63 protein-coding genes, 2 tRNA genes and 1 pseudogene (2 of these 66 running past the window's edge) are annotated in these 55,794 nt (G+C 51.9%); 31 read left to right on the top strand and 35 right to left on the bottom strand.

Translation table 11 applies throughout. The features are described from left to right. The 3 genes in view from OS112_10845 to OS112_10855 are tightly spaced (at most 27 nt apart) and all read left to right on the top strand, a layout consistent with a single transcriptional unit that may run on beyond the window. A protein-coding gene (locus tag OS112_10845) for a hypothetical protein (protein ID WAC04931.1) crosses the window boundary here: on the top strand, positions 1–1,340 show its final stretch. It extends 1,492 nt beyond the left edge of the window; 1,340 of the gene's 2,832 nt are visible here — the last part of the coding sequence; the start codon falls outside the window, past its left edge; its stop codon occupies positions 1,338–1,340. 8 nt (positions 1,341–1,348) lie between these two features. Further along, the gene (locus OS112_10850; protein ID WAC04932.1) at positions 1,349–2,956 is read left to right on the top strand and encodes an Hsp70 family protein; all 1,608 of its coding nucleotides are present in this window, start codon (positions 1,349–1,351) and stop codon (positions 2,954–2,956) included. 27 nt (positions 2,957–2,983) lie between these two features. Continuing rightward, on the top strand, positions 2,984–3,199 hold the full coding sequence (locus OS112_10855; GenBank protein ID WAC04933.1) for a DUF2997 domain-containing protein: 216 nt from the start codon (positions 2,984–2,986) through the stop codon (positions 3,197–3,199). Between the two features lie 92 nt (positions 3,200–3,291). Here OS112_10855 and OS112_10860 read toward each other — a convergent pair whose 3' ends face one another. The 13 genes from OS112_10860 to OS112_10920 all read right to left on the bottom strand — a co-directional run bounded on the left by OS112_10860 (position 3,292) and on the right by OS112_10920 (position 17,300). After that, positions 3,292–4,506, bottom strand: a complete 1,215-nt coding sequence (locus OS112_10860) for a phosphoglycerate kinase (protein ID WAC04934.1) — start codon at positions 4,504–4,506, stop codon at positions 3,292–3,294. Positions 4,507–4,520: 14 nt separating this feature from the next. Further along, the gene (locus tag OS112_10865; GenBank protein ID WAC04935.1) at positions 4,521–5,150 is read right to left on the bottom strand and encodes a V-type ATP synthase subunit D; all 630 of its coding nucleotides are present in this window, start codon (positions 5,148–5,150) and stop codon (positions 4,521–4,523) included. A 6-nt stretch (positions 5,151–5,156) separates the two neighbouring features. After that, a complete protein-coding gene (locus OS112_10870; protein ID WAC04936.1) occupies positions 5,157–6,545 on the bottom strand; it encodes a V-type ATP synthase subunit B in 1,389 nt (462 codons plus the stop codon). Continuing rightward, complete coding sequence (locus OS112_10875; GenBank protein WAC04937.1) at positions 6,542–8,308, bottom strand: ATP synthase subunit A; 1,767 nt, start codon at positions 8,306–8,308, stop codon at positions 6,542–6,544. The genes OS112_10870 and OS112_10875 overlap by 4 nt, the downstream gene beginning before the upstream one ends. Beyond that, the gene (locus tag OS112_10880) at positions 8,299–8,601 is read right to left on the bottom strand and encodes a V-type ATP synthase subunit F (GenBank protein WAC04938.1); all 303 of its coding nucleotides are present in this window, start codon (positions 8,599–8,601) and stop codon (positions 8,299–8,301) included. The genes OS112_10875 and OS112_10880 overlap by 10 nt, the downstream gene beginning before the upstream one ends. Beyond that, positions 8,602–9,660, bottom strand: a complete 1,059-nt coding sequence (locus tag OS112_10885; protein ID WAC04939.1) for a V-type ATP synthase subunit C — start codon at positions 9,658–9,660, stop codon at positions 8,602–8,604. Between the two features lie 12 nt (positions 9,661–9,672). After that, the gene (locus OS112_10890) at positions 9,673–10,251 is read right to left on the bottom strand and encodes a V-type ATP synthase subunit E family protein (protein WAC04940.1); all 579 of its coding nucleotides are present in this window, start codon (positions 10,249–10,251) and stop codon (positions 9,673–9,675) included. Positions 10,252–10,264: 13 nt separating this feature from the next. After that, the gene (locus OS112_10895; GenBank protein ID WAC04941.1) at positions 10,265–10,540 is read right to left on the bottom strand and encodes an ATPase; all 276 of its coding nucleotides are present in this window, start codon (positions 10,538–10,540) and stop codon (positions 10,265–10,267) included. Positions 10,541–10,543: 3 nt separating this feature from the next. After that, positions 10,544–12,502: a V-type ATP synthase subunit I gene (locus OS112_10900; GenBank protein ID WAC04942.1), complete on the bottom strand. Its 1,959-nt coding sequence runs from the start codon at positions 12,500–12,502 to the stop codon at positions 10,544–10,546. Continuing rightward, positions 12,489–12,818: an ATPase gene (locus OS112_10905; GenBank protein ID WAC04943.1), complete on the bottom strand. Its 330-nt coding sequence runs from the start codon at positions 12,816–12,818 to the stop codon at positions 12,489–12,491. Before OS112_10905 ends, OS112_10900 begins: the two co-directional genes overlap by 14 nt. A gap of 104 nt (positions 12,819–12,922) precedes the next feature. Continuing rightward, positions 12,923–13,402, bottom strand: coding sequence for an alpha/beta hydrolase (locus tag OS112_10910; protein ID WAC04944.1), 480 nt, complete (start codon positions 13,400–13,402; stop codon positions 12,923–12,925). 242 nt (positions 13,403–13,644) lie between these two features. Continuing rightward, positions 13,645–15,573, bottom strand: coding sequence for a type II secretion system F family protein (locus OS112_10915; GenBank protein ID WAC04945.1), 1,929 nt, complete (start codon positions 15,571–15,573; stop codon positions 13,645–13,647). Continuing rightward, the gene (locus OS112_10920) at positions 15,570–17,300 is read right to left on the bottom strand and encodes a type II/IV secretion system ATPase subunit (GenBank protein WAC04946.1); all 1,731 of its coding nucleotides are present in this window, start codon (positions 17,298–17,300) and stop codon (positions 15,570–15,572) included. The genes OS112_10915 and OS112_10920 overlap by 4 nt, the downstream gene beginning before the upstream one ends. A gap of 212 nt (positions 17,301–17,512) precedes the next feature. Between OS112_10920 and OS112_10925 the strand changes: the two genes are divergently transcribed. Both OS112_10925 and OS112_10930 read left to right on the top strand, forming a co-directional pair. Further along, on the top strand, positions 17,513–18,340 hold the full coding sequence (locus tag OS112_10925; protein ID WAC04947.1) for a hypothetical protein: 828 nt from the start codon (positions 17,513–17,515) through the stop codon (positions 18,338–18,340). Beyond that, positions 18,337–19,035 (top strand): KaiC domain-containing protein, encoded by a 699-nt coding sequence (locus OS112_10930; protein WAC04948.1) that lies wholly within the window; start codon positions 18,337–18,339, stop codon positions 19,033–19,035. Before OS112_10925 ends, OS112_10930 begins: the two co-directional genes overlap by 4 nt. Positions 19,036–19,082: 47 nt before the next feature. Here the strand turns inward: OS112_10930 and OS112_10935 are convergent, their stop codons facing one another. From OS112_10935 to lonB, 4 genes are read right to left on the bottom strand one after another with little or no spacing between them, the layout of a single operon-like run. After that, positions 19,083–19,346, bottom strand: coding sequence for a pro-sigmaK processing inhibitor BofA family protein (locus OS112_10935; GenBank protein WAC04949.1), 264 nt, complete (start codon positions 19,344–19,346; stop codon positions 19,083–19,085). A 2-nt stretch (positions 19,347–19,348) separates the two neighbouring features. Further along, positions 19,349–20,632, bottom strand: a complete 1,284-nt coding sequence (locus OS112_10940) for a metallopeptidase TldD-related protein (protein WAC04950.1) — start codon at positions 20,630–20,632, stop codon at positions 19,349–19,351. Then, positions 20,619–21,959 carry a TldD/PmbA family protein gene (locus OS112_10945; GenBank protein WAC04951.1) on the bottom strand — a complete coding sequence of 447 codons (1,341 nt, stop codon included), beginning with the start codon at positions 21,957–21,959 and terminating at the stop codon, positions 20,619–20,621. The genes OS112_10940 and OS112_10945 overlap by 14 nt, the downstream gene beginning before the upstream one ends. Then, positions 21,956–23,875 (bottom strand): ATP-dependent protease LonB, encoded by a 1,920-nt coding sequence (lonB, locus tag OS112_10950; protein WAC04952.1) that lies wholly within the window; start codon positions 23,873–23,875, stop codon positions 21,956–21,958. The genes OS112_10945 and lonB overlap by 4 nt, the downstream gene beginning before the upstream one ends. Before the next feature lie 213 nt (positions 23,876–24,088). On the opposite strand from lonB, the gene OS112_10955 reads away from it, so the two are divergent. The 4 genes from OS112_10955 to thsA all read left to right on the top strand — a co-directional run bounded on the left by OS112_10955 (position 24,089) and on the right by thsA (position 27,734). Continuing rightward, positions 24,089–24,934, top strand: a complete 846-nt coding sequence (locus OS112_10955; GenBank protein ID WAC04953.1) for a ribose-phosphate diphosphokinase — start codon at positions 24,089–24,091, stop codon at positions 24,932–24,934. 26 nt (positions 24,935–24,960) lie between these two features. Then, on the top strand, positions 24,961–25,416 hold the full coding sequence (locus OS112_10960; GenBank protein ID WAC04954.1) for a nucleotide-binding protein: 456 nt from the start codon (positions 24,961–24,963) through the stop codon (positions 25,414–25,416). A gap of 20 nt (positions 25,417–25,436) precedes the next feature. Next, positions 25,437–26,048, top strand: coding sequence for an orotate phosphoribosyltransferase-like protein (locus OS112_10965; protein ID WAC04955.1), 612 nt, complete (start codon positions 25,437–25,439; stop codon positions 26,046–26,048). A gap of 81 nt (positions 26,049–26,129) precedes the next feature. Further along, positions 26,130–27,734, top strand: a complete 1,605-nt coding sequence (thsA, locus tag OS112_10970) for a thermosome subunit alpha (protein WAC04956.1) — start codon at positions 26,130–26,132, stop codon at positions 27,732–27,734. Positions 27,735–27,746: 12 nt separating this feature from the next. Here thsA and OS112_10975 read toward each other — a convergent pair whose 3' ends face one another. After that, positions 27,747–27,959 carry a thiamine S protein gene (locus tag OS112_10975; GenBank protein ID WAC04957.1) on the bottom strand — a complete coding sequence of 71 codons (213 nt, stop codon included), beginning with the start codon at positions 27,957–27,959 and terminating at the stop codon, positions 27,747–27,749. A gap of 46 nt (positions 27,960–28,005) precedes the next feature. Between OS112_10975 and OS112_10980 the strand changes: the two genes are divergently transcribed. The 4 genes from OS112_10980 (at position 28,006) to OS112_10995 (ending at position 29,259) form a co-directional block, all read left to right on the top strand. Continuing rightward, positions 28,006–28,090: transfer RNA gene (locus tag OS112_10980), tRNA-Ser, on the top strand. Between the two features lie 279 nt (positions 28,091–28,369). After that, entirely contained in the window at positions 28,370–28,582 is a 213-nt protein-coding gene (locus OS112_10985; GenBank protein ID WAC04958.1) for a cation transporter, read from the top strand. A gap of 86 nt (positions 28,583–28,668) precedes the next feature. Further along, positions 28,669–28,845 (top strand): hypothetical protein, encoded by a 177-nt coding sequence (locus OS112_10990; protein ID WAC04959.1) that lies wholly within the window; start codon positions 28,669–28,671, stop codon positions 28,843–28,845. A gap of 213 nt (positions 28,846–29,058) precedes the next feature. Beyond that, positions 29,059–29,259 carry a hypothetical protein gene (locus OS112_10995; protein WAC04960.1) on the top strand — a complete coding sequence of 67 codons (201 nt, stop codon included), beginning with the start codon at positions 29,059–29,061 and terminating at the stop codon, positions 29,257–29,259. A 73-nt stretch (positions 29,260–29,332) separates the two neighbouring features. Here OS112_10995 and OS112_11000 read toward each other — a convergent pair whose 3' ends face one another. The 3 genes from OS112_11000 to OS112_11010 form a co-directional block, all read right to left on the bottom strand. After that, positions 29,333–29,551 (bottom strand): hypothetical protein, encoded by a 219-nt coding sequence (locus OS112_11000; GenBank protein WAC04961.1) that lies wholly within the window; start codon positions 29,549–29,551, stop codon positions 29,333–29,335. A 2-nt stretch (positions 29,552–29,553) separates the two neighbouring features. Then, the gene (locus OS112_11005; GenBank protein WAC04962.1) at positions 29,554–29,997 is read right to left on the bottom strand and encodes a cupredoxin domain-containing protein; all 444 of its coding nucleotides are present in this window, start codon (positions 29,995–29,997) and stop codon (positions 29,554–29,556) included. A gap of 99 nt (positions 29,998–30,096) precedes the next feature. Further along, entirely contained in the window at positions 30,097–30,510 is a 414-nt protein-coding gene (locus OS112_11010; protein WAC04963.1) for a cupredoxin domain-containing protein, read from the bottom strand. 169 nt (positions 30,511–30,679) lie between these two features. Here OS112_11010 and OS112_11015 point away from each other — a divergent pair, with 169 nt between their 5' ends. Further along, positions 30,680–31,246, top strand: coding sequence for a flavodoxin family protein (locus tag OS112_11015; protein WAC04964.1), 567 nt, complete (start codon positions 30,680–30,682; stop codon positions 31,244–31,246). A 233-nt stretch (positions 31,247–31,479) separates the two neighbouring features. On the opposite strand, the gene OS112_11020 is transcribed toward OS112_11015, so the two are convergent. Further along, positions 31,480–32,361 carry a VIT1/CCC1 transporter family protein gene (locus OS112_11020; GenBank protein WAC04965.1) on the bottom strand — a complete coding sequence of 294 codons (882 nt, stop codon included), beginning with the start codon at positions 32,359–32,361 and terminating at the stop codon, positions 31,480–31,482. 17 nt (positions 32,362–32,378) lie between these two features. After that, entirely contained in the window at positions 32,379–34,529 is a 2,151-nt protein-coding gene (locus OS112_11025) for a DEAD/DEAH box helicase (GenBank protein WAC04966.1), read from the bottom strand. 77 nt (positions 34,530–34,606) lie between these two features. Between OS112_11025 and OS112_11030 the strand changes: the two are divergent. Next, positions 34,607–34,783 (top strand): annotated as a pseudogene (locus tag OS112_11030) (sodium:solute symporter family protein). 205 nt (positions 34,784–34,988) lie between these two features. Continuing rightward, positions 34,989–35,327: a 4a-hydroxytetrahydrobiopterin dehydratase gene (locus tag OS112_11035; GenBank protein ID WAC04967.1), complete on the top strand. Its 339-nt coding sequence runs from the start codon at positions 34,989–34,991 to the stop codon at positions 35,325–35,327. Between the two features lie 36 nt (positions 35,328–35,363). Here OS112_11035 and trxA read toward each other — a convergent pair whose 3' ends face one another. Beyond that, positions 35,364–35,786, bottom strand: a complete 423-nt coding sequence (gene trxA / locus OS112_11040; GenBank protein WAC04968.1) for a thioredoxin — start codon at positions 35,784–35,786, stop codon at positions 35,364–35,366. 116 nt (positions 35,787–35,902) lie between these two features. Between trxA and OS112_11045 the strand changes: the two genes are divergently transcribed. Further along, positions 35,903–35,977 (top strand) — tRNA-Met (locus OS112_11045). A 90-nt stretch (positions 35,978–36,067) separates the two neighbouring features. On the opposite strand, the gene purF is transcribed toward OS112_11045, so the two are convergent. The 3 genes from purF to OS112_11060 are packed head-to-tail and all read right to left on the bottom strand — an operon-like array spanning position 36,068 to position 37,935. Continuing rightward, positions 36,068–37,495, bottom strand: coding sequence for an amidophosphoribosyltransferase (purF, locus tag OS112_11050; protein ID WAC04969.1), 1,428 nt, complete (start codon positions 37,493–37,495; stop codon positions 36,068–36,070). Between the two features lie 12 nt (positions 37,496–37,507). Further along, positions 37,508–37,690, bottom strand: coding sequence for a 50S ribosomal protein L37e (locus OS112_11055; GenBank protein ID WAC04970.1), 183 nt, complete (start codon positions 37,688–37,690; stop codon positions 37,508–37,510). An 11-nt stretch (positions 37,691–37,701) separates the two neighbouring features. Continuing rightward, the gene (locus OS112_11060; protein ID WAC04971.1) at positions 37,702–37,935 is read right to left on the bottom strand and encodes an RNA-binding protein; all 234 of its coding nucleotides are present in this window, start codon (positions 37,933–37,935) and stop codon (positions 37,702–37,704) included. A gap of 199 nt (positions 37,936–38,134) precedes the next feature. On the opposite strand from OS112_11060, the gene OS112_11065 reads away from it, so the two are divergent. The 3 genes from OS112_11065 to OS112_11075 all read left to right on the top strand — a co-directional run bounded on the left by OS112_11065 (position 38,135) and on the right by OS112_11075 (position 39,649). After that, on the top strand, positions 38,135–38,632 hold the full coding sequence (locus OS112_11065) for an RNA-binding protein (GenBank protein WAC04972.1): 498 nt from the start codon (positions 38,135–38,137) through the stop codon (positions 38,630–38,632). A 113-nt stretch (positions 38,633–38,745) separates the two neighbouring features. Continuing rightward, the gene (sepF, locus tag OS112_11070) at positions 38,746–39,114 is read left to right on the top strand and encodes a cell division protein SepF (protein WAC04973.1); all 369 of its coding nucleotides are present in this window, start codon (positions 38,746–38,748) and stop codon (positions 39,112–39,114) included. A 4-nt stretch (positions 39,115–39,118) separates the two neighbouring features. Continuing rightward, positions 39,119–39,649 carry a ZPR1 zinc finger domain-containing protein gene (locus OS112_11075; protein WAC04974.1) on the top strand — a complete coding sequence of 177 codons (531 nt, stop codon included), beginning with the start codon at positions 39,119–39,121 and terminating at the stop codon, positions 39,647–39,649. On the opposite strand, the gene purM is transcribed toward OS112_11075, so the two are convergent. Together purM and OS112_11085 are read right to left on the bottom strand one after the other, a co-directional pair. Further along, on the bottom strand, positions 39,646–40,638 hold the full coding sequence (gene purM, locus OS112_11080) for a phosphoribosylformylglycinamidine cyclo-ligase (GenBank protein ID WAC04975.1): 993 nt from the start codon (positions 40,636–40,638) through the stop codon (positions 39,646–39,648). The genes OS112_11075 and purM overlap by 4 nt on opposite strands. Next, entirely contained in the window at positions 40,631–42,031 is a 1,401-nt protein-coding gene (locus tag OS112_11085) for an aspartate kinase (protein WAC04976.1), read from the bottom strand. The genes purM and OS112_11085 overlap by 8 nt, the downstream gene beginning before the upstream one ends. 61 nt (positions 42,032–42,092) lie before the next feature. On the opposite strand from OS112_11085, the gene OS112_11090 reads away from it, so the two are divergent. Together OS112_11090 and OS112_11095 are read left to right on the top strand one after the other, a co-directional pair. Next, a complete protein-coding gene (locus tag OS112_11090; protein ID WAC04977.1) occupies positions 42,093–43,721 on the top strand; it encodes a fumarate reductase subunit A in 1,629 nt (542 codons plus the stop codon). After that, complete coding sequence (locus OS112_11095) at positions 43,718–45,178, top strand: succinate dehydrogenase/fumarate reductase iron-sulfur subunit (GenBank protein ID WAC04978.1); 1,461 nt, start codon at positions 43,718–43,720, stop codon at positions 45,176–45,178. Before OS112_11090 ends, OS112_11095 begins: the two co-directional genes overlap by 4 nt. A 10-nt stretch (positions 45,179–45,188) precedes the next feature. On the opposite strand, the gene OS112_11100 is transcribed toward OS112_11095, so the two are convergent. Continuing rightward, positions 45,189–46,352 carry an FAD-dependent oxidoreductase gene (locus OS112_11100; protein ID WAC04979.1) on the bottom strand — a complete coding sequence of 388 codons (1,164 nt, stop codon included), beginning with the start codon at positions 46,350–46,352 and terminating at the stop codon, positions 45,189–45,191. A gap of 127 nt (positions 46,353–46,479) precedes the next feature. Here OS112_11100 and OS112_11105 point away from each other — a divergent pair, with 127 nt between their 5' ends. Further along, positions 46,480–47,775 (top strand): LamG domain-containing protein, encoded by a 1,296-nt coding sequence (locus OS112_11105; protein WAC04980.1) that lies wholly within the window; start codon positions 46,480–46,482, stop codon positions 47,773–47,775. A gap of 47 nt (positions 47,776–47,822) precedes the next feature. On the opposite strand, the gene OS112_11110 is transcribed toward OS112_11105, so the two are convergent. Then, on the bottom strand, positions 47,823–48,326 hold the full coding sequence (locus OS112_11110) for a rubrerythrin family protein (GenBank protein ID WAC04981.1): 504 nt from the start codon (positions 48,324–48,326) through the stop codon (positions 47,823–47,825). A gap of 161 nt (positions 48,327–48,487) precedes the next feature. On the opposite strand from OS112_11110, the gene radC reads away from it, so the two are divergent. Beyond that, positions 48,488–49,153: a DNA repair protein RadC gene (radC, locus tag OS112_11115; protein ID WAC04982.1), complete on the top strand. Its 666-nt coding sequence runs from the start codon at positions 48,488–48,490 to the stop codon at positions 49,151–49,153. Between the two features lie 16 nt (positions 49,154–49,169). Here radC and OS112_11120 read toward each other — a convergent pair whose 3' ends face one another. Further along, positions 49,170–49,766, bottom strand: a complete 597-nt coding sequence (locus OS112_11120; protein ID WAC04983.1) for a flavodoxin family protein — start codon at positions 49,764–49,766, stop codon at positions 49,170–49,172. Between the two features lie 105 nt (positions 49,767–49,871). Between OS112_11120 and OS112_11125 the strand changes: the two genes are divergently transcribed. The 6 genes from OS112_11125 (at position 49,872) to OS112_11150 (ending at position 52,711) form a co-directional block, all read left to right on the top strand. Further along, entirely contained in the window at positions 49,872–50,123 is a 252-nt protein-coding gene (locus OS112_11125) for a hypothetical protein (GenBank protein WAC04984.1), read from the top strand. Positions 50,124–50,250: 127 nt separating this feature from the next. Continuing rightward, positions 50,251–50,379: a desulfoferrodoxin FeS4 iron-binding domain-containing protein gene (locus OS112_11130; GenBank protein ID WAC04985.1), complete on the top strand. Its 129-nt coding sequence runs from the start codon at positions 50,251–50,253 to the stop codon at positions 50,377–50,379. A gap of 3 nt (positions 50,380–50,382) precedes the next feature. Continuing rightward, positions 50,383–50,724, top strand: coding sequence for a carboxymuconolactone decarboxylase family protein (locus OS112_11135; GenBank protein ID WAC04986.1), 342 nt, complete (start codon positions 50,383–50,385; stop codon positions 50,722–50,724). Positions 50,725–50,758: 34 nt separating this feature from the next. Further along, positions 50,759–51,403 (top strand): peroxiredoxin, encoded by a 645-nt coding sequence (locus OS112_11140; protein WAC04987.1) that lies wholly within the window; start codon positions 50,759–50,761, stop codon positions 51,401–51,403. Positions 51,404–51,484: 81 nt separating this feature from the next. Next, a complete protein-coding gene (locus OS112_11145) occupies positions 51,485–52,099 on the top strand; it encodes a flavodoxin family protein (protein ID WAC04988.1) in 615 nt (204 codons plus the stop codon). A gap of 6 nt (positions 52,100–52,105) precedes the next feature. Next, positions 52,106–52,711: a flavodoxin family protein gene (locus OS112_11150; protein ID WAC04989.1), complete on the top strand. Its 606-nt coding sequence runs from the start codon at positions 52,106–52,108 to the stop codon at positions 52,709–52,711. Positions 52,712–52,726: 15 nt separating this feature from the next. Here OS112_11150 and OS112_11155 read toward each other — a convergent pair whose 3' ends face one another. Then, on the bottom strand, positions 52,727–53,374 hold the full coding sequence (locus tag OS112_11155) for a peptidase M50 (GenBank protein ID WAC04990.1): 648 nt from the start codon (positions 53,372–53,374) through the stop codon (positions 52,727–52,729). A gap of 101 nt (positions 53,375–53,475) precedes the next feature. On the opposite strand from OS112_11155, the gene OS112_11160 reads away from it, so the two are divergent. Next, on the top strand, positions 53,476–53,760 hold the full coding sequence (locus OS112_11160; GenBank protein WAC04991.1) for a chorismate mutase: 285 nt from the start codon (positions 53,476–53,478) through the stop codon (positions 53,758–53,760). A 35-nt stretch (positions 53,761–53,795) separates the two neighbouring features. Here OS112_11160 and OS112_11165 read toward each other — a convergent pair whose 3' ends face one another. Continuing rightward, on the bottom strand, positions 53,796–54,968 hold the full coding sequence (locus OS112_11165) for a hypothetical protein (GenBank protein ID WAC04992.1): 1,173 nt from the start codon (positions 54,966–54,968) through the stop codon (positions 53,796–53,798). Positions 54,969–55,015: 47 nt separating this feature from the next. After that, on the bottom strand, positions 55,016–55,794 hold the 3' portion of the coding sequence (argB, locus tag OS112_11170) for an acetylglutamate kinase (GenBank protein ID WAC04993.1). It continues 94 nt past the right edge of the window; the window shows 779 of its 873 coding nt (coding positions 95–873); its start codon lies beyond the right edge, outside the window; the stop codon is at positions 55,016–55,018.

Genomic DNA, 55,794 nt, shown 5'->3' on the forward strand with positions numbered 1-55,794 from the left:
TGCCGCAGAAAAAGACACTCAGGACACTCAAAGGGCACCATAGTGCCATCACCACGCTGGCAGTCACCCGGAATGGATCCCTGCTCATCAGCGGGTGCGATAGCGGCACCATAAAGATCTGGAGCCTTCCCGGCGGCCAGCTAAAAAAGACTCTCAACGGACATGTGGGGCAGATCACATCACTTGCAGTCAGCCCAAACAGCACCCTCTTTCTCAGCTGCAGCTGGGACGACACGGTCCGGGTATGGACCCTTCCGGACGGGGAATTTATGTCCGCCTTTGACGAGGGGAGGGCCTCAGGCAGGTCACTTGCCATCATGCCGGACGGGTCAAGGCTTGCCACGAGCGGGGGGGATCATACAGTACGCATGTTGCGGCTTGATGACGGGATGCCACTCACCAGATTTGATTTCCCCAATGGCAGGGTATCGTGCCTTGCTGCATCCTGCGATGGGAAGATACTTGCCGCTGGCACTGATTCGGGTACCATTCTGCTGCTGGATGCGGGGTCGAATCAGGTTGTTGCCACCTTGGAGGGGCATGCCGGCAGGATAAGCTGCCTTGCGTTTTCCCCGGACAGTTCACTTCTTGCGTCCGGAAGCTGGGACGAGAGCATCAGGATTTGGAGCCTTCCTGATGGCAGGCATGATACTACATTAAGGGGGCATACCAGCACCGTCACTGCCCTTTCATTTGTGCACGGCAGTGATTTGCTGGCAAGTGCGAGCAATGACAGGACAATACATCTCTGGAATGTCCCTCAAAGAAAGAAGATTGCTTTGCTCCAGGGGCATTCCGGGGTTGTGACCAGTCTTGCGGCCCTCCCGGATGGCAGTTCCATGGTAAGTGCTGGCTGGGACGGGGACATACGGTTCTGGGGTATTCCGGACGGCGCCCTGATCAATTCAATGAATGCCATCGGAGGACGGGTTCTCTGCCTTTCGGTCTCGGCGGACGGATTGTTGTTTGCTACCGGAAATGATGATAGCACCATCGGCATCTTCAGGCTGCCGGATGGCATTTGTCTCCAGACCCACAAAGGGCTCAAATCCCCGGTGGTCTCCCTCTCCATTACTCCAGACGGGAGAACACTTGTCGCCGGCTGCCGTGAAGGATCAATTTTTATATTCCGCCTTCCCTTTGTTAAACCGCTCGCCCTTGCATCACCGGCAGACCTTGAATATGTCCAGCAGGTATCCGCCAAGCTCAGCGACCAGGAAGCCATGTACAAGGGCTGGCTGTTCCTTGAGACATTACTGAGGGGTAAATTCCGCAATGACATTGCGATCGGTGAACCTGCAGTCACAGCCGGGATCTATGACATTGAGATCGTGGAGTGATTAAAGAGATGACAGGACGCCTTGCTGTGGATTTCGGGACGAGCAACACGGTAGTCACGGTCTGGGACAGCGAAGCAGGGGGGGCACGCCCCCTTAATCTGCATGAATGGTCACGGCAATTAACAAAAGGGCTCGGCGGAAACGGTCATGAACGGAGCTGGGTCATCCCTTCCCTGATTCATTATTCTTCGGGCGGTGAACAGTGGCTGGGACAGCAGGTCATCGATAAGGGTCTTAATGGTTCACCTGCGACATTCCGGTGGCTCAAGCACTATATCAAGCAGCAGAGTGCGGTGAACGTGAACGTATGTGGCAGGCAGGTAAATTATTTCAAAGCCGGTGAGGATTTCCTATCTGCCATACTCATGGCGATAGCCGGGGAGATCCAGCTTGGTGATGAGGAGGTCGCATTCACCGTACCGGTCGAGGCTTTTGAACATTACGAGAACTGGCTCGCCAATGTTGCAGAAAAATCAGGGATAAGGCGCTTTGCCCTCATTGACGAGGCGTCAGCAGCAGCTATCGGATATGGCGTCCAGAGTAAAAAAGAGGATATTTTCATGGTCTTTGATTTCGGCGGCGGGACACTTGACATCTCGATAGTCCTGAATGAGCCTGTGTCGTGCGGCAGTTCCCGACACCGCTGCCGGGTCATCGGCAAGGCAGGTGAAGACCTCGGAGGGTCGCAGATCGACCGCTGGTTATTTTTGGAGATGTTGTCACGTATCGGGCTTGGGGCAGAGTCTGGTGAAGCCCGTACTTTGGGGCATGTGCTATTGGCACAGTGCGAACAGGCAAAGGAGAGCCTCTCGTTCCAGGAGCGGGCTGAGATCAACATTACCGATCCGGTATCCGGCCAAACCCTCAAGGCCGACATTACCCGCAACGAGTTCGAACAGTTGCTCGACCGTCACGAGTTCTTCACCCGCATCCACATGACCCTCCAGCGGGCGCTGAACGGGGCGTTCTCCCGCGGATACCAGGAAGACCAGATCTCCTCGATCCTCATGGTCGGGGGTTGCAGTTACATCCCGTCGGTGCAGACCCTCATCCGGCAGCGTTTCGGGACTTCGCGTGTAAAGTTCGACCGCCCGTTTGATGCCGTTGCACAGGGGGCTGCGGCATTTGTGAGCGGGACTGAACTCTGCGATTATATCCAGCACGATTATGCAATCCGGTACTGGAACCCGCAGTTCTCGAAATACGAATTCAGGCCTCTGGTCTCACGGGGAACGGCATACCCCTCAGAAGGGAATGTCGCCCGCATGCTTATCAGGGCAACCTATGACGGTCAGACCCAGATGGGGATCCCGGTATTTGAGATCGGAACTGCAGCATCCGGGAGCCACACCGGAGATATTGAGCTGGTCAGGGATTCCGGTGGGGGGCTCCGGCTTGTGAAGAGTTCGCCAAAAGATGATGAACGGCAGGTGTATTACTGGATGAATGAGAAAATCCCGACGTTCCTTCTTGCTGAACCCCCGGCAAAGAAAGGTGAGACGAGGTTTGAGGTCACGTTTAATATTGACGGGAATAAACGGTTACTGGTATCTGCCCGTGACCTGGCGACCAATGCCTTTGTAAAAAGGGATTTTCCCGTAATCAAACTGGCATAGGAGAAAATAACATGGACTGTTCCGGGGGTGAACTTACTGGAGCCGCAGGAGCTTGAGATCATCATCAACAGGGAGGGCAATATCGAGGTCAGGGTACGCGGGTCAAAAGGGGACCAGTGCCTCGAGATTACCAGAGGCCTTGAGGAGAGTATAGGCAAACTCGAGCAGCGGGAGTATTCCCCTGAATATTACGAGGAACGGGTTGTTCTGCACGACGAAGGCACAATCCCAATAAAACGGTAATACAATTTTATTGCCCGGGATCGGCATAGATTATCCATTTTTAAGGTCTGTACAAAACAATTCTCCCAAGAGAATGGAAAAATGAAATGCCTTTAACCAAATATCTTCTTTGACTGTTCGAGTGCATCAACTGCCGGAAGTTTCTTGCCGGTCAAAAACTCGATGCATGCCCCGCCGCCGGTTGAGATATGGGTGAACTCCCGGGTCAGGCCAAGTTTTTCAATAACGACCGCGGTATGCCCGCCACCTACAACCGAGAACTCAACCCGCGATGCTGCACGGAGGAGCTCGTAGGTGCCGGTCGCGTAATCGGCATCCTCAAAGACACCGGCAGGACCGTTGAAGACAACCGTCCCCGCCTTCCTGATTGCGTTTTTTAGCGCAGCAATCGCGTCCATGCCGATATCAAGGACAGGTGCGTCCTCCGGAATCTTTTTCACCGGGTATTCAGCCCTTCTGTTGTCCTGTCGAACCGCGACAAATTCCGGCATGATTACACGATCGCGGTAGCTGGCAAGGATTGCTGCCGCCTTTTTGATCTCGGGCTCATATTTCAGCTGGGCAATCAGCTGGGAGGAGGGCTTTCCGATATTGACCCCATCGGCAGACAAAAAGACATTAGCGACCACGCCGATAACAATCACATAATCCGCGATGCCGTTAGCAAGCACGTGCTGGGCGACATCGATTGAATCATCAACTTTCGTCCCGCCCAGCACCATACAGACGGGGCGTGGGGCACCGGAAAAGACTTTTGAGAGAGTAGACACTTCCTTTTCCATCAGAAGCCCCGCGGCAGACCGCATGGAAAGTGGAAGCCCGACTATCGTGGGTTGGGAGCGGTGTGCGGTGCCAAATGCATCATTCACAAAGAAGTCTGCCATACCGGCAAGCTTTTTTACGATATGGGTCTTTTTTGCATCCTCGGCCTTTAGCGTAAGGTTTTCTTCGGCATTGAACCGGACATTCTCCAGCATGATCACGTCGCCGGTTTTTGCTCCGGCGATCGCGTCGCGTGCATGCTTCCCGAAGATGCTGTCCACATATGTCACGGGACTCCCGAGGAGCTGCTCCAGCTTGTCGGCATGCGCCTGCAGTGTCGTAAAGTCCTTCTTCCCGGGCCGGCTCTGGTGGGTGATGATTACCGTCCGGCTTCCAGAAAGCGCCCTGATGGTAGGGAGATGTTCCTTGAACCGTTTATCATCAAGGATAAGATGGGAAGCAGGATCGATGGGGGAATTCAGGTCGAGCCGGAGCAGGACCGTCTTTTTCTCACAACCAAGCTCCCCGATCGTCCCGATTGCCATGACCCCGTCACCTTTTATGCCGTGCTCCGCGCCTTGATCTTTTTTAACCTGAAGAGCTCTTCTCGCTCCATCTCGTCGAGGCGCATTTTGATGAAGTCCTGGGCGGCAGTTAATTCCGGAATCACCTTAAACTCAAGTGCGTTTACTCGCCGTTTTGTCCGCTCGATCTCGTCGAGGAGGCGCTTCATGGTCGTCTCAATCTCAGCGCTCTCGATGATCGATTCAACAAGGTCTTCAAAAGCAGTCGCAGTCTCATCGATAACCGGGGATGTGCCGAGCACGCCGTAGCCCCGATCCAAAAGGCTCTTTTTTACCTTGGATGAAGATATCTCAGGTACGATTACGCCCATGATGTTCTTGCTTTTTAGTGAGATCTCCGGCATTTCCTTGACAGAGAACGCCGCTGATTTGACGCTAAGAGCCCCTTCAACGGTATTTGCATACGCCATCCTCTCGACAGCCAGATCGTATCTGGTAAGAATTTCGCCCCGGCTGTCCCTTGCCTCTGCAAGCACCTTGAAAAATTCAAGGATCAGTCCATCGCGCTTCATCTTGAGGATCTTGTAGCCGCGCTCGGAGAGCTTAATCTTCTTTTTTAAGTTAATCAGTTCCGACCGGGTTGGCTTGATGTCACGCAGCGCCATGGATCATCACTTCGCCTTCGGGGCGTCCCTGAATTTCGGGTGGTACTTGTTGATCAGGTCGCGGTCGATACGAACCAGTTGCTCGACCGGCAGCGTCGAGAGGAGATCCCAGCCGAGGTCAAGGGTGTTGAAGATAGTCCGGTCTTCATCAATTCTCTGCCGCACAAACCGGCCTTCGAACAGGTCCGCAAACTCCAGAAATCCCCTATCACGTTCGGAAAGCGCATCTTTGCCGACAATGGCAACCAGCCCGCGCAGGTCGTTGCCTTCCGCGTACGCGGCGTAGAGCTGGTCGGAAACCTTCTTGTGGTCTTCCCTCGTGTGCTTAGCGCCAATACCAAGGTTCATTAACCGAGAGAGTGATGGCAGAACGTTGATGGGTGGATAGATGCCCTTCCGGTGCAGCTCACGCGAGACCACGATCTGCCCTTCGGTGATGTACCCGGTAAGGTCGGGGATCGGGTGAGTGATATCGTCACCGGGCATGGTTAAGATCGGGAACTGCGTGATTGACCCTTTCTTGCTCTTGATGATGCCGGCCCGCTCGTAGATAGATGCAAGATCGGTATACATGTAACCCGGGTACCCGCGCCGGCCCGGAACCTCTTCACGGGCAGCACCGATCTGGCGCAGCGCCTCGCAGTAGTTGGTCATGTCGGTTAAGATGACCAGCACGTGCATGTTAAGGTCAAACGCGAGGTACTCAGCGGTTGTAAGCGCCAGCCGGGGCGTGATGATACGCTCAACGGCCGGGTCATCCGCAAGGTTGAGGAACACAACAGCACGCTCGAGTGCACCGGTGCGCTCGAAGTCCTGCATGAAATAGTTGGCCTCTTCCTTCGTGATACCCATCGCTGCAAACACGACGGCAAACTCACCCTTGCCACCCAGCACTTTCGCCTGACGGGCAATCTGGAGTGCAATCGTGTTGTGCGGCAGGCCTGCGCCCGAAAAGATCGGGAGCTTCTGGCCCCTGACAAGCGTGTTGGTGCCGTCAATTGTAGAGATACCGGTCTGGATGAACTCGTTAGGCGAGCCCCGGGCGTACGGATTGATCGCTGCGCCTGTAATATCGAGCCGCTTTTCGGGCACAATCTCGGGACCGCCATCGATTGGTTTACCACCTCCGGACAGGATACGTCCCAGCATGTCCTTTCCGACCGGCATCTTGATGGTCTCGCCGGTGAACCGGACACCGCTGTCCCTGCCGATACCTGCGGTTGTCTCGAATACCTGCACGACCACGAGGTTATCACTCGTATCCAGCACCTGACCGCGCTTGATGGAACCATCAAAGAGCACGATATTGACGAGCTCCCCGTAGCCGATGGGTTCTGTCTTTTCAACAAAGAGCAACGGCCCGGCAATCTTGTTGATCGTCCTGTATTCCTTCATGATGCCGACCTCAGTGCATTGAATTCTGAGTCCATATCCTTTGCAATCTTATCGAGCACTGGTTTATAGTCCTTGATGAACTTGATCTGAGGCAATTCGTTCTTGGACTTCACAGCATTGATATGGATCGGGGAAACCCCGGCTGCCTGTGCTGCGTAGGCAAGATCTGAATACAGGCGGATCGCCTTCATCATGTCGTACTGCTTCTTCATGCTGCAGAACGTATCGACTGCATCGTAGGCGTTCTGCTGCAGGAATACTTCCCGGATCATGCGGGCCACTTCGATTGTGATCTGCTCAGCCTCGGGTAGCGCATCGGAGCCAACCAGTTGGACGATCTCCTGCAGTTCCGCCTCTTTCTGGAGTACTTCCATCGCCCACGAGCGGAGCTTGTTCCACTCTGGAGAGACCTCCTTGTCGTACCAGTCATTGAGACTGTCGAGATAAAGGGAGTATGAATTGAGCCAGTTGATTGACGGGAAATGCCGCCGCTGTGAGAGCTTGGCGTCAAGCGCCCAGAAGACTTTCACGATACGCAGCGTCCCTTGTGTGACCGGCTCCGAGAAGTCACCACCCGGAGGGGATACGGCACCGATGACCGAGACCGACCCGTCGCCGCCGGAGAGCGTCTTGACAAGCCCTGCCCGTTCGTAGAACTCCGAGAGGCGGGCTGCAAGATAGGCGGGATACCCTTCTTCACCCGGCATCTCTTCGAGACGGCTGGAGATCTCACGCATCGCTTCCGCCCAGCGCGAGGTCGAATCTGCCATCAGCGAGACATCGTAGCCCATATCGCGGAAGTACTCTGCGATCGTGATACCGGTATAGACTGACGCTTCGCGGGCGGCGACCGGCATGTTGGACGTGTTGGCAATAAGGACCGTCCTTTCCATGAGCGGTTTTCCGGTCTTGGGGTCCTCGAGATGCGGGAACTCTGTCAGCACCTCTGTCATCTCGTTTCCGCGTTCCCCGCAGCCGATGTAGACGACGATCTCGGCATCCGACCACTTAGCAAGCTGCTGCTGGGTGACCGTCTTGCCGCTCCCGAACGGACCAGGGATCGCGGCAGTTCCGCCCTTGGCAATCGGGAACAGACCATCGAGAATCCGCTGCCCTGTGATCAGCGGGATCTCCGGGTTCATCTTTTCTTTCACAGGGCGGGGCACCCTGACCGGCCAGCGCTGCATCATCGGGAACTCGCGGTTGTCATCAAGGACGCATATAGTCTCTTCGACCGTGAATTCTCCGCTCTTGATTGTTTTTACCGTGCCGGGCTTTGCATTTGGCGGGAGCATGACCTTGTGGACGATGTTGGTCTCCTGCACCTCGCCAAGGATCGATCCGCCCTGCACTTTGTCGCCGGCTTTAACAAGTGGCTTGAATGCCCACTTCTTGTCATGGGACAACCCGGATGCCGACACGCCGCGCTGGATAAAGTCGCCCATCTTGTCCACGAGCACCGAGAGCGGGCGCTGGATACCATCATAAATGCTGGTCAGCAGCCCCGGCCCAAGCTCGATAGCAAGTGAGAGCCCGGTATTTTCTACCGGTTCGCCAGGCCTGATGCCCGATGTATCCTCATAAACTTGGATAATTATGTCTTCCCCGTTGATCTTGATGACTTCTCCCATCAGCGCTTCGTTGCCGACCTTTACCACATCGTACATGTGGGCGTCAAGGTTGACTGCCGTGACGACTGGGCCGGCGATTCGTTTGAGAATTCCCTGTTTTGTCTCTTTTGGTTTCTTGCTCTTCACTTCCACAGATCAACACCCACCGATCTCTTGATTCTGTCTCTCATCGACAAACCCCCCTCTTCAGCGCCGATAGTGATCACAGTCGGCTTCACTGAGTTCTCAAGGGTGGAGCGGAGCCTGCGGGGGATCCGCTCCATATCACTGCTTTTTACGACAAGAATGCCGACAGAGGCATCATGCAATGCATTGTTAATGTACTCTACAAGTTTCTCATCGCTTTCCGCTGCATAGGTCTTCCTTATTCCTGCAAGCCGGAAACCGAGGATGAACTCCCCGTTGCCGATCACCGCAATCTCCATTCAGATCACCAGGTATTCCGATATCCGCTCGGCAGGGAGTCTGGACTCTTTCCCGCGGGCAATCGCACGCAGGTTGAACACCTCGTATTTCTTTTTCTCAAGATACGTGAGGATGGGGTGAACGGAGAATGGGTTGAGTTTTGACATCCGCTCCATCTGTGCGAGCTGCACCCGTGTAAGCCTGACCTCAATCTGGCTGGATGTATGTTCGCTCCTCAGCTCATCGAGAACGGTCTGGAGCAGCGACTGGCGTTTGATACGGGCTTTGAGAGCATCAATAAATTCACCCTGAGATTCAAGTGTGTTGAGTCTGGAGAGCTCGTCAATGGAAAACGACCCCCCGGGGATCATCATGTCGCCCGCATCCTCTTTAAACGCATTCGCACGGAGCCGGAATAGATTCTTGATATTTTTGATATCAATATCCAGCCGGATATAATCCAAGAACAGGTTCCCTCCTTTGATCCCGCTCTCAGCTTGGGCAATCAGCTCTGCATAGAACTGCTTATAGAGCTCGTTTTCCATATGTGCAAACGATCCTTCTTGAACCGCCTCCTGATAATTTTTCATGAGCACCGGATACAGGGGATGTCCTTTTAACGATTCAACAATCTTGTCAATGGACCCCTCTGCAAGCATACTGTCAAGTGTCTTCCTGTCAAGCGTACCCGCAGGTATCAGCACCTCCTTGATTTTACCGGCTTTTATTCCCTGCTGCTTCCCGCGGAGGATAGTGAGCACATTCTGGATATCCCAGCGGTTAAGGTAGCCCCGTGTAAATTTCTGTAAACTCCCCGGGGTGATCGCAAGGATATTCTGATATTCCTTGGCGAGGTTCCAGCTGAGAGCTACTTCAATTAAGTCGATTCCTGAAAATGAATTGCCAAGCTCATCAATCTCCGGCTTGTATGTGGTCTCCTCGATGACACGGGTGATCTCAGGGAGGCTCATGTTCAGCATCCGTAAGTACTCCTCACGAGGGAGGAGCATGGACTTCCTCACACGAAGGCGGGTACATACGTAGATATAGGGGGCCGGACCTCCTGTCAACTCGATCATCCGCCACCCCTCTTATCCAAACAGAATATCTGACGCATCTTTGAGCCCTGATTCCCACACCTTGTCCAGAAATGTGCGGTAACTGTAATCAATCTGCAGCTCGCTGTCGGAACTCTCGACAATGATCCCGCCCTCGATATCAACCGCGTTCCCGAGTTTGTATCCCTTGTAGGCACTGTCTTTTCCAAGAATTTCCTTTAATGCATTTTTGTCCCGGGCACAGCAATAGATGGTTCCCGTTTCAATCTCCCTGTGCACTGTAGCGAGGAGTTTTTTAATCGCTTCCTGGTGGAAGCTCTCGGGCAGAGCAGCCAGTTCGGCAAGGGCAGATGCATACACCTGGTCAAGGAGCTGTTTTTGGGTATTTAACAGGTCCCTTTTGACGATAAGCTGGGCAGCGGAGACCTCCTGCTCCATGATGTGGGCAGTCTGTTTTTCCGCGTCCTCATCGGCGGCTATCTTGATCCCTTCTACACGTTTCTGTGCAGCGGAAAGGATTGAAGCGACCTCCTTTCTGGTCTCTTCCCTGATCCCCTCCGCCTCACTGCGCCCTTTCTGCCTTATATCATCGATGACGGCTTCCAGTCCCATGGTTTGCCCCGCTTTAGAACAGAAGCAGTAATGCAACCACAAGACCAAAGATGACAATTGTTTCCGGAATGACTGTAAGCAGCAGCACAAGACCGAATACGTCCTTGTTCTCTGCTGTTGCACCGACTGCTGCAGATCCGATACCGTACTCGGCAATTGCTGCAGCAACACCTGTGAGCCCGACTGCCATAGCGGCAGCGATCGCCCTCATTCCCAGCTGCGATGCCTTGATCATTTCAACTGTCATTCCTGCTGTTGCAACTGCAACGGTTGTTTCTTCTACTGCCATGTTTTAATCCTCCGTAAATCTTCTTTTTAATCCGAATGGATGATACTTCTCGCCTCCACCCTTGTAAAATTTGGTGAAGAATTCAACATACTGTAACCTCAGGGAATGCAGTCCGCTGCCGATCAACCCGAGAGCCGTGTTCAGCAGGTGACCGCCAATCAGGACAGCTATCCCCATAATAATCATCAATACACCGATAATGGTCAGATTTTCAAACTGAGGTTCAATCAACATCCCGATGGCAATAAAGTTCACTACCATCGCGATAGCCACAGAAGAGAGCCCTACAGCCACCAGACGTGCATATGACATCGTGTTACTGATAATCGAGGGGATCTCTATCAGTTCAAGCGGATTCTCACCGGCAATTCCCACAAGCCCGAGGACAACCATCACAGCACCGGCAAGTGCAGGTGCACTCAATCCCATAAAAACCGGTGGAAGGCCTACAAAGCTTGGCATCAGGGGCATCGCGCTCATAGACCATATGAGCAGCAGGATTCCCCACATGGCTGCAATCCAGCCTGCAGCTGCTGCCACCCCCCTCATCTCGCGGTGATGGTAATGGTTTGCTGCGCTCAGGATCCTGCCAAGTGTAATCTGGACAATGCCGATCCATACTGCAAAGACAAGAAGTTCTGTCACTGCAGGTCCATGCCCCGTCGCATGGGTGCCGATATTCAAGTGCCTGCTGGGAAGCATTGAATTCCATGGAAGGGCAAACCCGAAGAATTCGCTGAAAAGAACGCCAAAGAAGATACTTGAGATGCTGGCATTTCTCATGATGTTCAGAAGACGGGTGACCCCATCCCCATGCAGGAACCTCCTCAGCCCCATTGACACGACCAGCAGGAGTGCCCCGTACCCGATGTCGCCAAGAATAATACCAAAGAAAAGGGGGAAGACGATCGAGACGACGAGCGTCGGGTCAATTTCATCATACCGGGGGCGTGAATGGGTATCGATCAAAAGTTCGGTCGGTTGTGCAAAGGGCGGGTTGTGATACTCGACCGGCGCGTGGTGATGATCACCATCTTCGTGGATCTCGGTCACAAATGCCCGGCTTTCTGTTGCAAGAGCCATCCCGGATTTGAGACGCTCTACCTCTTCAGCCGGTACCCAACCTTCAACGATGAACGCTTCGCCGGTTATCGCAAACCGCAACGGTGCCTCCGCCTGTTCGACATCTGCGGTGAGCAGTTCCTCGCAGGCTGCGAGGAATTCGACCTGCTCCTTTTTGATCGTTTCGATGCGTTCCTGGATCCGGGCAATCTCCTGTTTTTGAGCGTCGATCTGCCCTAAGCAGCTGTTTATGATCTCCTGGGGGGATCCCTCGCCCTTTGGGATCGGGATTGCCATAAAGTTTGCTTCCGTCAGGGTCTGCTGAACCTGACCGCTGTGTACCACAGGTACAAAAACAGCGATGTAACTCCCTTCCTTGGTCTGTGAAAAATAGGTCTCGTTCTCCACTCCAAAATCAGGTTTTTTTGAGATTTTGCCGGTAAACACGGCAAGGTTACCATACCCGCTGTACATCTCAAGATTAAGTGGCAATGAGATAAACGGCCTGAGCTCGTTGATCCTTTGTAAAAGGTCTTTTACTGCCGTATCGCAAGCTGACTTTTTTGCGAGAAGCTGTTCCACCTCGTTCCCGATCGCAGCAAGGTTTGTATCAATAGTTTTTTTGAGCTGCTGTACCGGTACCCTTTTTTTCGGGACAACATCCCCGGACCTTACATTGAACGTGTTCTCAATGGACCGGATCCTGATCAGCTGTGATGACGCTTCACTTGCCTGTGGGAACGGTTTTCCGATCGTTACACCGCGGTACTCATCTCCCTCTCTCTCAACAAACTCCTGTATATGAAATACATTGTGAGAATAGAGCTCTTTTATAACATCATCCATCAAGGTCTTGGAGCACACAATCACGAGGTGGCTCATCCTCTTAGGATGTAACATGAAGTTGCTCCTTGAATCGTGAGACCAGAAAAATTACAGCTTTTTTAAGATTTTTGTCACCCTTCTGCCGCAGTGCTCCGGCACGCATCTCCCCTTCCCTGCGGGTTTCGGCGCTTTTCTGTGCTGCCTTTTCCCGGGCATCGTCGAGTCGCTTCTGTTTGTAGTCCTGCGCTTCTCTCTGTGCCTTGATGACCATATTATCGGCTTCAAGTTCGGCATGAGGTATCATATGCTTCCTGTCAGCCTGAGCCTCACTGATCATCAGCCGGAATTCCTCTTCTGTCTTCTTGATCTCTTTCAGTACCTCAATTTTCATCCAACCCTCCTTTCACGGCATTATGATATTTGGTAAAAAAAACCATATATGTATTGTTATTTTACTCCGTCAAGGGGCACGGTGCGGGGTAAGAAAAATCCGGATTAGTCCCTGATGAATTCAATGCTGGTTTGTGACCGGAAACGCATGATGCCGGCCAAGGGCGGCAGGTCGCTGATACGGACACCTTTGGTTTCCCCCCGTAGCGTTATCCCGGATAATTCCCCGGATGCGCAGATCAGGTGCTGTTCGGGGTGAGTTCCCCGCAGGATGTTACAGGATGTTGTAATGACAGGGCCAACGGAGACAACATACCGGAGCCGGCTGGAGCCAGGGTGGTTGCGTGGCAGGACGATAAGCGGGGTATGGTGACTCCGCACAAGCTCAATAAGCATCACACCAGCTTCCGGATCCCCTCCTTCAGGAGCGGAGACCACAACAAGGTCATCGGGCTCAACCGTCTGGCAATACTCATCAGACTCTGTCTCAATACAAAGGGCAAACCGTGTGTTTGCCTGTGCAACAATTAAAAAAGAGGAATCTGTCCTGACAAGCAGGAATTCGTCATGCGGGAGGACGATCATGCCTCTGCGACGTCTTCTGACTGGCAGCTGGGGCACATGGGCTTTTTGCCTATGCCCTTGAATCGTTCTCCGCATTCCTTACACCGATAATCCTTGCCTGTTACGCGTTCGGGGGGAAGATCGATGTCCACTGGGCCTCCAACTGTGCACACGGTAAAACACCTCACCACAACATCTTCACAAATCTATTTAAGGGTATCTAAATACGGGAATGATTCCGTCCCTTGCCCCTTGCGGTCTATTCAGATGATGAAGTTAAACGTGATGATCGATACGAAGAGAAGAACACACGAATGTTTGACACCGGCAGCAACGGATCCCTCACCCATCTGTCCGGCGATCATGCCCGAAAAGATTGCCTGCATCAGGCATGTATGGAAGAGCAGGCGCCCGAACGTCTGGATCGGGATTGTGCTTATAGCGGAAAAGGATCCTGCACTTGCAAGTTTTCCCAGTGAGACATTGGCAAGGACTGGAAGGAACTGTGTGGTGAGCACGGCAACAACTGCCAGAAAGACAAAAAACGAGAGGTAAATGATTGCCGTGTAGATGAACATCTCCGTGGACCGTTCCCTTCTCAGGACTTCAGTCATTTTCGAATCAGAGGATGCAATTGAGAGCACCTCCCCGATCGATCCACTCATCTCGGATGCCTTCGTGATCAGCGTGACAGTTCGGGCTATGGAGGGGGTCCTGACCCGTTCTTCAAAACGCATCAGCGCCTCGGTAAAGTTTGCCCCCCAGTCCATATCCTGTTTGATCCGCCGTATCTCATAGGAGAGCAGGCCAAGGTTGGTATTGACCATGATCGCTATCGCCTGTGCAATGGTAAGTCCCACCTGGTTGATCCCCGCCATCCGCTCGAGGAAGTCGGGGATAAGCGATTCGATGCCAGTTACCTTCCGTGCCCACACCTCGTAAAAAACCGCATAGGGAATGAGCACGATTAAAAGTGCCAGTACGATATGGTCATCAACCACATCGATAAGAATCTCAATATCGGAATATCGGGGAATGGATATGAGCATCGTCACGACATAAATGAGGGCAATGGGGACGGTAATATAGAACGTGTGGTTGATGTTGCGTACAAAGCTATCGAACGGGTGTTTGAGAAGGTGGGTAAAATTCCTTATCTTGTCATAATGGGCAAGCTGGGCAAAGAGCGACGCCTCCCCCCCGCGCTTCACAATCCGGACATCTGCGTACTCTTCGAGCACCTTGGTCTTCACATACCGCTCACTTTTCTCGGCTTTCACCGAGATCATATCAAGGAGCAAAATGAAGATGAGCGAGCCGATAGGTATGAGGGCATATGTGACCATGGAGAGCTGGACAACGGCACCGCCACCAATCATCCCCATGACAACCATGATGATGATCAAAAAGAGCGGCCCGGCAACAAATATGGTAACATACGATTCTGCAACAATAGAAAGGAAATTTAAGAACTGTTTCTGCTCAAAGCGTGCTTCGTCCTGGTAGAGCCGCACCCTCATCGACATGAACTCGGACATATCCCCGCCGCTCTCTATCACCGACAGGAGGTCTTCAAGAAAATTTTTAAGTTTCTCCGAGGGAGTGGTCTCAGAGAGGTGACGGATTGCGGAGACCATGTCATAGCCAAAGAAATCGGCGTCCCGGACGATCTGCCGGAACTCCAGTGCAACCTCACCGTAAATATTGGAGTTTTCTGAGAGTGAGCGGAAGATGACCATCAGCTGGGCGCCGCCGCGGCGCATCGAATACATATAGGCGACCGCGTTATGCAGCGTGAGGTTGATCCGGATAGACCGGTTCCTCTTCTCAATGTGCGGGAACTTAAGCAGGCTTGCATAGGCAACATAGGTACCTGCTGCAAAACAGATCACGACCGTGAGTACCTGAATGTACTGGCCAAAAGCAGCAGTGTAAAAAAATTCCGGCAGCTGAAGATTGAAAACATTGTACAGACCCACATTGCCGCTTCTGAGAAAAAGGACTATTGAACCTCCGAAGAAAAAACCGAACAGGGCGAGAAGGAGCCCGCAGAGGACTGCGATGTTCACTGACCTCCAGAGGTATTGCTCTACTGTCATGCCCATGCGTGCAGAGATCATATCAACGTGAAGGTTTTGATATCTGACTGAGTCCCTGCGGATCCGATCCCGGAGGTAGTAACGAAGGTTCATTGGGATACCTTGCGGAGGTCAGAAAGGTTGTCGAGAACCCGTTGCCGGTCGATATGGAAAAGGTGGAAGAGCGATGCAACAGTGATATAATCATAGATACCCTGCTTCTGCATCGCATCGAGGATCTGCCGCCGGATCCTGATCTCGGACTCGACCTGATCCCGCGACCACCCGCGCCGTTCGGCGATTTCGGCATAGATCTGGGATCTACCGGTATAGGCGTACCGGTCGTGAACCGGATCATAGACAAAGACATTGTTCACCCTGAGGTTGCCGGTTGATGGATCAAGCCCCGCAATCTCCACGATCTCCTGAGCGCGGCGGACCCGTTCGGTCCCCCGGTAGATGAGCCCCTGGACACTGATGATGTTGAGAGCCTGTACCATATTCCGGGGCACATTCAGCGGTTCTGATTCGAGCCGATGGATGGCGGCATCGACACTCCCCGCATGCATGGTCGAAAAGGTCGTGTGCCCGGTGTTCATCGCCTGAAAGAGCGTCTGGGCTTCCTGCCCTCTCACTTCTCCGACAAGGATGTACTCCGGCCGCTGGCGCATCGCAGCCCGCAGGAGGTCAAACATGTCGATTGCAGAACCTCCCTCCATCAGTGCCGGGCGTGTCACGCTTGCGATCCAGTTCTCATGATAGAGGGTGATCTCACGTGTATCCTCGATACTCACCACCTTTGCCACCGGGGGGATGAACATGGAGACTGCATTAAGGGATGTTGTCTTTCCGGATGCCGTACCCCCAATGAAAAGCAGGCTTTTATTATTCTCGATGGCAAGCCAGAAATAGACCAGCTCGTCGACATTGAATGTCCCGTAGTCCAGAAGTTCAATCGGCGAATAGGGCTCCTCCCGGAATTTACGTATAGTAAAGGAAGTCCCGCGTGTGGTAACCTCGGTGCCCAGCGTCAGGTTAAGTCGCGATCCTTCCGGCAGGGTTGCATCCAGCATCGGAGAGCCGGTCGAAATATGCTTGCCGGATCTCTGGGCAAGGGTGATCGCAAGCGAGTTTAGCACGTCGGACTCAAAGGCAATATTCGTCTTGATGTTCCGGTATTTCCGATGGTAAAGAAAAAGGGGGATATCGTTACCATCACAGGATATGTCCTCCAGCTGAGGGTCCTTCATGAGTGCATCGATGCGTGACCAGCCGATGAAGTTCCGAAGCAGGTAGTACTGGAGCTTAAACAGGGTGACTGGATCAAGGGTGAGCCCGTATTCATTCAACAGGGCGTACATCTTGTCAAACAGGATCTTTTTTCGATCCTTTTGGATCTCGTCAGTCGAGAGAATCAGGACATCCCGGAGATCTTCATGAATTCGTTCAAGGAGCTCGCGTTCGAACTCAGAGAGGGTGGGTTCAAACAACAGGTACTCGTTCTGATTGGTCTTCCGGTTCAGCGTGATGAAGATGAGCGATCGCCCTTTCTCTACCCAGTACTGCTCGAGGAGCTCGTGCCATTCAGGAATATGTGCATCGACAAGGGACCCATGCTTTTCAACATCATATTCTTCGTATTCCTGTTTTTCCCTGCGCTGTAAAAGGGAGGTAAGGGCATCGGGAATTTTAAGGCCGGGTTTTTTTGCAGGAAGGGTATCATCTTCTGTTACCAGTGCGGGGTGAAGATCTGGTTTTGCCTGTACCGGTTCTTCTGTTTCTGGTTTTTTTTGCAATGATTTTGACTTTGACAATTTATTGATGAGATCCTTGACCTGCATATAACCTGCCCCCGCCGCCCTGCTTCTCCGTGATACTATCGAATTACTGTAGGAGAATGATTCTATATAAGTATGTGGTGAACACCTGCCCCAAAAAAGCCCGGTTTTGTCGCAGCGGCATTTCCCTGACAATTTTTATACCGGCAGATATCTTTATCATAAATCGTCAAGAGAGTCAATTGTCAGATATACTGGGAGTGAAACGGGTTTTTATGGCACAGCAAGCCCAACAGAAGATGCCCACCGGCATATCGTCACTGGATCCAATAATTGATGGGGGAGTCCCCATGGGCTCTGTCATTCTCCTGCTTGGTGATATCGGCGGGGGCAATTATGAGTTTGTGTACAGCTCGATAGTCAATACCCTCAACTCGGTGAGTCCGGTGGCTGATACCGGGGCGCACCACACACCCCAGATCAATTACACTACCTTCACACGCACCAGTGATGATGTAAAACAGGAGATAGCCAAATCGTTTCCGATGGAGGACGCTACCAAATTAAAGGAGAAGATCCGGTTTGACGATCTTTCCGAGATCTATTTCGAGAACAGCGTAGTACCTGATGACTGGTATAGCCACGGGGATATCATAACACGGCTCCAGAAACGTGCCGACCATGCGGGTGTCCTTGCCCAACTATCCACGTCATTAAATACTGCCGAACCCAACAGCCTGATTGTCATCGATTCCATCACCGATATCGCCACCCAGTGCACGAGCCCCCATCTCTGGCATAACCTTACCGGGCTCCTGCGGGGGCTCCAGCGGATATCCAAGCAGCGCAACCTGACGGTCTATCTGCTGCTCACCCGGGGGATCCTCAAAGAAGAGGAGGAACGGGAAATTGCTGATATCGTTGATGCAGTCCTGCTCTTCCGGTGGGAGGAATCGAGCGGGGCACGCAGACAGCGGGTGATGTATTTCGAAAAATTCCGCGGGGTGATGACTCATCTTGAGGAGCGGGACCTTGTGAAATTCGCTGTACGAATATCGAAGTCCGGTGGATTTGAAGTTAGCAACATCCGGGTGGTCATATGAGCGATGAGCGGATGAAAGTCGGGATCATCGGGCTGGATGATATGCTGGGCGGCGGGCTCATCCCCGGGAGCATCTGTGCCATTATCGGGACATATGGTACCGGCAAGACGACGTTTGCACTCCAGTTTATCTGGGAGGGATTAAAAAAAGGCGAGCATATCATCTATATCAGCCTTGAGGAGCGGGAGGAACGGATCTTTGAATACATGCTCCAGAAGGGCTGGGATATCAAACCGTTCATGAACAAGTCCCTTTTTGTTCTAAAACTCGACCCCACAGATTTCAACCTCGCCAACAACAGGATCAAGAACGAACTCCCCCGCCTGATCAAGCAGGTGAACGCATATCGTGTTGTCATTGACCCAATCTCGCTGTTTGAGGATCTCTTTGACTCGGATTCGATCCGGCGCCAGGAGATGTTCCGGTTTGTTGAGAGCATGCGGGACCAGAAATGCACCATTATGATGACATCTGAAACCGACAAGGACAACCCTTTTTCCAGCCGTCATGCCCTCATTGAGTACCTTGCTGATACAGTAATCCTGCTCCGGTATGTCAGGCCATCTGACCTCACCGACGTCCATCTTGCCCTTGAAGTCGTGAAGATGCGCATGTCAGCACATTCCCGCGAGATCAAGCCCTACGAGATCCAGCAGGACCAGGTACTCGTGTATTCAGAAGCCAATGTGTTCTAGAGTGCCTGCACTACGTCAATAAAATTTTTTTAGTGTCTGATCTGGTGTCAGACGTTGATCCCCAGAATCGATAACAGGACGAGGATCACGACACCTGGCAGGCCACCCACCACACAGATCAGGAGCGTTGCGAGGCTGTAGCCAAGGTCGGGTTTTCCGATCCAGTTCATGACATGGAAGAAGTTTAGGATAACCAAAAAAATAAGCCCGAGAATTGCGTTTATCAGCAGGACGGAGAGCTTCTTGACAAGATAGTATGCGATGGCGACCACCGCGACAATGACCATTATGGTGATGAGGATTGCACTCATGCTTATTTACCAATGATCCGCTGGGAAATTAATCTTATCGACGGCAATACGAGCGATCCGATCTGGCGCACTTCTTCTGATATCCCGCCGATCTCTGTATGCATTGAAAAGATGTTACCGGCAAGCATCGCACTGCGGATAGGGGCCTGGAACTTGCCATCCTCCATCCGGAACGAGTTTGAAATTTCCACGGAAAAGTCCCCGCTCATCGGGTTTGCCGTGTGGGCCCCTACAACACTATGGACATAGATTACGGGTTCATCCGTAACATCTGTTCTGGGCCCGTCAACAATGAGATTATGGTGCCCGATTCCCGTCCCGCCATGAGCCCCGCTCCGCAGTGCGCTCGCAGTACTCTCTTTTCCGTACCGGTATGCGGTACGAAGGTCGTACGCAAACGAGGCGAGGATACCTTCCCTGACAAAATCAATCCGTCGGGTCGGCATCCCCTCGGCATCCCAGAGCCTGCTCCCCAGCCCCTTTTTCCGGAAAGGGTCGTCATACATGGAGAACTGCGGGTCGATGACAGGTTCTCCAAGCCGGTTGGCAAGGTGTGAGCGCCCTGCATGCACGTTCTTTCCGGAGAGAGCTGGGATAAATGCCGCACCCAGAAGCTCGGCATAGGCAATCGGGGAGAGCAGGACGTCATATTCTCCGGTCTCAATATCGGTCCCCCCAGCAGATTGGGAAGCAAAAAACGCAGCTCTTTCCCCTACGGAATACGGGTCGATATCGTTGAAGCAGGACTGGGCAAACTCAGAGCCTGTGGACTGGCCCTTAATCGCTTCCAGCGAAATTGACACCCCGGTATGCCGGTGCGTATATCGTACCCCGTTGCTATTGGCAACCGTCTCATTCATTGATGAGATCGTTGCTGAACCTGATGTGACATCTGCGGGATGCTCGGCAGCACCATCAAGCATCTGTTCAAGTAATCCATATGCCGTATCGGGGCTGACCGACATTGTGGGATCATAGCAAAATGTCGCATCGGGAAACTCATAGCGCGGGGGGAGTCCGCCCCATTGCTGTGGTGAGGCAAGTTTTCCGCTTGCGATCGCTGCATCGAGGCACTCCTGCCACTGCCCGGGATCCTGGGTCGTTGACGACCCGATCCGCCCCCTATCAATCGTCCGTATGCCGAACCCACATTCATCTGACCGGATCGCAATACTGACGTTTTTACGTTTCAGGTCAGCCGAGATTGCAGTCCCTTCGCCGTAGAAAACCTCAACCTCTTCAACCCGTCGTGACCCCTCTCTCAGGATCTGGTCAATCCATGCCACTGCCACCAACCACCGCGTTATCGAGCAGGACATGCGGTGCCCCGTCGCTTACTGGTACACTCTGTCCACCTTTGCCGCAGTACCCCGGATGCATTGCCCTGTCATCTGCACACAAAAGGATGTCGTGCAGTGTTGAGAGGATATCTCCGGATAGCGATACGTCCCGCACCATCTTTGTGCACTCACCTTTCTCGATCAGGTAGCCATACTCTGCATTGAACTGGAAGACACCACGGCCCGGGTCGACCTGTCCTCCCCGCGAACCCTTTAGCAGGATGCCGTTTTTGCATACCTCCATAATCTCTTCGCGTGTCGAATCCCCGTTCTCGATATAGGTGTTGCTCATCCGGACAAGCGGGGGTTCTGCCCCCAAAGCCCGTGCATGCCCCGCGATGCCGTTTCCTACAGCAGCAAGTGTCTCCCGGCTGTGCAGGAACGCGTTGACCACCCCCTTTTTGATGATTTCAGTACGCCGGACGGCAACACCTTCCGCATCAAACGGCTCAAATCCGAACTCGGGAAGTGACGGGTCATCAACGATAGTCAGCCGGTTATTGCTGATGCTCTCGCCTGTCTTGTGTGCAAGGACGGAATTGCCCTCCTGAACAAGGTCCCCTTCGCTCGCGTGCCCCACAGCTTCGTGGGCGAAAACACCGGCAAGCTCCGGGTCCAGAACCGCACGCATTCTTCCACCCTTTGCGTGCCCGGCACCAAGGAGTGAAACAGCAACTTCTGCTGCATTCCTGCCGAATTCCTGCCGGTGCCGTAAATCAAACCCGCGGATGGAGTGATTCCGCTCATAACCCATCTGCATGGTTCCATTGCGCGATGCAACGGCAAGCACATTGAACCCCGACCGGCAGATCTCATATGAGAATTCGTGCCCGGAGCTGTCTGAGAATGTTACCTGCTCTGACCGTTCGATGTAATTTGCCCGTCGACTGACCACTTCCGAGAGTGCCGCTGCCCGTTCAATCTCCGCGAGAAGTGAGGTCTTTTCCTCAATACTTACCTTTCGGGGGTCTTCCTTCATCACCGGAACCTTAAGGGCTTTTTGGGCTGCATCATGCAGTTTCACATCCTGCCGGGTTATCGCTGCGAGTTTTACGGCGGAGTCAAGCAGTTTGTTGAATTTTTTATTTGGCACTGGTGTAAAATTGTCGATCTGGAGAATGCCCCAGCCACGGGGGCCAAGCACCCGGAGAATTGCGCGGTTGAAAAATGAAGTTCCGGCAGATTCCACATTGCCATTGTCAATGTCAATAAGCGTTGACTGGCCTGTTACATGCCGCAGGTCATAATACCTGATTCCCGTTGGCTCACTCATGCGAGAGTCTGGTTGATGACGGGTGCGTCAACAAGCGCTTCGGTGGAGCGCATCGCCATCTTCTTGAGCTTGGAGAGGAACCCTTCGGTATTCTGCGGGACAAGCGCGTATTTTAAGACGTCATTAATGGTGTCCACCGGAATGACGGTAACCAGCGGGCGGTACCTCTCCTCAATCAGCACATCACCAATATTCATACGGGGGATAAGGATAGTTTTTATTCCCGCTTTTGCGGCTGCTTCGATCTTGAATGTTACTCCTCCAACAGGTAATACATCACCGCGTACAGAAAGTGATCCGGTCATCGCGACATCCTGCCTGACCGGAATCCCATCGATCGCGCTGATAACAGCAGTAGCAATACTGATCGAAGCGGAATCTCCTTCCGCCATATAAGTGCCGATAAACTGGATGTGGACATCCATGTTCTTGATGTCCTTTCCTGTGAACTTCTTAATCAAGGCACTAACATTCTTTATCGATTGCTGAACGATCGACCCTTCATCTGTTAGTGAAGGTTCTTTGCGTTTCTCCATAATGCCGGTGGCAATGATGTGTCCACTTTCTCCCTGTGCCGGGGTGACTTCTGCCATTATAGGAAGTACCGAACCTGAATCGCTTCCCATAACAGCCAGCCCGTTTACCCTGCCAATTCTTGTCCCTTCTACAACGGTGAGCTCATATTCCCGGCTCCTGCGGATATAATCATCCGAAACCTGATCCTCAATGGATCTGGCTGTTTCTTTCGCAGAAATCACATGGTCTGCTGTAGCAAACGGTGCATTTTCCTGCCGTGCGATATCCCCCGCCACACGAATCAGACCGCCTATGTCACGGAGCTTCAGGGTAAGGTGTCCCTTGCGGTTCGATCGCCTGCGTGCTTCACGGATAATCTCATCTATCGCGCTCTTGTCGAAATGAGGGATTTTACCGTCGTTTTTAACTTCCTGAGCAATAAACCGGATATATTTCCGGCGGTTTTCGTCATTGTCCTCCATACTCTCCGACATGTAGACTTCGTATCCATACCCGCGGATACGGGAACGCAGTGCCGGGTGCATTCCCTGGACGGCGTCAAGGTTCCCCGCTGCGATCATGATGAACCGGCAGGGAACCGGTTCTGTCCTCACCATCGCACCGCTCGAACGTTCGCTCTGCCCGGTGATGGGGAACTCTCCCTCCTGAAGCGCCGTTAGTAAACTCTGCTGGGAGTGCTGATCTAACAGGTTTATCTCATCGATGAAAAGCACCCCGCCATGTGCACGGTGGATTGCACCTCCTTCGACCCGGTCGTGTGCGGGAGTCTCGAGCCCCCCGCTCTGGAACGGGTCGTGCCGGACATCGCCAAGGAGCGCCCCCGCATGGGATCCTGTTCCATCAATGAAGGGGGCTGTGCTCGTGTTATCATTAAAGACCAGCAATTTGGGCACCATAGCCTCTTCCCGGGGCGTGCTGTACCGCAGTGCCATAAAAATAAATGCCGCAGCAATGATCCCCATCAGCCACTGGAACGTGATGAATGCATACCCGATGATACCGATGATGAGCAGCATCAGGAGAGTATTGCGGAACTGAATCTTGCGCTTTGCCTCTGCCTTATGGGCAGCGACAATCTGTTTTCCCCGGCCCACAGCCACCGTCCGGATCACCGGGTTGTTGGGGTCGTCAGAGTTGGGGTATACGAGGATATCCTGCAGTTCTTCCTTGGGTAAAAGCTCCGCCATCGCTTTTGCGAGCATGGATTTTCCGGTGCCGGGGCTGCCAATCATCATGACATGCCGCCGCTGGATCGCTGCCTTCCGTATAACCTCAACCGCATGCTCCTGGCCGATCACCTGGTCTATCAGTTTGGCAGGAACTTCGATAAGGGATGAAGCGCCAACGGGAGCCTCAGGCACGGTTTTAAAGTCTGTCACTGCGGGAGACGCTGGAGATTCCATGGTTTAAATTATCCTTTTATGTGGATTGAGCAACCTATAATGTGTATGATATCATTTAAGTAGTTTCAGCTGATGCCAGAGCGTAACATTTAGTTATCGGCGGGACGAATCGTTCATTCATAAGGGAAGTGCGCTGGCAGACCCTGTTACAGGCGACCTGCCGGTTTTAGCGGGTTAAAAAGTGATATCATGAAGATTATTTCCACTGAACCATCTCAGGTCCTCGCAGGCCGGATTGCCGATGCAGCCAAAACCAGCATAATTGATGTGAAGTTTTCTCGGTTTCCTGACGGCGAATTGTACCTGTGCGCCAATGGGCTGGAGGAAGATATGGTTATTGTGGGAAGCGTAGTGGATTCCGATTCGCTTGTCCAGCTGGTGCTTCTCATTGATGCCTGTGAAGGGTTGAATAACCAGCTCGTGATTCCCTATATGGGGTATGCACGGCAGGACAAACGGTTCAAAGCCGGAGAGCCTATAAGTGCCCGTGCAATCTCGCGGGTGCTCAGCCATGGCGTTAACCGTTGTATCACGGTCAATATCCATGATAAACGGGTCCTTTCCTATTTTGACATCCCCGCATCGGACATCTCACTTGCCAACGATATTGGCAGCTACATCAATAGTATGGGTTTCGATGACCCCCTCATCCTCGCCCCTGATGACGGAGCAGCGGCATTCGCAAAGGCGGTCGCTGCATATGGTTCATGGGACCAGGACCACCTCAACAAGACGCGGATTTCTGGTGATGAAGTACGCATAGCGCCAAGAACCCTCTCCGCAGCAGATCGCTCGGTGATCATTGTTGACGACATTATTTCAACCGGAGGCACTATCGCAACTGCCGCTGCAATGCTCCGGGAGCAGGGTGCATGCGATGTCTTTGCCGCCTGCGTCCATGGCGTGCTCACCGGGGGGGCTTTTGCCCGCCTGAAGGCATCTGGAATTCAAGAGGTTGTGTGCAGCGACACCATAGAGCGCGGATGCAGCAGGTTCAGCGCAGCCGATCGTATTGTGGAGGCATTGGCACAATAATTTTTATTCCCGGACTGGATCCCTGTATGAGCGCTGTCCTTGATACATCCCTTTTTTTTATCGAATACCCGGTCTCCGGCGATCTGTATACCACGCCCTCAGTTGTGGAGGAGCTTGTCGACCTGCGCTCGAAATGCCGGTTTGAATCATTGCTCGCTTCCGGATTGAGGGTTGCTACACCTTCAGCAGGAGGGATTGAAGTGGTCAGGAGAGCGGCAAAGAGGACCGGTGACGCAGACAAATTATCCGTTACTGACATAGACATTCTTGCACTTGCGCTTGATCTGGGGGCGCCACTCTTCTCCGATGATTTTGCTGTCCATAATGTTGCGCACGAACTGGGCGTTACGATTGCGCCTGTCCAGCAGCGCAGTGCAAGAAAAAGGGTATGGAAATTCCGGTGCGCCGGGTGTAAACGTTTCTTTCGCGCACCCGGGGAGTGCCCTATCTGCGGCTCACCGATCAAAAGAACCATTAAATAGGAGCCTGAAAATCTCTTCTCATGTCTTCCCTTGATGACCTGATAGGAAGAGCAAAACTCCTGCTCTCGGAAGGTCACAGCCCCGGCCAGATTGCTGATGAACTCTCGCTCTCAATGGAAACGGTTACCTGGCTTCTTACTCAAGTAAAGGGTGCTGCTGCCCCAAAAGACGTCCATATCGACTGGACTGCAGTGAGCAGTTCCGCCCCTCTTCTCGAAGAGACTGCGCTCATGTTGCTAAGGCGCTACTATACTGACAGGGATATTCAATCAGGTACACCCACCCGTGATGCCGGGGTGATCGTAGGGATCGCACTCTCCGGTATCCCACTTGCTACGATAATTGCCGTACAGGAGGATGCAAAGCTTGCCATTTACCATCCGGCAAAGCAGAGCGCAAGCGAGCGCCCCGTCGGTTCGATCTCCGGGAACTTTGCTCCTGTTTCCGGCGAACGCTGCATCATCGTTGATGATACAATCACTTCAGGTACAACAATGAAAGAGGTCGTAAAGTACCTTAAAAAGCATGGCGCAATCCCGGTCGCTATCTGGGTGATCTTTGACAAGCGCGGCATCAGGGATATTGATGGGGTTCCAGTCTATTCGCTTTTCAAAATATCCCGAATTGACTGATCTTTTCTTTTTTACCTCGCCAAGACAGCATAATTTATATAGAAGTTCAATTCCATCTTTTACAGCATCGGAGGATCTAGTATGTTAGCTGGACAACCAATTATCATTTTAAAAAGCAATGTAGAGCGTAATTACGGGAAAGAAGCCCAGCGCTCGAATATTACTGCCGCAAAGGCAATCGCGGGAGCCGTACGGACTACGCTTGGTCCGCGAGGCATGGACAAGATGCTCGTCGGGTCAACCGGTGATATCGTGATCACGAACGATGGTGCCACGATCCTGCAGGAGATCTCCGTTCAGCACCCGGGCGCAAAGATGGTGATCGAGGTCGCAAAGACGCAGGACGATGAAGTAGGCGACGGGACAACGACTGCCGTTATCCTTGTGGGAGCGTTCATGGAACAGGCAGAAACCCTCCTTGATCAGGGTATTCACCCGACCGTTATTGCACAAGGATACCGGCTTGGCATGGAGAAGGCGATCGAGATCGTTGACGGGCTCTCGCTGAAAGTGGACCCGGCAGATAAGAAGATACTTGCAAAAATCTGCGATACCGCAATTACCGGGAAGTCCATCGAAGCAGTCAAGGGAAAACTCGACGGGATTATTGTCGACGCCGTTGCCGCAGTCGTCCAGAAGGTCAACGGGAAGATCACCATTGACGAGGACGATGTGATGGTGAAGAAGCAGCGCGGGCAGGCAATGGACGATGCTGAGCTGATCCACGGTGTTGTGATCGATAAAAAACGAGTTCATGAGGGTATGCCAAAGAAAGTGACCAAGGCAAAAGTCGCTCTCATCGCAACCCCGCTCGAGATCACCAAGACACAGGTGAAGGCAAAGATCAAGATCTCGACTGCACAGCAGATCGCAGCGTTCTCCGTGCAGGAAGGCGAGGCATTGAAGAAACTGGCGGATTATGTCATTGACAGCGGTGCAAATGTACTCCTTTGTCAGAAAGGTCTTTCGGATCCAGTACAATTCCACCTTGCAAAAGCCGGCGTGCTTGCCATTGAAGACGTACCGGAAAGTGACATGAAGTATGCTGCACAGGCACTGAATGGAACTGTCGTCAACAAGCCTGAAGACTTGTCCGCAAAAGATCTTGGAACCGCCGAGACTGTTGAGGAAGACAACAATGTCGATATCATCAGGTTCAGCGGCTGCAAAAACCCCAAGGCAATCACAATCCTTTTGCGAGGTTCGAGCGATTATCTCCTCGATGAGCTTGAGCGTGCGGTAAACGATGGCAAACGCGTCGTCATGGACGCGATGGAAGACGGCACCTTTGTCGTTGGTGGATCTGCAGTAGAGATCGAACTTCTTATGAAGATCAAGGATTATGCAGCCAGTGTTGGCGGACGCGTCCAGCTCGCGCTCGAAGCCTATGCTGCGGCATTCGAATCCATTCCCCGTACACTCGCGGAGAACTCCGGTTACAATCCAATCGACAAGCTCGTCGATCTCAAGACCGCCCATGCAAAGGGTAAGAAAAATGCTGGCCTGAACGTCTATACCGGAGATATCATCGACATGCATGCAGAGGGTGTCTTTGAACCCCTCCGTTCAAAACGTCAGGCAATCCAGAGCGCATCAGAAACTGCTGCCATGCTCGTGCGCGTGGACGATATGATGATCACCCAGCAGAAGATGCCCGCGGGGATGCCAGGCGCCCCGATGGGATAATCTGATCCCTTGTCAACCCCGTGAACAGGTCAGTACAATATCCACCTTTTTTTCCCTGATGGGAGCGTCCTGCGGGATGCTTTTGTTATTTTCACCGATGATGAGAACCGTGTCTGGATTGATCCCGATCTGTTTCAGTGCATCCTCATATGTACTGCCATCAACACCCGCATACTCAAGCACATTCCCGTCCGGCCTGACCGCCAGCCTGCAGTAAACAGTCACAAGAATAACTATTATAGGAATCAGTGTAAAAATGATCTGAACCGGTGCCGAGGTAGTCTAGCCCGGTAAGGCGATGGTCTCGAAAACCATTGGTGCCCTGCACCTCGGGAGTTCAACTCTCCCCCTCGGCGTTGGAAAAGTTAATCGTTTCTCTATGCCTTTTGGTGTTCACCCTGTTCTTTGTTCCAGTTTTTCTCAATTTAATGATAAAGGACGAATTCCTTTTGTGGGATAACTATAGAGTGGCGCCGTTACCCGGCCAGAATAAACAGAATGCCTTGAAGATATCGGATACTGACAAGCAAGTGACAAAACCCATGTAATTTTCTCCGGTAGATACCAGAGCGCTTTCCCATCTCAAGAAAAAGACCGCAAGGATCTCCGTCATATCCAATACCGGCCTTGTCTTGATGAAATTTGTTGTCGGGTATGCTATATGCTCCATCAGTATTATATCGGAGGCGATCCACTCCCCCATGTACCTACTTGCCACCCTGATCGCCTTCTTCTCGGTACGCAAATCAGCTGAACCTCCCGATGCCGCACATTCATTTGGTCATGGGAAATTCGAGGACGTCCCAGGGCCTAATGAGGCACTGCTATCTTTGTCGCTGCGATCCTGATCATCCGGGAGGCCGTGACAAAAATCATGAGCGAGCCGTCGGAACCGTTTTAGCATAATCTTCTCGTTGCCGGTATTGTCCTTGTCATGCCCGGAAAAGTCTCCGTAAAAGAATCCCATGACTTTTCAGATCACCCTAAATCCGAAATCAAGATCGAATTTCCCCGGTTAAACATCACGATTCATATCGAGCCATGTAATGGGGGGTGTACCCGCTGCGGCTTGTTCTGCATGTTTTTCGATAAACAAAAATTGCAGGAATGATAAATAGACAGAAATTCGGGGTTTTTTACTAGTTTTCAACAGAATTTTTGCCCAACCCGATCATGATGGCAGATGACTGCATAGTATCCTAAAAAAAATTAAATAGTGGATTGTTCAAGTATGTTCTGCTATTGGTTGTTTTCGATGAGCCTGCCCTTGACGGTGCCAGAGTTCCGAAAACCAATTTCTCTGAATGCCTGAAGTGATACTATCATGAGGACCAGAAGGAATAAACCGCCGGTGTCCGGAGGGGCGAGATCGTTTCGGGCAGTCCGACGCCTTAACCTCAACCGCACATATGTCCCAATAAAAATAGGGGTGGTTGCAGGCTATATCCTTCTTGCGATGCTCTCGGCATCCACATCAATGTTCGGTATCCTTGTCGGTGCGATGCTCAGGATTGCAGGGTTCTGAAAGTTGGCTTGAAGACCCCATTCAAGCAACTTTTTACCCAGGGGTCAAATCATTTTGATGATATTTCCCGTTTTTAAAAATATACCAGAACTCCAAGCATTCCATGAAGAAATGCAAGGAAAATGGAGAGAACCGCAAGCCGGGGATGCCATATAAAAGGAATGTTATTGATTCCTTTCATATTCAGAATGGCTATCAAAGCCGTAGTGAAAAACGAGAGAAGAGTAACAATTCCCAGATACATAATAAGAGGTTTGCCGAAGAGAAGAGAATATGAGATTTCTGTAAACATGGTCACTCCACGATCACGGTTCCGGTCATCTCAGGATGGATTTTACAATAATATGGATATGTTCCCGGTTTATCGAATTTATTGCTCCAGGACTGCGCAGAGGATAGGACGGTTGAGTCAAGGGTGGTGTCCCGCCCGTCCTTATCAACGAAAATGATCCGGTGCGGTGCAGAATCCTGGTTTTCCCAGCGCACAATTGATCCGCTCTTCACGGTCATAGTCCGGGGGGTGAATGCAAAATTTTTAATTGTGATGGTATTTCCCGACACCGATGCCTGGCTGATGGGTGTTGGGACTGTTGTAGCAAGCAATGATGAAACGGTCTGCGCCGGAACCCCAATTGTTGGAGTTACCTGTGGCTGTACCGGCTCCGCTGCCTGCATACAGCCGGCACAAAGGACCGCTGCACCGATGAGAGAGATTGAGAGGAGGGAGAGGATTCTCATACCACACTATCGTTTAAAGCAAGCCATATATATTGTGGAGGAGGGTGCCAGACATGCATCTTCCCATGTATCAAAGAGGGATCTGCACTCGATTTTTTCTCATTCCACAAGAACCGTCCCTTTCATATATGAATACTGTTTGTCGGTATAGACATACCGGCCTGGCGCTGTGAACGCGTTACTGAATGTCTGCCCTGTTGCAAGAGGACCTGAGTCAAATCTCATGATATCACTACCCAGATAAGTAACCGTGTGAGTTCGGGGATCCTCATTTGTCCAGACAACCGTAGTCCCGACTTTGACGGTAATAAAGTCCGGGTCAAAGTTGTTTTCCTTAATCCGGATAGGAATGGTTACACCGGATCCACCTGAATGGGCAATTGTCTGGGGAGATATTGTCATCATCGCTGCGGTGGGCGATGTGGTTACCGGTGATGCCGGGGACATCGTCATACACCCACAACTGATGAGGGCAAGTACAATCAGGAGCCCTAAAGGAATCGCAAGTTTCATACGAATAAGGTACCCTGACTAATAATTTAATATAATCTCCGGTGCTTTTTAGATACATCATTTGTTCAACCTGATGATTGCATCGCAGTGAATTTTGAATAGTATGCAAGGATACAGGGATTTAATATTCCAAATGTCCAATCCTTGTGGCAGAAATAAGGTGGCACCGATGAAAAAAGTCCTCATTATCTGCGGAAGCCCACGTCCTGATGGCAATACAGCGCAAATTGCACAAGAGTGTGCTAATGTGATTGAAAGCAATGGTGTGTCTGCAGAGGTCATATCGTTTGCCGGAAAAAAGATAGAGTCGTGCACCGCCTGCTACCAGTGCAAGGATCTTGGGGAATGCGTCATCGATGACGGACTCAACGAAGTCATAAAAAAACTTCGCAAAGCACATGGATTCATCATCGCATCTCCGGTATATTTCGGCACAGCCCGTGGCGATGTGATGTCAGCGCTCCAGAGGATCGGTATGGTCTCGATGGCATCAGACGGATTCCTTTCAGGAAAAGTCGGCGGACCGATTGCAGTTGCACGAAGGGGTGGGCATACCGCGACCATCCAGGAGCTGCTGATGTTCTACCTGATCAACGACATGATTGTGGTCGGGTCAAACTACTGGAACATGGTCTTTGGCAGAGACCCGGGTGAGATCTGGAGAGATGACGAGGGTATTGCCACAATCCGGGTCTTTGCCGGAAATGTTGCTAGTCTTGTCAAAAAACTTGGTTAAATGGTTACGCTTTGTCAGAATCTTCCCGCATTTCTCACTTTTTTTAAAAAAATCAATGTGCAATATTCTCCTCCAATAGGCTCTGGAGTCCAACAGGATCTGCTCTCCTCCCCGGATCCAAGACTTGATATTAATGGTGTATACGGTTCTGGAGGGATCCGGCCACTACCAATCCTCATTCTTACAGGATAACCTTGGGCCTTGTAACCGATCCATATTGCTCAAGAGAGAGATTAAACATCCACGTGCAGAACGAGGCGGATTATTATCCCGATCACAAATGAGATCCCCGCGATCCCCATGCTGATGGCCACCATCTCACCAAACCTTCGGATAAACGGCAGATCCTTTGCCACGGATATATAAAACGTAAACAAAAAGATCACGAGTACTGCGGCACCAAGGGTAAGGGGCAGGGCGATATAAGGATTGGAAAGGAGAAGGAAGGGAAGGATCAGCAGGGCAACAGTCATGAGATAGGTGATGCCGGTATACAGCGAGGCTTTCAGCGGGTTTTTGGATCCGCTTTCTGATTTCTGTGACAGGTACTCGGATGCTGCCATCGAGAGAGATGCGGCAACCCCCATGATAAGCCCGGCAATTGCTATTACCTGAGAGTTCTGGATAGCAAATGTGAGCCCGGCAAGTGAGCCCGTGAACTCAACAAGCGCATCGTTTAAACCCAGCACGACAGAACCGACATAGTGGAGACGCTCTTCATCCAAAAGCCCGATCAACTCCCGTTCATGGGCTTCCTCGTGGGCTAGGATTTCCTTTACTTCCGGGATGATCGTCCCGAGGTCGTGGTAGACCAGCTGGGCGCGTTTCTCTATTCCCTCCATCAGCTTGATCGAAAAGGTAATACCAAGGACACGTGCGAGGAGATAATAAAACCAGACCCGCAATACATCCGGTGCGACATCGCGTGACGTATACTTTTTCCAGATCAGGTAATGTTCGTATTCCTGCGATGCAATCCGCGACAGTACTTCACGGTTATGGCTGTCACTAACTGAACCTGCAATCATTGTGTATATCCGGTGCTCGGTGATCTCCCCCCTCTGGAATGTGGTGATTTTATCAAGGGAAAGAGTGCCCAATGGATCTTTGTTCATGAAGTGTCTCCTCCCTGCTATGTGATACCTGTTTTATTATCAACAAACCCTTTAACAATAGATACCGGAACCTTACGGATTGTCTCAATAAACTCTTCAACATGGTAATGCTCCGAGAGTGCCATATCCTGCAGGACAGGTTCTGGCAGCACCATACCGAACTTCCACGATTCTGCAGGTAGTGCTGCCAGTCGTGCACCGATGGAATCACGGTCAAGGGTTTTGATTGCATACAACGCTTGCTCAACCTGTACTGCCCCTCCATCCTTTTCCACGTTCCTTGCAAGAACAATAAAATCGCTGTACCGCACTTTTGCCCGTTTTCCAAGCTCCTGCGAGAGCAGGATCGTGAGGAGCCGGTTGAATTGGATCCCATAGAGCGAAAGTACGACCACGTCAATACGATTCCCCGACCTGCGCTCCCAGATTACAAGCCCTGTCGGGGGAATTCCAGAAGGCATGCGCCGGATCCGTTTATCCAGTATCTCCTGCTCATGGTTAAGCAGCGGGAGCCGGGTTCCCCCCCTTGAAACGATCTTCTGGACCGAATCGCAAACAAGAGGTGAAAATCCGGCTTGTCCGCCTCCAGTCCAGAATGCCCGGGATGTCTGTTCGGTGCCGGGTACGACCACCACGAGATTGTGACCCTCGTCGCACTTCACCATCGACCAGACCTTACCACCTAACGAGAACTCACCGGCCGACCGACTCGAAACGAACCGGGCATCCAGCTTTCCGATCAATTCCCCATCGGGGGTTACTGCACGGTATTCCCCGACCCCGGTGATTACCGAGTACAGATCCTTCCAGTTCGAGTTCCCGAATGTCCGTTCAGCCTGTTCACCAATCATCAGCATGTCACCATCAGTTGAGAGGTATCCTTTTATTATTGCATGATTGACGACCTGCCGGATTGTAGACATTGGAATACGTGAAAACGGGGGAAATGCACGCAGGGTGCGCTCAAGCTGTTTCAGCGTTGTCCGGCCTGTACGGTGAACGAACAAAAACATCTGCTGGACAAGCACGTTATACGGACGTTGCTGCGGGTGGAGCGGTTCGACTGCTCTTTTCATGGCGCTTTCAATGATGGCGGTGCTGCAGAGCAGTTCGCAGGCATCGCGCAGGACCCATGCGACATATGCCGATTTTCCTCGCCTGCCACTCCTGCCCATCCGTTGCAGGAACGATGAGACCGAGTTCGGCGGACCCAGCTGTACGACTACGTCAAGGTCGCCGATATCGATCCCCAGTTCGAGTGTGCTCGTGCAGATGATACAGGCACCGCCCGATCTTGAGAACGCATCCTCCGCTTCCTTACGTACAGCTGATGAAAGCGAAGAGTGATGGATATATACATTCTCCATCCGGGGAGAGATCGCGTTCATAACATTCTCCGCATCGCGCCGACTGTTCACAAAAACAAGCGCTTTTTTATCCGCGACGATACGGACAACTGCATCAATCCGGTCTTTTTCCTCTGCTTCAATGACAAAGGAGAAACGTTTCTGCTTTGCTGAGGCCTGAACAGCGACCACCTCCTCATTATGACGGTGATCCGAGAGCCACCCGAGGATCTCGTCGGGGTTCCCCACAGTCGCAGAAAGTCCGATCCTCTGGACCGGGCGCTGCGCGATGCAGTCGATCCGGTACAGCAGTGTCTTTAAATGCACCCCGCGTTCAGACTCGACAAACGCATGCAGCTCATCAATTATGACAGCACGGAGATTTTTCAGTGCAGCGGCAAGCTTTGGTTCGTGGAGCAGTACTTCAAGAGACTCCGGGGTGATCATCAGGATGTGTGGCTTTTCCCCTTCCTTCCATGCCCGGTCGCCTTTCGGGACATCCCCATGCCATTTCATCACCACAAGTCCTGTGGGAATACAGAAGTCTGCGAACCGCTCCTCCTGGTCATTGATAAGCGCTTTGAGCGGCGAGATATACAGGCATGCGATCCCCTGCCGCCCTTCCCATAACAGGTCATCGATGACAGGAATCAGGGCGGCTTCCGATTTGCCCCCGGCTGTCGGGGCAATAACCAGCACGTCGCTTCCCTTTGATATGGCATAGTACGATAGTTCCTGCACCTCCCGAAGCTCAGTCCACCCAAGCCGCTGGGAGAGAACGGTCTGGAGCGATTCGTGGAGCAATGCAAATACCGATGCCATGTGTACAGTAGCATTTCGGTGGGGATGTTATGGGTTTTTGGTTCGGTTTTCCGGAGGTAAGGCTTCAATATCCCAGAAAGATTACTGTTGATATTGCATGAGGGAATGTATATGCAATCATCCCCTTGTTTATAAATCGGGCGATCCCGGATCTCTTTGTTGTCATCTTCATGCTAGCCCTGCTGTCGGCAGCAATGTCCATGTTGTTCTCACTTTATCATACGATGGGCACTACGCTCATCTGTGATATCTGGGATGGGGGGGTGACAAACGCTGCGATCGCGAGTATAGTCACCGGAGCGGTTATATGATTTGTGTGGATAGCATTTGTCTACGCAGCAGAGCAAAAACCACCGGGGATTTGCCGATATCAAAAAAATTCATTTTTCTCTTACTCCAATCCCTGATGGGATTGTTGAGAGGAAAAAACCTTTTTAGTTGTAAAAAGGACTGATCAGCATGGATCTCACCAAGGAAAAGATCATTACCTACCGAGTCGGTTCACCCCCCCTGACGCGGAAGGAGACCTTTGAGCTTCTCAAAGCCGTGCCTGGGTGGTCGCTCAATAACGGCCACCTCACCCACACCTTCACTTTTGAATCCAGTTCCGAGTCCCTGTCATTCATCAACGACGTTATGGGATTCTCACAGGCAGAGGGGCACCTTCCCGATGTCAACCTCAGGGAGGCGAGAATTGTAGAGGTCTCGTATTATACATATCCTGCTGGGGGACTCACGTGGAATGATTTTATAATGGCGGCAAAGTTAAACGAGAAAGGATATAGAAAACAGGAATAACCAATAAAAAAAACCTTTGAAATTTCTCTTTTCTCCTTAAACCCCAAAATTCCTCACAACCTTCGCATGGATCAATTCCTTTGGCACTGCCCCGATAAGCCGGTCTATCATCTGCCCGCTTGAGAAGAAGAGCAGGCAAGGGATTGCGGAGATGCCAAACTTCATCGCGAGCCGCTGGTTGTGATCGGTATCGCACTTTGCAAACGTGACTTTTCCCGCAAACTCCTGTGCAAGTTCCTCAACAATCGGGGCAACACGCCTGCACGGTCCGCACCACTCCGCCCAGAAATCGATCACGAGTGCCGGGTGCTGCTGCAGTACATGAGCAAAATGGACTTCGTCAACAGGTATCACGACAGCATGCCCGACAGCAGGTGCCGCTCTCTTTGCGGGATCGAACCGATCCCGAAGATCCTGCATTTTTTTCTCCCGTATCTTTGCAAGTTCATCATCTGCCATGATCCCATATTTACCAAAACCAAGTAATTAAGGAGCTGCAAGGGGATCAGGAGAGGAATGCGACGTGAGTAAACTATATCAGCGCAACCCTGCAATATATTAACCCTGATTACGGAAGCGAGGTAGGGTAGTCAGGATATCCCGACGGGCTCATAACCCGTAGACCGATGGTTCAAATCCATCCCTCGCTACTTCTTTTTTTGTAATGGTTATCCCGTTATGATAATGTAACTCGGGGATTTTTAAGTGAGATGTCCCAATAAAAATAAAAATCACTACATTTACAATTCCGCTTCAAACGATCCGAGGTTTGCCTGATACGTGCCCGCAATAAAATCTATCTGCGGGGTTATCCCCTCTTCACCATCGATGGGCAGTGGATAGCATCCGGTCAGGCAGCCGGTACAAAGGTGTTCCTTCCCACAGCCAATCGCCTCAACCAGTGCTTCGAGCGATATGTGGTGGAGCGATGATGCAGTAATGCTCTTGCGCACTTCCTCTTCTTTCTTGTCACTAGCGATCAGCTCCTGCCGTGTCGGCATGTCCACACCAAGATAACACGGTGCTTTAATCTGGGGCGAGCCGATCCGAACATGGACTTCGCGGGCACCAGCTTCCCGCATCATATCGATGATACGCTTTGATGTAGTTCCCCGCACGATGCTGTCATCAACAAGTACGACGGATTTGTCTGCGAGGTGCGCCTGGATTGGGTTGAGCTTGATCCGTACTGCTTTCTCACGCTGCCTCTGGTTTGGCATGATGAACGTCCGCCCCATGTACCGGTTCTTCATCAGGCTCTCGGCATAGGGCGTACCCGAGCGCCGTGCATACCCGATTGCATACGCGACCCCGGAATCCGGTACCGGCGAGACCGCATCCGCGGTAACCGGATCTTCGTCAAAGAGTTTTCCCCCTATAATACGGCGCACATCATATACCAGAACTCCGTCGATGACCGAGTCCGCACGCGAGAAGTAGATATATTCAAAGATGCAGTGGGCGTGGGTCCCTGCGACTGCGATCTGGGTGCAACGGATTCCCTCGTTGTCAATCCTTACAAGCTCCCCGGGTTTAATATCCCGCAGGAATTTCCCATTGAGCGCATCGACAGCAACACTCTCGGATGCGACCATGTATCCCCGTTCGGTTTTACCAAGGCAGTAAGGTTTAATCCCGAGCGGGTCACGGAACGCATACAGGACCCCGTCGATCATCATCACGACAGAATAGGAACCCTGCAACCGTTGCATGCACAAGTGGACTGCATCTTCGACACTTCCCGATTCGCTGATCTCATCGATTAGGATCCTTGCGATGATTTCCGTATCCGTGGTAGTGGTAAAGATCTGCCCCGACTGTTCGAATTCACTCCGGAGCTCGCGGGTATTGACAAGGTTTCCATTATGCGCAAGGGAAAAGGAGTGCGACTTGAACTGGAAGTTGAGTGGCTGGATATTTTCCGGGAGATTGGAACCGGTCGTGGGGTACCGTACGTGCCCGATGCCGGTCGTACCTTTCAATTCTTCAAGAACAGCCGGGGAAAAAACATCGGCGACAAGTCCTGCCCCCTTGAATTTATGCAGGGTTGTGCCATTGAAAGTGGATATTCCTGCGCTCTCCTGTCCGCGGTGCTGGAGCGCATACAGGGCATAATAAAGCTGGATGGACACACCGCCAGCATCCACGATGCCAACGATTCCACACATGGTACAGCCCTGTTAATGTGTCGGGATTTTTGGTCTCTTGTTGATCCACTTGTAGCTGCGAAGCTTGGTGCTTCTTCCAAACCCGCAGGCAGAACAGACTTTCTTCTGTGCGTGATACGAGATGCGGCCACACCGCCGGCAGGCGATATGGGTCTTCTTGTTCATTTTACCCATTGAGGGCGTGCCCTTTGACATTTATATTCACCTCAGGATTGTTCGATGGATGGCGATATGTAGATGACGTTATCCCCACGGACAATCAGCGTCCCGACCTTTTGAACCTGCCCGTTCTCCATCTCCTCTGCCTTGTCAAGGACAAGGTTCATGTGGACGTCATACCCCTGGAGAACACCACGGATTTCCCTTCCGCCCTTTAATGAAACGAGGACCGGCTGCCGGTTCAGCACCGAATCCAAAATATCCAACGGTCGTTTGGTCATATCATTACCCTGATACCATCGCTCTGGAGTATAATTGTGCGTGAGCAGGATACTTAAACATACCGTAGCACCTTATCCGAGATGATTTCTTCCGTCAATAGACAATTGAACCAGCGAAAGATTTTATTTTAAAGATAATGGGTTCATCACACCCTGTAAGAAACTATTTCTCACCAGAGCGGACACATTTGTCCAAATTATGAAAAAGTTTGTGATTAAAAAACGTCATACGATCCGAAAAGGACAGGTTGCAGAAATCTTTGCCCGCTTAAAGGAACAGATCGGCGAAGGCGCAGCACTGTTTTCCGCAGATACAATCGAGATCCTCGAGACCAGCACTGATCTTGCTTTTTACCTTGTCAACAAAAAACCGATGCTGATGGAGTATGGTGGCTGGATATTTCCCACACTCAGGGGAGCGATTGAAAGACCTTTTCCGCAGCGCCGGATCTCTGTTGATGCCGGTGCAATCCCTTATGTCGTCAACGGAGCTGATGTGATGCGTCCCGGCATAACCGGCGTAAGTCTGGATGTGTGTGCAAATGCCCCGGTCCAAGTGGTGGATGAGCGGCATAAAAAACCTCTTGCGATTGGTCTTGCGCTCTTTGACGCCACGCAGATCTGGAAGAGCGCCGCAGGAAAGATGTGCAAGAATGTTCATTACGTCGGTGATGAGATCTGGAACGTTGAACTCTGAACACCTGATAGTCCCATTTTTGGTTCCTTGTGCACGTTTCTGTGGTTCCGGAGCCTGTTTTTCGTCAACAAAGGATAGATACTATTAAATAAAATTCTTTATACAGTTTTGTTATGGTTAAAATCATAGATACGCTCCTTGGCAAGAGCTCCGGAAGCTCGGACGATGATTATATGGATCTGGACCTCACGTCCTATGAAGAACATGGCACCGGATCGCCAGCCCTCCTTGTAAAAATTGCAACCATCAGCGACCTCAAGGACACACCCCGGGTCAAAGATGAGGTATATTCCGGCAATATTGTGATCGTCGATATTTCCCGGCTCAAAATGGACAAAATATCTTATGAGCGGGTCTTAAAAGATTTAAAAGAGGTTGCAAAAGACGTCAACGGGGACATCATCGGACTCGGTGACCAGCGCTATGTTGTCCTGACGCCTATGTCCGTCAAGATTTCCCGCGACAAGATTGGCGGAGCATAAAAGAGTGCGCACCGTCGTTCCGGGCCCATGTCCATCCTGTGCAAACGAGATAGAATATCTATACCAGACCGAAAATATTCCATTTTTTTCTGACATCCTCCTCATCAGTGCGAACTGTCCATTATGTGGTTACCGGTATGTCGATACCCAGCTCCTCAAATCGGCTGAACCCTGCAGATACGAGTACTCATGTTCCGGCGCGGAGGATTTTGCGATCCGCGTAGTCCGAAGCATGACCGGGACAGTGAAGATTCCCGAGCTGGGGGTGCAGATCGACCCGGGGCCAGCCTGCGATGGATTTGTCACCAACATTGAGGGTGTCCTTGATCGGATCGAGCGTATCGTGCAGGGTACCCTTCTCTGGGCGGAGAACGAGGAGCGGGAAAACGCACAAGTGCTTCTCGGTAAAATCAGACGGGCGCGCGAGGGGACGTTCCCGTTTACCCTGATTATCGAAGACCCTTCGGGTAACAGTGCCATCATTTCGGAAAAAGTGAGAAAATCACCACTTCACGCTGACACAAAAAATTGTTAGGTGATCTCGATATCTCCAAGCCAGACCCCGGGCTTATGACGGATCTCCCCCACTAATTTTGCACCTGCAACTTCCCGCATGACACAGTCAACACCCGATTTTGGCACTATATACGCAAACCCCATCCCCATGTTGAATGTGCGGTACATCTCGACTGTTTCAATCCCTCCGTTCTCCTGGATCCAAGTAAAGATCTCCGGAGGTTTGATCGGGTCAGTAAAGTAGAACCCATGGGGACTCAGTCGTTTGAAATTGAGTAAACCTCCCCCAGTGACATGACACATGCCATGTATGGTGCACCGCTGTGCAACCCGCAGGGTTTCAGCATAAATCCGGGTCGGGGTAAGAAGTTCCTCGCCGAGAGTCTTTTTGTTGGAAAGCCGGGTCTCAAAATCTGCATGTTCTTCCGCGACACTACGGGCAAGCGTGAGCCCGTTGCTGTGGATTCCGGTGGAGGGCACACCAATGATGGCATCGCCGGGTTTAATTTTTTCACCGGTCACAACCCGGTCTTTCTTCTGGATGCCAAGGCATGTCCCGGCTAGGTCGAGCCCGTTGACCAGCCCCTTGAGTGTCGCCGTCTCTCCTCCTACGATATCGATATTTGACTGCCGTGCGCCTTCATTCAGGCCTATGCCAATCTGTGACATCTTCTCCGCAGAGAGCCTGTCGGTGGCGATGTAGTCTACAAATGCAACTGGTTCAAGGTTCATGACATAGAGGTCATTGACATTCATCGCAACGCAGTCGATACCCACGGTGGTCCAGTCCTGCATCATGTCTGCGACAAGCATCTTGGTGCCAACCCCATCAGTTGTGAGGGCGAGTACATTATCGCCAAATTCCAAAAGACCGGCATAATGCCCGACCTTCCCGGTCATCCTGGGAGAGCCAGTGCGCCTGAAGGTGAGATTTTTTATCAACGACTTTATTGCGGTTGCTTCAAGGTCGATGTCCACTCCCGCATCTGCATAGGAGCGGCTACTCATCCGATGCCTCCGAGAGCCGGAACTCATCGTGGAGAACCCGGACAGCGCGTGGACCGTCCTCCTGCCGGACCACAAACGAGATATTTGCCTCACATGACCCCTGGGAGATCATCATCACGTTGATTCCCTCGCGGCCAAGTGCTGTGAAGATCCGGCCACCGGTTCCCGGTGCACCCACCATACCCGATCCAACGACTGCAACAGCTGCTACATTCCGGTTCTCGATCACTTCCCTCACGATCCCTTGTTTTACAAGAGGGCTCAGCGCTTCGGTCGCGACCGGAAGATGCGATTCGTCGATAATCAGCGAGATATTTGCCTCTGACGAACCCTGTGAAATCATCATCACGTTCACCTCGCGGTCGGCGAGTGCAGAGAAGATTGCCTGTGCAACACCAGGGCGACCGATCATCTGTGCCCCGTTAATGTTCACCGATGCGACCTTCTCTATGTATGTCAGGGCTTTGACAACCCGGTTATCGCGCTTCTGGTTGCGCACGATGGTTGTCCCGGGATGCGACGGGTTGAACGTGTTCTTGACCCGCACAAGGATATTCTTGCGCATCGCCGGTTCAATCGAACGGGGGTGCATAACCTTTGCACCAAAGAACGAGAGCTCCATCACTTCAAGATAGGAGAGCTCAGGCATCACCCGGGCATTGTTGATCACCCGCGGATCAGATGTCATGATCCCATCGACGTCAGTCCAGATCCAGATCTCGTTTGCATCGATACCGGCACCAATGATCGATGCCGAGTAATCCGAACCGCTCCTCCCAAGCGTCGTGACAATTCCCGTGGCAGTGCATCCCATGAACCCCATGATGACCGGAACAGAATTTTTCACAACCGCACCGAGCCGTCGGCGGACCCGTTCATCACAATCCGGTAATGCCGTGGATTCTCCGTGCTGGGGTGTCGTCACGATGCCCGCCTCACAGCCATCCAGCACCACCGAGGGAATCCCCCGTTCTTCCAGAGCTGCCCCGATGATTGGGGCAAGAAGCCGCTCACCATAGGAAATAATGTAATCCTTTGAGCGGGGGGTCAGCTCCCGCAGGTTATGCACGGCATGAAGGATATTATTGAGGTCCCGTAGCCGCTCCTCGATGATCGGCCCGACCTCATTGATATAATCCGGGGCGGCACCCTTGAGTGTTGTCATGTGACGGGTGCGCAGGGATTGGATCAGGGGTTCGATCGCAGATTCGTCTTTGCTTTCCGGAAGTTTCACAGCGATCTCGATGAGCTGGTCGGTGACCCCCCGCTGTGCTGACACGACGACCGCGAGTTCGTCACCTTGTCTGTGGTGGTGTTCCAGAATATCAACAACGCGGGCGATACACGGGGCATCGGCAACAGAAGTCCCGCCAAATTTCATTAAAAGTCTCATGGCTTTCTCACTCGTGCTGTGCCATTTATTTATGATAGTATACACCCCACAGAGTAATAAGATGCGTGCAGATGAGGGTGGAACGGATTGCCATGTGCTGGTGATTGGCAGCGGTGGCGCAGGAGTGCGTGCAGCAATCGAAGCGTCAGCATATGGCGATGTTGTGCTCATCTCCAAAACGATTGTTGGAAAGGGAGGATGTACCCCGATGGCAGAGGGGGGCTACAATGCCGTACTCCGGGAACAGGACTCCTGCGGGATCCATTTCGAGGACACGATGAAAGGGGGTGCGTTCCTCAACGACCCGGATCTTGTAAAAATACTTGTTGCCGAGTCCCCGCAGCGGATGGATGACCTGATCCGCTGGGGCGCAGTCTTTGACGTGACAGAGGACAGCAAGGTTGCCCAGCGCCCGTTCGGGGGACAGCGGTTCCCGCGGACATGCTATGCCGGCGACCGTACCGGTCACGAGATGATGACGACACTTGTGGAACGGCTCAACGGACTTCCGGTCGAGACGCTGGCCGATACAACGGTTATCGATCTTCTCAAAGACGGCGACCGCGTCATAGGGGCATGCGCACTGGATGAAAAGGGTGATCTGATCACCATAACAGCAGACAGTACCATCCTTGCAACTGGGGGAGGGACGCGGGTGTTTGACATCTCCACAAATTCGGCAAGCGGGACCGGAGACGGCTATGCAATCGGGTACCGGGCCGGGGCGGAACTGATCGATATGGAGATGGTGCAGTTCCACCCGACCGGTGCGGTCTTCCCGTATGACGCACGCGGGAGGCTTGTTACTGAGGCGGTGAGGGGTGAGGGGGGCGTCCTTAAGAACATGCTCGGTGAGCGGTTCATGAAACAGTATGACCCGGAACGGATGGAGCTCTCCACCCGTGACGTGGTCGCACGGTCGATTGCCTCGGAGATTAACAAAGGGCGCGGCACGAAGAACGGCGGGGTGTATCTTGATGTCACCCACCTGCCCAGTGAACAGATCGAGAGCCGGCTTCCGGTGATGCTCGAACAGTTCCTCAAGTTCGGTGTTGACATCAGGACTGAACCGATGGAGGTGGCGCCAACTGCACACCATATTATGGGCGGACTCCGGATCACTCCGCGATGCGAGACAACACTCCCGGGGCTCTTTGCCTGTGGCGAGGTTTCGGGTGGAGTACATGGCGCAAACCGGCTCGGGGGTAACGCACTTGCGGAAACACAGGTTTTCGGGAGACGGGCTGGAGAATCTGCGGGAATGTCAGAAAAACGGATTAAAACCGTCAATGCCCTCCAAATAGAGGCTCAGCAGGAACGGCTCTTACGGTTCCTGGATGGGGCAACCAGACCTGTAACCGTTGCACAGCAACTCCAGCTCGCAATGTGGGAAGGGGCTGGGATCTTCCGGAATGCAAATGATCTCCGTTCAACTCTTGTAAAGGTGATGCACCTTCCCGCATCTGACCTTAAAGCTGAATCTGCACGTAACTATATTGAGTGCTGCACGGTTCAGAATATGTGCCTTACCGCATCGCTTATCTGCAAGAGCGCTCTCCTTCGCCCAGAGTCGCGGGGGGCACACGTGCGCACCGATATCTGCCATGCATGGGATGCAACTTCCTCGCCGTTTGCGCACACATACATATCGCAAGCCCGTGAAGGGATTGAGAGGAGGGTGTACACATGAACCGCCTTACCGTAGAGGTATACCGGTTCGATCCCACTACAGATACCAGTGGGAGGCTCGTCCCTTACACCGTTCAGATGAACGAAGGCGCCCGGGTTCTTCATGTGCTTCACGCGATCCACGATTCGATCGACCAGACGCTCTCGTACCGGTACTGCTGCGGATCCGGGCAGTGCGGAAGCTGTGCAGTGCAGGTAAACGGTGAACCGGTGCTAGCCTGCATGGAGGAGGCACGGGATGGCATGATCATCGAACCGTTAAAACTCGCGATAAAAAGAGACCTTGTTGTCGATCTCGCACAAAATCTTGACTCAATTGCATTCCTTACTCCAAAATCAGAGCTCGTGATGCCGGCAAAGGAAGAGATCGATGCGATAAAACCGCTCCGGAGCTGTATTGAATGCCTCTGCTGCGTCTCGGTGTGTCCCGCCATGGACGTGACAAAATTTCTCGGCCCCACGGCGATGCGACAGGAAATGCGGCTCACGCTTGACCCACGGGACTCAAAAGACCGGATCCCGGAAGCGGTTGAACAGGGTCTGTTCACCTGCACCTCCTGCCAGGCATGCTGGAAGGTATGCCCAAAGGATATCGAAATTCCGGGCAAAGCGATCGAGAAGCTACGTGCCCTCGCAAACAAAAAAGGTTTCACGCTCCCACGTCACCAGGAGGTGGCAGCACTTGTCAGGGAAACGGGAAGGAGCGTTACCCGCATTGAGCCGACATTTTTGGAACACGCAGGAGAGGTGCTGGAGCCTTTCGGTACAAGAATCCCCAAAACAACGATAGGTTTTTTTGTGGGGTGCATGTACAATATGCGCCTGCCAAAAACGGCGCTTGATGCCATGGAGGTCCTCAGACGCAATGGGTTCCGTATCATTATTCCCAAAGAGCAGGTCTGTTGTGGTTCACCGCTTATCCGGACCGGCCAGCTTGATTATCTCGATGCACTGAAACGGAAGAATATTGAAACATTCAGGTCCCGGGGGGTAGACGCCGTTATGACAATGTGTGCCGGGTGTGGTTCCACGCTGAAAAACGATTACAAGAATCTGCCGTTTACGGTCATGGACATCAACGAGGTGCTTACAAAATACGGAATTGAGCCCCCGGCACACCTGCCAATCAGGGCCACATATCATGATCCCTGCCATCTCCTTCGCGGGCAGGGTATCCGCGAACAACCCCGGCAGCTGATCCGGCAGGTCGTGGATCTTATTGAGATGCCCGCAATATGCTGCGGTTCAGGCGGGGGTGTGAAATCCGGAATGCCGGATGAGGCGGCCGCGCTTGGCAAACGAAGAGGCGAGGAGATTCAAAAGACAAAGGCGGATATCGTAATATCATCATGCCCGTTCTGCGAGTTCCATATTGCCGGACACACAGATCTCCCGGTAAAGAATATCGCAAGTATTCTGCTAGAAGGTTACAGGCAGAAAGATAAAAAAGGACAATAAATCCTGTTTTTTATGTATCCGGTCTCCTGTTCCGCATCACATAGCCATGTGCTTCAAGGGCAGCTTTTGCACCTTCGCCGGCAGCGATGACGATCTGTTTGCTCTTTACAGAAGTGACATCCCCCGCAGCGAAGATGCCGGGCACACTTGTGTGACAGTTGATATCGATTGCCACTTCGCCTCGTTCGTTGAGTGTGACAAGGTCTTTTACGATAAGGGTGTTTGGCTGCCAGCCAATTTCCACAAAGAGCCCGTCAACCTTGAGGGTCTGTTCGGCACCCTTATCATCCCTGATGGTAATTCCTGTCAGGAACCCGTCACCATGCAGTGCAGATATCTGTGCCGGCATATGGATCATGATGGAAGGTTTTGATTTAAGCATATCAAGATAAACTTCATCGGCGCGGATGCTTTTGCGCACGATCAGGCTGACCGATGCAGCAATGCTGCTCATCTCGACTGCGGTCTGGAGCGCGGAATTTCCGCCGCCCACAACTGCCACCTTCTTGCCTTGGTAGAGCGGCCCGTCGCATGTTGAGCAAACAGAAAGCCCGCGCCCGAGGTACTTCTCTTCGCCGGAGACTCCAAGGTTTTTGGGGTGGTTGCCCTGCGCAAGGATAATGCTGGTTGCAGAATAGGTTGCACCGGTTGCAGTTTTTACTGTGAAGATGTCCTCCTCCCTTGCGATCCCTTCGACACCGTCAAGTTCAAGCTGGATGTTTAAGGATCGCGCCTGTTCCTCAAACTTTTTCATCAGGTCTTCTCCCGTGACCATCCGGTAGCCCATATAGTTTTCAATTGCCCATGACTGCAGCGCCTGCCCCCCGATGTTTTCTGAGATTATGACTGTTTTGAGCATTTTGCGGGCGCAGTACATTCCCGCCGTAAGCCCCGCCGGGCCCGCACCGACGATCAGGACATCGAACTGCTGGCTTTTTTCTGTATCCCCGAATAATTCGTTGAGCCGCCGGGAATCAAAACCAACAATAATCTCATCATTGACAGTAATAACAGGAACCCCTCGTTGTCCTGATATAGCGACCATTTTTTTTGCCGCTTCGACATCATCCCCGACATCGATGCTGGTATAGGGCACATTGTTTTTGTCAAGGAATGCCTTAGTCATACGGCAGTACGGACAGTTTTTCGTGGAATAGACGCTGACCTTCTGCATCACACGGCGTGTGCCTTCAAATTAAAAAAATATGCCGTTCGTATCCTTGAAAAAAATCATTGGATGTTGTCAGGGTATCGCAATGTTCTTTTTACCCTTTACCCAATACTGCATACGTGAATAGCCTGTGATCGTCGGATCCGGTGCACGGTTGGTTGGACAGTGTGTCCTTCTCGGGATTCTGGTGTATTTGCTTGCTGCAGGTGTGCATGCTGCTCCCGGCACCACCAGCCCTTCACCTGAGCCGGTTGCCTACCTGAATATGAATGAAGGAAGCGGGCAGTACCTTCTCGACATTTCAGGCAACGGGAATTCCGGCACGATCCACAACGCTTCACGCACGGACAATGGTGCGTGCAGCGGAGGGTTGCAGCTCAGTGGTTCTGGCGAGTATGTCGCAATCCCCTACAGTTCAAAAAACCACCCTGATACAGAGATCACGGTTGACCTCTGGTTTGCAATATATTCGTATGACCGGCAGGTCCTGATCTCATCATACAAAGACGGGGGATACCGGATGGCGTTTGATGACGGGGGTGACCTGTGGTGGACAGTCAGTTCCGTAGGTGCGGGCGATATTGCGGTACCTATCCAGCATGAATACATCCGCCCCAACCAGTGGCACCATGTCGCTGGAACCTATGATGGCCGCACTGCAAAGATCTACCTTGACGGTATCCTGCGCAATATGGTAAATGCTTCAGGACCGATCCATTATTCCTACAATAATTATGTCATGCTCGGGGTCGATGCGGGAACTGTCGACCGGCCCGACCCACAGTGCAACGGGTATATGAAAGGCGGGCTTGATGAGGTCAGGATCCATAACCGTGCTCTTACGTATGGAGAGGTTATGGATGCCCGGTTCAGCTGTACACTGGAGCCGGTGCCTTTGACCTATGAAAAAACACTCCGTACATTGCCTGCGGAGTGCAGCTACCTTTCGACTTCGTTTGCTCTGAAAGGCGGTGAGGAAATGGTTCACAGGATTATTATGACGGACGCTCAACAACAGGCCGTCTGGCATGTACAGGTGCCGCCGGGCTCCACAATCGCGGTGAATGTAAAAGATACATATTCTCAGGTCTACCCTGACGCATGGTATATCGAGATCGATGACGGCACGACCAGGCTCACCCGTTCGGTAGCATTTCCCAATACCCTCAATACTCCGTCCGAAGCGATCATCCCTTCAGGAAATGCAACCATAATCATCAGGTACTTTGACGGCGTCAACCGTTTCCCTTCATCCGCTTACATCGAAGTCCATTGCACTGCACCGCCACCCCCAATCCAGGAACCGCCCCACCCGATATTCTCAAATCCCATTATCGTCATCTACTCTGCATCATGGGCAACCCTGATTGCCATTGTGCTGGTAATCTTCTGGCTCCACCGGCGCAACAGGGATAAGGTCACATGATGCAGTTGCCTGACTTTGAGTTTTTTAAAATTGTGATGGAAAAATGGTTAGATAGTTATCTCGCGAAACTGCTTGCCGAAAACTCCGCAGATAGGACATTTATCCGGGGCTTTTCCCAGCTCGATATTCCCGCAGACCGGGCAGAGGAGGATCTTCTCACGGCCCATGTCACTACCCGCCTTTAAAAGCGAAAGTGCCTTTTCATACAGTTTTGCATGCACCTCTTCTGCTTTCATCGCATAGGTAAAAGCAAGCACGGCATCTGTCTTCTTCTCGCTCTCGGCCACTTTCACAAACCCGGGATACATTTCGGTAAACTCATGGGTCTCCCCTGCAATGCTCTCTTTGAGGTTGTTCTGCGTGATACCGACAGCCCCGAGCACCTTCAATAGCTTCTTCGCATGAATTGCCTCTGCTTCTGAAGCTGCTTTGAAAAGTGTCGCAATATTCTTAAAACCCTCGTCTGCAGCCTTGTCAGAAAACGCCTGGTATTTCCGGTTTGCCTGAGATTCGCCGGCATAGGCTTCCTTTGCATTCTCGACTGTTGCCATGAGGATATACTATGGACAAAAAATACTTAAAGATTCTTCATCGGGCAGTCGGCAGAAAATACCGAGAGCACCGATAAAAATTAAAAAGAAAGATTTTTCCTTCATGGAAATGACCGAAAAGAGATGAAATTGTTCGGGCTGGTTCCGGGTGCTGTGACTGCATGAAAAAGATGAAGGATGTGCTGCCGAGTGATCGCCCCCGCGAGAAGTTAGTGGCAAAAGGTCCGGCGGCGCTCACTGATACAGAGCTTGTCGAGGCAATTATCGGCAGGGGCACGGTGAAGCGCGATGTCCGGATGATTGCAAGGGATATATCGGAAAAAATCCGTATTGCCAGTGGTCTGCCATCGTATACGGATCTCCGGGATATTGAGGGAGTTGGGGAGACAAAGGCTGCACAGGTGATGGCATGTTTTGAACTGGGGCGCCGGCATTATGCAGAGAAGAACTGTGCACGCCGGATCATAAAACCCGAAGACATCCTCCCGCTGGTCGATGAATACCGGGGGCACCGGCAGGAGCACTTTATCTGCATCTCACTCAACGGGGCCGGTGAGATGCTCGGTAAAAGGGTAATCACCGTGGGGCTCCTCAACCACAGCCTCGTCCACCCGCGGGAAGTCTTTGCAGATCCGATAACCGACCGTGCTGCGTCAATCATCTGCGTCCACAACCACCCGTCGGGATCACTCGAACCAAGCTCACAGGATATCGCCATAACCCAACAACTCAAAGATGCCGGAATAACACTCGGGATCCAACTCCTCGACCATATTATCGTGACAAAAGAGGGATTTGTCAGTCTCAAGGAAAGAGGACTGATCTAAGTCAACGGTCATCCAATCAGTTGTTTTTTAAAAGTACACCCATCGCAAATCCCTTTTTGTATGCTGCTTCCAGCAGCTCAGGGTGTTTTCCCACATCCTGAATGGTATCCATATCGTTGATCATGAGCTCGTCCCAGTATTTGCAGTCGATAATATCCAAGAACGCTTCCACGGTCTTCTTTGCCCCGACAAAAACATCCGGGATTTTCATACCGGAGATGCAGATAAAGAGCGCCAAACGGTTTTTTTTCCGGTCCCGGCTGATGAACGGCTGATTCCTGACGTATTTTGCCATGAAAAAGACCTGGAAACGGTCCATGAACGATTTGAGCTTGCCGGGGATTCCCATGGTCATGACAGGTGTTGCGATGATAAGGCTGTCCATGTCCTTGAATTTCCCGTACATCGGCTGCATGTCATCGTCCATGATACAGGTGTCATGTTCCTTACAGAACATCATCTCCATGCAAGACTGGAAATCAAGGTTGGTGACAACAATAGTCTCAGTTTCGCACCCTGCATCCCGTGCTCCCTTCAGTGCTTTTTCGAGAAGTTTTGCCGTATTTCCCTCGGTGAGCGGGCTCCCGAGCAATCCGATAACCTTCTTTCCCATATTTATGACTATACCCGGCCCGGTTCGATATAACTTTTCATCTGGAATCCTTTCATGTAGCAAATGACTTGCACGAACACAAGTGATAAATACATTTCCGCAACAATGAGAAGTTTGGTGATTTTATTGACCGAACAGAAGACATACACCGCAGGACAGAAAGTCGGCGCGGGCAAGTACGTCTGCCTTGACTGCGGAAAGGAGTATAACCTTGACAAGAGTGAGCAGGACCTCAGAAAATGCCCGTCCTGCGCATGCGAGGAGTACCAGTGCTTCCCGATGACCCACATCCGCCCGGATATCAAGACACCGGAGGATGCGAAGCACCCGCCAAAACGCGGGAAAAGCAACATCTAACCCCATTTTTCTTTCGCATTTGTATAGCCGGTTAACCACCGGTCGTCGAGCCAGTCAGGCAACGCATCTCCGTCACCATGACTATCGCTCGCGGCCCGGTTATCATTGATGAATAGAGGAAAAGATCATGGTGAATGTCTCAAAGGAGGGGCAGGTCTTCAAATGCGAGATCTGCGGTAACGTGGTGATAGTAAAAGAAGCCGGTGGCGGAGAACTTGTCTGCTGCGGCGAACCGATGCAACTGGAGAGTGCGTAAAATATGGACAAGAGGATCAAGGATTTGGAAAAGAAGATCGGCAAGGTTCCCCGGTTCTTCAAGGAACTCTGTGACAAGGATCCAGAGATGTTCGAGATGGTGATGAAGCTGGAAGAGCACATCTGGGACGACGGTAAGCTCTCGCGGAAGACCAAGAAGCTGATCGCAATCGCGATTGCGGCTGCCCTGCGTGACCAGCACGCCGTGCGGGCGCAGCTCTCCGGCGCGGCAAACCTTGGCGTGACAAAAGAAGAGGTTGATGAGGCGCTTCGGGTGACGTTTCTGCTCTCGGGAATGCCGGCATACGTGTACGGCAAGGCGCAGCTTGACGAGATCATGAAATAAGAAAAGAGCCGGCCTCGAAACTAAGGGAGAAACTATGGCAGATGAGGAGTGTGTCAGGTTCCCGGTACTGGGTGAACCCGCACCGGACTTTGAAGCGGAAACAACGCAGGGGCCGATCAAACTTTCGGACTTAAAAGGAAAATGGGTCGTGATGTTCTCGCACCCGGCAGATTTCACACCGGTCTGCACCACCGAATTCATGTCGTTTACGAAGATCTATGACGAGCTCAAAGCACTCAATGTCAGTCTTATCGGGTTGTCGGTGGACAGTATCTCGTCGCATCTCGCATGGGTGCATGACATCAAGGAAAAGATGGGTATTGCCATCCCGTTTCCCATCATCGCAGACCTCACGATGAAAGTCGCAAAGAAGTACGGTATGATCCACCCGGGGCAAAGCTCAACAGCAGCTGTCCGCTGCGTCTTCTTTATCGATGAAAAAGGCATCATTCGGGCAATGATCTATTACCCGCTCCAGAACGGGAGGTATATGCCAGAGATCATCCGCCTTGTCAAAGCACTCCAGACCACGGATAAGTTCAAAGTCTCAACTCCAGCTAACTGGCAGCCGGGTGACAAGGTGGTTGTTCCACCACCCAAGACAACCGCCGAGATGGAGAAACGCCCGATCGAAGGGTATGAGTGCAAGGACTGGTATCTGTGCTTTAAAAACGTCTAGACAATAAAATAATCCAAATTTTTGACAGATCATGGGTTGTAATCCAATCTTTTTTCACTTTGGATACCCCAAATAAAACCTATGCCGATCAAAGTCCTCGCATTTGCCGGAAGCCCGCGACGGCATGGTAACTCCGAGACCCTCCTTGACTGGGTGCTTTCCGCTATGGGCAGGGAACCGGATGTGAGCATTGAGAAAGTCCCGCTTACCGAGGCGGATATCCATATGTGCAACGGGTGCAATGCCTGCGAGAAGCTGAATAAATGCATCCAGCGCGACGGCATGGACGTGATGCACGATAAGATCATCGAAGCAGACTGTATTATCCTGTCATCACCGATTTTCTGCATGGGGCTTGCAGCGCAGGTAAAGGCGCTTGTGGATCGCGCGCAGGTTTTCCGCTCGCGCAAGTACGTGCTGAAGCTCCCCGTCGTCCCGCCAGAACGCAAAGGAAAACGGCTGGGCGTCTTTCTTTCTACTGCGGGGCAGGACTGGGACCATGTTTTTAATGCAGCAGTACCGTCAGTAAAATGTTTCTTCCATGTCATCGACATCCGGGACAGCGACATCCATTACCTGATGATTAATAACGTGGATGAAAAAGGGGCAATTCAGAAGCACCCGTCTGCACAGGCTTATGCGGACAAACTGGGAAAAGATATGATCACAGAATTACATCAGCGGCTCGCTGCGTGATCTTCAATGGCCGTTACAGTCCTTGGCATTTCAGGCAGCCCGCACCGGCACGGAAATACCGAGACGCTGCTTGACCATTTCCTTGAGGGGGCTTTTGGGGCCGGTGCATCTGTCGACAAGGTTGTCCTCAAGACACTGCATTACGCTCCGTGTCATGGTTGCAACGCTTGTCACAAGGACGGGGAGTGCATTGTAAAAGACGATGCGCCCATCCTTTACGAGAGGATTATGGCAACGGACTGCCTTGCGGTTGCATCCCCAATCTACACAATGGGGATCACCGCTGAGCTCAAAGGTTTTATCGACCGCGAACAATTTCTTTGGGCAAGAAAATTCAAATTAAAGACTCTCTACTTTTCCGATGACCACATCAGACAGCACAAAGCGGTCTTCATTTCTACAGCCGGACTCGGGTGGGATAATGTCTTTGACGGGGCGTTTCCGGTCATCACGGCATTGTTCAACACGGTAGGCTTTGAATACTATGACAATATCATTGCAAATGACCTGGACCGGTATGGCGGCATCCGGCAGCACCCCACTGCAATGAACGAGGCATTTGAAAAAGGCCAGACGGTTGTCAGAGTGCTGGAAAAATTAAAGGAACCCTGAAATGTTTTATAATCATTACAACAGGTTCGGATAAAACGAGAGCAGCAGGGTCCCGAACGCAGCAACAATCAAGATGGCAAAGACGATCGGGTTCCATGCAAGCACCTTTCGCCCGTCAAGCACGCTCACCGGTAACATGTTGAACGCAGCAATCATCGCATTGACCTGCAGCCCCATCATACCGACCAGCGTTGCTAGGTTGCCTGTAATGCCTGATGAGAGACCACCGTATAAAATGAGGGCAGTAAACGGGATGCAGAGGATGAGATTTGTGACAGGGCCTGCCGCGGATATCTTCCCATTCTGCTCCCGGCTGATCCCGCCCCCACCTGACCGCCCGGTATCATAGATCACCGTTGCGCCAGGGGCTGCAAAGACCACCCCGACAAGTGCAGCGAGCGCGACGGCAACAACGAGCATCATGTTATCCTTTCGGAACTCCGCCCAGTACCCGTATTTCATGGCAGTGAACTTATGTGCCATTTCATGAGCCACAAAACCAATCCCGACTGTGATTAAAGAAATTCCGATAAAAATCAGCGCGGTAAATGGATCAACCCGAGCGCCCGCATCCCGGATAAAGATGATGGCAAACGCAAGAGAGATGGCACCCCAAGCGATGAAAAGGTCAAGGCACTCCTGCTGAGATATCCGTTCGAGCATAATAATTCCCCAATTACATGGAAGTCTCTGCCATTAGTTCTTTGGGTACTGCAGCTTCCTTTCATCAGCTATATACCATCCTTTTGATCAATACACTGCATATGAGGATCGAGGATATCCGCAAAGAGGTCGACAAGGTCGACAGGGAGATCGTCCGCAACATAGCACACCGCCAGAAACTGGCAGGAAAGATTGCAAAGATCAAGATCAGCGAGGGACTGCCAATCCATGATGAAGACAGGACGAGGGCGGTGCTCGAGTCCGTATTCAACAATGCAGTGGAGTACAAAATCGACCCCGTCACCGTCCGGAAGATATTTGAGTCCCTTATTATGATGAGCGAGGAGCGGCAGCACGAATGCTCGGGTGAGGGGAACCTCCCTTAACAATAATTCCCTTTTTAAAAGAACTATCCTTTTTTTTAAAGCCACCCGGACAGCATCACGATTCCGATCGCTATCATTGCAAGACCGATGGCGAAGCGGAGCATCCGCCGGTTCTCAAGCCTCCACAAATGTACCTTTTCCGGAGAGAGCCCGAATGCAACAATGAAAAGGATTATGATCAGCGGGAGGACGAAAATAAAATTATACAGCAGGAGATAGGGAAGCCCTTGTGCAAACGTGAGGCTTTTACTCATCATCCCGAGTATCGCAAGGTAGATCCCACCCGTGCAGGGCAGCTCAAAGATTCCAACAAGAACCCCAAGCACGAACGCTGCCGGGAGCGATGCATTCCGTATATATCGTTCAATTGTTACTTTTCTGGACTTTGGGATCGCAAGGATGAACCCCTCGTTCTTCCGGATGACATCAATGACATTCACCAGCCCCAGAATGATCGCAAGGATCGCTGCCCCGATAAACAGCACCGATGAAAAGCCGGTCTGCTGGACAATAGTAAAGAGCCCGATGCCGGATAGCAGGTAAAAAAGGAAAACTGCTGCGATATATGCACCGCCAACCACAAGGATCCGCCGCCTGCTTTCAAGTGTGATTATAGAAAGCAGCAGAAAGATGAGAACAGCAAAGGCGCACGGGTTCACACTGTCGATGAGTGCGCATGCGACAACTACAGGGAGCGTGAGAGCCGGGGTAGTAACGGGGCACCCCCCGTTCCCGGAAATTGGGGTAACGACGGGCGTTGTGTTTGTACTTGGTCCCGCGTTTCGAGATAGTTCGATGATGATTGGTTCTGTATAGTCCCGGATCTCATTTTCTCCAATAAGAGCACGGTCACCGATAACGAGAGTCGGGACGCCCGGTGTTGAGATGTTATATATTCGCTGGACCCGGTAAAGGATCTCCTGGTTGGTGGTGTTGTGGTACACTTCCAGTTGTATGAGATCGAGGTTTGGATACTTTGCAGCAAGAGTAATGAGGTGCGGTTTTATGTTCGCGCAATGGGTACAACCATCACCGTAGAAATAGAACGCAATCACTGTGCCAGAATGACCGGATGATTGTGAGAGGGTAGATCCGGTTTTTTGAATTCCCGCCCCCATTATGTTGCTAAAAAAACCCGAAAAGTAAAGTGCTACGATAAGCACAATGATAATGCCGGCGCCAGCGAGGATATTCCATCGTTTTTTCATGATATCGGGCTGTTTTCCCGTGTAATGGGTTTACTTAAGATAAAAATTTACCTGACGGTGATCATCGTCCCGACACCGTCATAGGTAAAGAGCTCGAGGAGGAGATTGTGCTCCACATTGCCATTAATAATATGGGCAAATGTCACACCGTTTTCAACAGCATTGATCACGGATGTAACCTTGGGGATCATGCCCTGTCCGATCGCGCCGGACTTTAACAGGCTGTTTGCCTCATCAATGGAGAGTTTCCGGTAGACTTTTGTCCTCGTCGCGTCCATGACCCCGTCGACATCTGTCATGTTGATCAGCTTGTATGCTTTAAGGGCAACTGCAATATCCCCTGCCGCAGTGTCGGCATTGATGTTCAGGCTCCCGCCGGACCTGTCAATAGCAATGGGAGCGATAACCGGGATGTGCTTGTTATCGAGAAGGATATTTAAGATGGCCGGGTCAACCCATTCGATCTCCCCGACATGCCCTAGATCAACTTCCTGTTCGACTTCGCCGATCTTCACTTTTTGGGGGTCCATCTTGCGGGCGATGACCATGTTCCCATCATTGCCCGAGAGTCCGACACCACGTGCACCGCACTTAGCGATAAGCGACACGATCCCGTTGTTGATCTTTCCAACAAGCACCATCTGGGCGATCTCGAGTGTTTCCGTATCGGTCACCCTTAAACCCCCGACGAAAACAGATTCCTTTCCCATTTGTTTCATCTTTTCCGTGATCTCCGGGCCGCCGCCATGAACGAGAACGACACGGATGCCTACATAGTGCAGGAGCACCGCATCCCGGATTGCATTCTCGAGGACGACAGGGTCGA

Origin of the sequence: Methanoregula sp. (genome assembly GCA_026625165.1) — an archaeon.
Lineage (GTDB): Archaea > Halobacteriota > Methanomicrobia > Methanomicrobiales > Methanospirillaceae > MVRE01.

Excerpts from the sequence above, each read along its gene's own strand:
- OS112_10850 (WAC04932.1), top strand. The coding sequence starts at position 1,349 with ATGACAGGACGCCTTGCTGTGGATTTCGGGACGAGCAACACGGTAGTC.
- OS112_10860 (WAC04934.1), bottom strand. The coding sequence starts at position 4,506 with ATGGCAATCGGGACGATCGGGGAGCTTGGTTGTGAGAAAAAGACGGTC.
- OS112_10865 (WAC04935.1), bottom strand. The coding sequence starts at position 5,150 with ATGGCGCTGCGTGACATCAAGCCAACCCGGTCGGAACTGATTAACTTA.
- OS112_10870 (WAC04936.1), bottom strand. The coding sequence starts at position 6,545 with ATGAAGGAATACAGGACGATCAACAAGATTGCCGGGCCGTTGCTCTTT.
- OS112_10880 (WAC04938.1), bottom strand. The coding sequence starts at position 8,601 with ATGGAGATTGCGGTGATCGGCAACGGGGAGTTCATCCTCGGTTTCCGG.
- OS112_10885 (WAC04939.1), bottom strand. The coding sequence starts at position 9,660 with ATGATCGAGTTGACAGGAGGTCCGGCCCCCTATATCTACGTATGTACC.
- OS112_10890 (WAC04940.1), bottom strand. The coding sequence starts at position 10,251 with ATGGGACTGGAAGCCGTCATCGATGATATAAGGCAGAAAGGGCGCAGT.
- OS112_10895 (WAC04941.1), bottom strand. The coding sequence starts at position 10,540 with ATGGCAGTAGAAGAAACAACCGTTGCAGTTGCAACAGCAGGAATGACA.
- OS112_10900 (WAC04942.1), bottom strand. The coding sequence starts at position 12,502 with ATGTTACATCCTAAGAGGATGAGCCACCTCGTGATTGTGTGCTCCAAG.
- OS112_10905 (WAC04943.1), bottom strand. The coding sequence starts at position 12,818 with ATGAAAATTGAGGTACTGAAAGAGATCAAGAAGACAGAAGAGGAATTC.
- OS112_10910 (WAC04944.1), bottom strand. The coding sequence starts at position 13,402 with ATGATCGTCCTCCCGCATGACGAATTCCTGCTTGTCAGGACAGATTCC.
- OS112_10915 (WAC04945.1), bottom strand. The coding sequence starts at position 15,573 with ATGAACCTTCGTTACTACCTCCGGGATCGGATCCGCAGGGACTCAGTC.
- OS112_10920 (WAC04946.1), bottom strand. The coding sequence starts at position 17,300 with ATGCAGGTCAAGGATCTCATCAATAAATTGTCAAAGTCAAAATCATTG.
- OS112_10925 (WAC04947.1), top strand. The coding sequence starts at position 17,513 with ATGGCACAGCAAGCCCAACAGAAGATGCCCACCGGCATATCGTCACTG.
- OS112_10930 (WAC04948.1), top strand. The coding sequence starts at position 18,337 with ATGAGCGATGAGCGGATGAAAGTCGGGATCATCGGGCTGGATGATATG.
- OS112_10935 (WAC04949.1), bottom strand. The coding sequence starts at position 19,346 with ATGAGTGCAATCCTCATCACCATAATGGTCATTGTCGCGGTGGTCGCC.
- OS112_10945 (WAC04951.1), bottom strand. The coding sequence starts at position 21,959 with ATGAGTGAGCCAACGGGAATCAGGTATTATGACCTGCGGCATGTAACA.
- OS112_10955 (WAC04953.1), top strand. The coding sequence starts at position 24,089 with ATGAAGATTATTTCCACTGAACCATCTCAGGTCCTCGCAGGCCGGATT.
- OS112_10960 (WAC04954.1), top strand. The coding sequence starts at position 24,961 with ATGAGCGCTGTCCTTGATACATCCCTTTTTTTTATCGAATACCCGGTC.
- OS112_10965 (WAC04955.1), top strand. The coding sequence starts at position 25,437 with ATGTCTTCCCTTGATGACCTGATAGGAAGAGCAAAACTCCTGCTCTCG.
- thsA (WAC04956.1), top strand. The coding sequence starts at position 26,130 with ATGTTAGCTGGACAACCAATTATCATTTTAAAAAGCAATGTAGAGCGT.
- OS112_10985 (WAC04958.1), top strand. The coding sequence starts at position 28,370 with ATGAAATTTGTTGTCGGGTATGCTATATGCTCCATCAGTATTATATCG.
- OS112_10990 (WAC04959.1), top strand. The coding sequence starts at position 28,669 with ATGCCCGGAAAAGTCTCCGTAAAAGAATCCCATGACTTTTCAGATCAC.
- OS112_10995 (WAC04960.1), top strand. The coding sequence starts at position 29,059 with ATGAGGACCAGAAGGAATAAACCGCCGGTGTCCGGAGGGGCGAGATCG.
- OS112_11000 (WAC04961.1), bottom strand. The coding sequence starts at position 29,551 with ATGTTTACAGAAATCTCATATTCTCTTCTCTTCGGCAAACCTCTTATT.
- OS112_11005 (WAC04962.1), bottom strand. The coding sequence starts at position 29,997 with ATGAGAATCCTCTCCCTCCTCTCAATCTCTCTCATCGGTGCAGCGGTC.
- OS112_11010 (WAC04963.1), bottom strand. The coding sequence starts at position 30,510 with ATGAAACTTGCGATTCCTTTAGGGCTCCTGATTGTACTTGCCCTCATC.
- OS112_11015 (WAC04964.1), top strand. The coding sequence starts at position 30,680 with ATGAAAAAAGTCCTCATTATCTGCGGAAGCCCACGTCCTGATGGCAAT.
- OS112_11020 (WAC04965.1), bottom strand. The coding sequence starts at position 32,361 with ATGAACAAAGATCCATTGGGCACTCTTTCCCTTGATAAAATCACCACA.
- OS112_11025 (WAC04966.1), bottom strand. The coding sequence starts at position 34,529 with ATGGCATCGGTATTTGCATTGCTCCACGAATCGCTCCAGACCGTTCTC.
- OS112_11035 (WAC04967.1), top strand. The coding sequence starts at position 34,989 with ATGGATCTCACCAAGGAAAAGATCATTACCTACCGAGTCGGTTCACCC.
- trxA (WAC04968.1), bottom strand. The coding sequence starts at position 35,786 with ATGGCAGATGATGAACTTGCAAAGATACGGGAGAAAAAAATGCAGGAT.
- purF (WAC04969.1), bottom strand. The coding sequence starts at position 37,495 with ATGTGTGGAATCGTTGGCATCGTGGATGCTGGCGGTGTGTCCATCCAG.
- OS112_11055 (WAC04970.1), bottom strand. The coding sequence starts at position 37,690 with ATGTCAAAGGGCACGCCCTCAATGGGTAAAATGAACAAGAAGACCCAT.
- OS112_11060 (WAC04971.1), bottom strand. The coding sequence starts at position 37,935 with ATGACCAAACGACCGTTGGATATTTTGGATTCGGTGCTGAACCGGCAG.
- OS112_11065 (WAC04972.1), top strand. The coding sequence starts at position 38,135 with ATGAAAAAGTTTGTGATTAAAAAACGTCATACGATCCGAAAAGGACAG.
- sepF (WAC04973.1), top strand. The coding sequence starts at position 38,746 with ATGGTTAAAATCATAGATACGCTCCTTGGCAAGAGCTCCGGAAGCTCG.
- purM (WAC04975.1), bottom strand. The coding sequence starts at position 40,638 with ATGAGTAGCCGCTCCTATGCAGATGCGGGAGTGGACATCGACCTTGAA.
- OS112_11085 (WAC04976.1), bottom strand. The coding sequence starts at position 42,031 with ATGAGACTTTTAATGAAATTTGGCGGGACTTCTGTTGCCGATGCCCCG.
- OS112_11090 (WAC04977.1), top strand. The coding sequence starts at position 42,093 with ATGCGTGCAGATGAGGGTGGAACGGATTGCCATGTGCTGGTGATTGGC.
- OS112_11095 (WAC04978.1), top strand. The coding sequence starts at position 43,718 with ATGAACCGCCTTACCGTAGAGGTATACCGGTTCGATCCCACTACAGAT.
- OS112_11100 (WAC04979.1), bottom strand. The coding sequence starts at position 46,352 with ATGCAGAAGGTCAGCGTCTATTCCACGAAAAACTGTCCGTACTGCCGT.
- OS112_11110 (WAC04981.1), bottom strand. The coding sequence starts at position 48,326 with ATGGCAACAGTCGAGAATGCAAAGGAAGCCTATGCCGGCGAATCTCAG.
- radC (WAC04982.1), top strand. The coding sequence starts at position 48,488 with ATGAAAAAGATGAAGGATGTGCTGCCGAGTGATCGCCCCCGCGAGAAG.
- OS112_11120 (WAC04983.1), bottom strand. The coding sequence starts at position 49,766 with ATGGGAAAGAAGGTTATCGGATTGCTCGGGAGCCCGCTCACCGAGGGA.
- OS112_11125 (WAC04984.1), top strand. The coding sequence starts at position 49,872 with ATGAGAAGTTTGGTGATTTTATTGACCGAACAGAAGACATACACCGCA.
- OS112_11130 (WAC04985.1), top strand. The coding sequence starts at position 50,251 with ATGGTGAATGTCTCAAAGGAGGGGCAGGTCTTCAAATGCGAGATCTGC.
- OS112_11135 (WAC04986.1), top strand. The coding sequence starts at position 50,383 with ATGGACAAGAGGATCAAGGATTTGGAAAAGAAGATCGGCAAGGTTCCC.
- OS112_11140 (WAC04987.1), top strand. The coding sequence starts at position 50,759 with ATGGCAGATGAGGAGTGTGTCAGGTTCCCGGTACTGGGTGAACCCGCA.
- OS112_11145 (WAC04988.1), top strand. The coding sequence starts at position 51,485 with ATGCCGATCAAAGTCCTCGCATTTGCCGGAAGCCCGCGACGGCATGGT.
- OS112_11150 (WAC04989.1), top strand. The coding sequence starts at position 52,106 with ATGGCCGTTACAGTCCTTGGCATTTCAGGCAGCCCGCACCGGCACGGA.
- OS112_11155 (WAC04990.1), bottom strand. The coding sequence starts at position 53,374 with ATGCTCGAACGGATATCTCAGCAGGAGTGCCTTGACCTTTTCATCGCT.
- OS112_11160 (WAC04991.1), top strand. The coding sequence starts at position 53,476 with ATGAGGATCGAGGATATCCGCAAAGAGGTCGACAAGGTCGACAGGGAG.
- OS112_11165 (WAC04992.1), bottom strand. The coding sequence starts at position 54,968 with ATGAAAAAACGATGGAATATCCTCGCTGGCGCCGGCATTATCATTGTG.